The following is a 57671-nucleotide window of genomic DNA, read 5'->3' on the forward strand; positions in this document are numbered from 1 at the left end:
TGCGCAAGATCATCAAGACCCGAGGTCACTTCCCAACCGACGATGCGGCGACAAAACTGATCTGGCTTGGGCTGCGCAACATCACAGCAAACTGGGGCTCAGCGGCCCATGACTGGAAAAGTGCGATGAATCAATTCGCGATTCTGTACGGAGATCGATTTATCAGGCCTGCCTGGTAAAAGAATGGCCTGCCTAACGGCAGGCCGTTACCGGCCTGCACACAAAATATCTGACAGTCCCGTTTGGCTTGGGCTTTGCGGCCTTATAGCCGAAGTTTTCTTCGGTAAAGGCAACTTATGGATTCGCAGCGATCCCTGTAGGCGCTGGCTTGCCAGCGAATGGGCTCGAAATCGATGCAATATTCAAGGTTGCCTTCGCCAGCAAGCCGGCTCCTACAGGAAATCAGGCCTCTCAGGATCTTTGCAGGCGCTGGCTTGCCACATTAATTCGCCACCCGAACCCCACCCAGACTCCCGCTCAGTTCGTACGCCGCCAATTCCGCCTGATGCGCCGCCAGCAACTCCGGCAGCGAGCCGCGCAAGTACTCGACCCAGGTCTTGATCTTCGCATCCAGATACTGCCGCGACGGGTAGATCGCATACAGGTTCAGTTCCTGCGAGCGGTACTGAGGCATCACGCGTACCAGTGTGCCGTCGCGCAAGCCGTCGATGGCGGCGTACAGCGGCAGCACGCCGACGCCCATGCCGCTGGTGATCGCGGTTTTCATGGCGTCGGCGGAGTTCACCAGGAAGGGCGAACTGTTGATGGTGACCATCTCCTGGCCTTCCGGGCCGTCGAAGGCCCATTTTTCCAGGGGGAGCACCGGGCTCACCAGGCGCAGGCAGGCGTGGTTGAGCAGGTCGCTGGGTTTCTGCGCGCAACCGTTGACTTTGACGTAGGCCGGGGAGGCGCAAACGATGCTGTAGGTGATGCCCAGGCGCTGGGACACAAAACCCGAGTCCGGCAGTTCGCTGGCGAGGACGATGGACACGTCGTAACCCTCGTCGAGCAGGTCCGGCACGCGGTTGGCCATGGTCAGGTCGAAGGTCACGTCCGGGTGAGTCTTGCGATAGCGGGCAATGGCGTCGATCACGAAGTGCTGGCCGATGCCGGTCATGGTGTGCACTTTCAATTGCCCGGCCGGGCGCGCGTGGGCGTCGCTGGCTTCGGCCTCGGCTTCTTCGACGTAGGCGAGGATCTGCTCGCAGCGCAGCAGGTAGCGCTTGCCGGCTTCGGTCAACGCAATGCGGCGGGTCGTTCGGTTGAGCAGGCGGGTTTGCAGGTGGGCTTCCAGATTGGAGACCGCGCGCGAGACGTTGGCCGTGGTGGTGTCGAGTTGCACGGCGGCAGCGGTGAAGCTGCCGGCTTCGGCCACGTAACTGAAGGCGCGCATGTTTTGCAAAGTGTCCATGGGGTGCTCTCGAGTGCGATGGCAAATTGTGACACGAAGTTTCGGGGGCTGAGACCCCGACCAAGGGATTATCTCGTTAACGGTAACAAAGATTCACAGGAATCCCAGCTTATCGACATCAAAGCCCACCCATAGAATTGCGCGGACTGTAGGAGCCGGCTTGCTGGCGATGGCATCGCTGCGGTCATCCAGATGCCGCGCGATGTCTGCATCGCCAGCAAGCCGGCTCCTACAAGATCTCGTTATCCCCCCTATTTTCAGGAAATCGCAGCAGTGCCGCGTCGCATCAGCAGAGCGCTTCAGCCGCTCAGTGTTTTGGCTTTAACCCTGGCAATCAGCGGCTGCATCGGAACCGGAGGTATTGCCCCGCAGGGCAAGGCGCTGGAGGTCAGTTCACTGGCCACCGACGACGCCATCCAGAGCGCCACTCAGGATGCACACTGGCCCACCGCACAATGGTGGCAGGCCTATGGCGACCCGCAACTGAACCGCTGGATCGAGCTTGCCCTTCAAGATAGCCCGACGTTGGCCATGGCCACCGCCCGCGTGCGTCAGGCCAGATCCATGGCCGGTGTCGCCGAGGCCGCCGAGTCGTTGCAGATCAATGGCGATTCCACCCTCAAGCGGCACAACTGGCCGACCGATCAGTTCTATGGCCCCGGCGACCTGGCCAACAGCACCACCTGGGACAACAACGCCGCGTTGGGCTTCAGTTACGCACTCGACCTGTGGGACCGCGAAAGCAATACCACCGAGCGCGCTGTCGACATGGCCCACATGACGGTGGCTGAGGCGCGACAGGCGCAGCTCGAATTGCAGAACAACATCGTGCGCGTCTACATCGAACTGTCGTTGCATTACGCGCAACGGGACATCGTTGAAGCGACGCTCAAGCAGCAACAGCAAATCCTCGAACTGGCGCAGAAACGTTTGGGCGGTGGTATCGGCACCCATTTCGAAGTCAGTCAGGCCGAAACGCCATTGCCGGAAACCCATCGCCAGATCGATGCGCTGGACGAAGAGATCGCCCTGAGCCGCAACCAACTCGCCGCCCTGGCCGGCAAAGGCCCAGGGGAGGGCGCAAAGGTGCAGCGTCCGACGCTGTCCTTGGGCGCGGCTCTGAAACTGCCGTCGTCATTGCCGGCGCAGTTGCTCGGCCAGCGCCCGGACGTGGTCGCCAGTCGCTGGCAAGTGGCGGCGCAGGCGCGGGGCATTGATGTCGCGCACGCGGGTTTCTACCCGAACGTTGATCTGGTCGGCAGCCTCGGCTACATGGCCACCGGCGGTGGTGCGCTGGAGTTCTTGACCGGCAAGAAACTCAACTACACGGTCGGCCCGGCCATTTCCTTGCCGATCTTCGACGGCGGGCGTTTGCGTGCAGAGCTGGGTGAAGCCTCGGCCGGGTATGACATCGCTGTGGCGCACTACAACCAGACCGTGGTCAACGCGCTGAAAAACATCTCCGACCAGTTGATCCGCCGCGAGTCCATGGACAAGCAGCAGGCCTTCGCCGCCGAGTCGGTGGCCACGGCGCAGAAGACCTACGACATCGCAATGATTGCCTATCAGCGTGGCCTCACCGATTACCTCAACGTGCTCAATTCCCAGACGTTGTTGTTCAAGCAGCAGCAGGTTCAGCAGCAGGTGCAGGCAGCGCGATTGAGTGCCCATGCCGAACTGGTGACGGCGCTTGGCGGCGGCTTGGGCGCGGGCAACGATGTGCCGTCTGCCGAACAGACTCAAGTGCCGAAAATACCGGTTCTTCTTCGATGAACTTGATGTGTCAGGCACACCCAGAAATGTGGCGAGGGAGCTTGCTCCCGCTTGAGTGCGCAGCACTCACAAAGTGTTCAGGGGCTGGCGGAGTTTTGGGGCCGCTGCGCAGCCCAGCGCGAGCAAGCTCGTTCGCCACAGGATTTGCCTCATCCCAGACCTTTTTTAATTGAGCAGGATTTCATGACCCCCTTGCCCGCACCTTTGCGCTGGCTGTACTCCCTTGAATGGCGCCGGGGTTTCTTCGACTGGGCGCGCAGTGATGGCGTGACCTGGGTCTACATTTTCAAGGTCCTGATCGCGGCGTTCCTGACGCTGTGGCTGGCGATGCGTCTGGAATTGCCGCAGCCGCGTACCGCGATGATCACCGTGTTCATCGTTATGCAGCCGCAAAGCGGTCAGGTGTTCGCCAAGAGTTTCTACCGTTTTCTTGGCACCTTGGCCGGCTCGACGGTGATGGTCGCGCTGATTGCCTTGTTTGCGCAGAACACCGAACTGTTCCTCGGCTCGCTGGCGATCTGGGTCGGCATTTGTTCGGCCGGTGCCGCGCGTTACCGTAACTTTCGCGCTTACGGTTTTGTACTCGCCGGCTACACCGCGGCGATGGTCGGATTGCCCGCGCTCGCGCATCCCGACGGCGCGTTCATGGCGGCGGTGTGGCGGGTGCTGGAAATCTCCCTGGGGATTCTCTGCGCGACCCTGGTCAGCGCCGCGATCCTGCCGCAAACCGCCAGCGCCGCGATGCACAACGCCTTGTATCAGCGCTTCGGCGTGTTTGCCCTGTTCGTCACCGACGGCTTGCGCGGACGCAGTCAACGGGATGCGTTCGAGGCGGGCAACGTGCGTTTCATCGCCGAAGCGGTGGGCCTGGAAGGTTTGCGCAGTGTCACCGTGTTTGAAGACCCGCACATGCGTCGGCGCAACGGTCGGCTCAGTCGCTTGAACAGCGAGTTCATGGGCATCACCACGCGTTTCAACGCTTTGCATCAATTGCTCGAACGCCTGCGCAACAGCGCGGCGGATCAGGTCGTGGCGGCGATCAAACCGGGTTTGCAGGACCTGGCCGAAGTGCTCGACGGCTACAGTGGTCGTTCCCTGACCAGCGCCGATGCGGCGCGCCTGGTCACGGCTTTGACCGTTTACAAGGAAGGCCTGCCGGCGCGAGTGCGCAGCCTGCGGGCGACGTTCCAGGAGAGCGAGCCGAGCGACGCCGAGCAACTGGATTTCCACACCGCGTACGAGTTGCTTTATCGCTTCGTCGACGACCTGCACAGTTATGCACAGACCCACGCGTCCCTCGCCGATCACAGCCATGCGCGGGAGCAATGGGACGAGCCGTTCACCCCGCAAACCAACTGGATGGCCGCTGCGGCCTCGGGGATTCGCGCGGCGTTCATTTTGGTGGTGCTGGGCAGCTATTGGGTCGCCACCGCGTGGCCGAGCGGCGCAACCATGACCCTGATCGCCGCCGCCACCGTGGGCCTGTCGGCCGCCACGCCGAACCCTAAACGCATGGCCTTCCAGATGGCGTGCGGTACGTTTCTCGGGGCGTTGATTGGTTTCGTCGAGATGTTTTTCATCTTTCCGTGGATCGACGGTTTTCCCCTGTTGTGCGTGATGCTGGCGCCGGTGATCGTGCTCGGATCATTCCTGAGCTCACGCCCGCAATACGCCGGTGTCGGCCTCGGATTGCTGATCTTTTTCAGCACCGGCTCAGTGCCGGACAACCTCACCGTCTACAACCCGTACACCTTCATCAACGACTACATCGCCATGGTGCTCGGCATGCTGGTGTGCGCGGCGGCCGGGGCGATTATTTTACCGCCGAACAGTCGCTGGTTATGGCGTCGGCTGGAGCAGGATCTGCGGGGTCAGGTGGTGTACGCCATCAGCGGCAAACTCAAGGGGCTGGCGTCGAGTTTCGAAAGCCGCACCCGCGACTTGTTGCATCAGGCTTACGGCCTGGCCGCAGGGCAGCCGCACGTGCAGCGCGACCTGCTGCGCTGGATGTTCGTGGTGCTGGAAGTCGGCCACGCGATCATCGAGTTACGCAAAGAACAGGCGATTCTGCCGGTGCATCCGGCGTATGCCGAATCCCAGCCGTGGCGCCAGGCGATCCGGGTGATGGGGCGGGCGCTGGTGCGGTTGTTCCTGCAACCGGGCAGCAACAATCTGGAACGTGCACTGGTCGCGGTCGATCACGCGATCAGCCGTGTGCAGTCGACGGACGAACCCTTCGCCCCGCACTTCGACACCTCGGCGCTGCGTCGGGTGAAAAGCTATTTGCACTTCATCCGCACCTCGTTGCTGGACCCGCAATCACCACTCGCCGCCTACGCCATCGCCAAGCCTGAAGGACTTGAACATGCCTCGTGAAATCGCCTTCCACGGCGTCTACATGCCGACCATGACCCTGATGTTTTTCATCGCGGCAGCGTTGGCCTGGGCGCTCGACCGCTTCCTGTCCGGCTTCGATCTGTACCGCTTCTTCTGGCACCCGGCGCTGCTGCGCCTGAGTCTGTTTACCTGTCTGTTCGGCGCACTGGCGCTGACTGTCTACCGTTGAGAACGTCCCGATGAAAAAGCTTTTCAGCCTGCTCGCGACCTTGCTGGTACTGGCCCTGGCGCTGTGGATCGGCCGCTCCCTTTGGGAGCACTACATGAACACACCCTGGACCCGCGATGGTCGGGTACGCGCCGATATCATCAATGTCGCCGCCGACGTCACCGGCGAAGTGGTGAACGTGCCGGTGCGTGACAACCAGTTGGTGAAGAAGGGTGACCTGTTGATGCAGATCGATCCCGAGCACTATCGCCTGGCGGTCAAGCAGGCGCAGAGCCTGGTCGCTTCGCGCAAGGCCACGTGGGAGATGCGCAAAGTCAACGCCCATCGCCGCGCCGATCTGGACAACCTGGTGATCTCCCGGGAAAACCGCGACGACGCCAGCAACATCGCCGACTCGGCACTGGCCGATTACCAGCACGCCCAGGCACAACTGGAAGCTGCCGAACTCAATCTCAAACGCACCGAAGTGCGCGCGGCGGTGGACGGTTACGTGACCAACCTCAACGTCCATCGCGGCGATTACGCGCGCATTGGCGAAGCGAAAATGGCCGTGGTCGACATGAACTCGTTTTGGGTCTACGGCTTCTTCGAAGAAACCAAACTGCCCCACGTGCGCGTCGGTGACAAAGCCGACATGCAACTGATGAGCGGCGAAGTGCTCAAGGGTCATGTGGAAAGTATTTCGCGCGGCATCTACGACCGCGACAACCCGGAGAGCCGTGAGCTGATTGCGGATGTGAATCCGACCTTCAACTGGGTGCGCCTGGCACAGCGGGTGCCGGTGCGGATACACATCGATGAAGTGCCGGAGGGTGTGCTGTTGGCAGCGGGGATTACGTGTACGGTGGTGGTGAAGTCAGAAGTTGAGCGGTAAGCGACACCTCTATCCTGCTGGATAGAGGTGTTTTTTGGGGGGGGCTTTCAACGTGGATTGGCCACGAGATTAGGCAGGCTGCGAAGTGCAGGGTCTTGCTCCGTTGCCAGCGGATAGAGCACTTGAATGGATACCGTCAAATCGTTGCCCGGCTCCAGCAGGTACTGGTCGCTTGCAGGCGTGTGTAATTCAATCACACCCTCTGAACCGTCATGCGCCGTCTCCAGCCAGGTTTTGGCGTGAATTTTCGTACCTGGCGGCAAGCCAGCGCTGGAAAATCCCCATTGGGTGCAGGCGCGGTCAACAGCGCGCAGGATGACGTCATAGCTGTAAATCCAGCCCTGGGTAACCTCGTCCTGCCATGCACCGTTGAACACCTGGCGGGTTTGAATATTCAGCGCTTCGATGTGCCTGACCAGGACAGGGCAGTAGAGACTTTCCTGGTAGGTGGGTTGGTAGTAAACAATCCCGCACAACTCGGCGACAGATGATTCTTGCAGGTTTTTATCAGACCGCAGTGTCAGCGTACGTCGAGCATTCCACCCCTGTGTCTGCACATCCGTAATCGTGATAGTGGAATACCTGAAGTGTTCGTTTACAACTAATTGCGCGCCATTAATCGGCATGGAGGTGTGCAGCAGTGTCACATCCTCTGAAACCCTGAACTGCAAACGCGAACCCACAGGCGGCGGAGCACCATCGGTTTCAAGGGTGAAGCCGAATGTCACCGGCACCCCTTTTTTGATCTCGTTTACAAAATTATCCATTTTGATATTCAGCAGTTTGGTCATCTCAAAATCCTTTTGAAAAGCATGACATTGTGCGGGGAGTGGGCCGGTCAGTCGCTAGCCTGTTCAGGGCGCAGATAACCGTAAACATGACCCAGAGCGCCACCCAGTCCAAGTGTGTTGCCGGCCAACAGAATCCGGCCATTGGCCTGGATTTGCAGTTGAGCCGGCGTGGTGACTAATGCCGTATCTTCCTGGATGCAGCCATGTTCACCAAAACTTCGGTCAATCAAACCGTTGGCCTGATAACGCGCCGTGTATAGGCGTCGGGCTCCGCCGGCAGTGACGATCTTTCCATCCGACTGCTGATGGCCGCAGACCCATTCGTTACCATGCTCGGCATCGAATTGCGTCAGGACCGGTCGACCACCATTGAATGACGGGTGTGGGTTGCCGGTGGAGTCCAGACCTGCCAGCAGACCCCAGTTTCGGACGGCGGTGCTGGCCTGGCCAATACCAACAACCTTGCCCCCGCCTGTAGCGACCAGATCATGAATAGCCACGCTGCCATTGGGAATGTTCAGTGTGGAAAAACCGGGCATTTCCTCACCGCCAAAGTCGAGATCGAGTTCGCCGTTTTGCAAGTAACGCGCTACATATCCGAGCGTCTCTGGGACGGCATTGACAGCGCTGCCCGCGACCAGAACTTTGCCGTCGATTTGCGCGAGTAGTGCATGAACTGAAGTGGCGCTGAAGGCCGTGTGTCTTATTTCGAGCTTGCCGGTTTTATTGAAGGTTTTGTCCAGGTTGCCATGGGTGTCAATGCGAACTACCAGCCCCGTGGAAGTGTCGCCGTTTCGGTAAGTTGCGCCGATGATGATCTTTCCGCATTCGTGTAGTTGCAGCGTGCTGCTGTCATTGACAAGTTCGCCGAGGGTGCTGTTGTCAATAATGACGCAGCCTTGTCGGCCAAAACTTTCATCAACCGCACCTTCTTTTTCGAAGCGGCAGATCACGAGCCGTTTCGGGCTGTTGCTGTCTGCTTTTCGCGACCAGCCCAGCATCAGAATGCGCCCGTCCGGCTGTACGGCAAGCCTGCCGCCCGCCGAGTCGTAGCCACCAGCGAAGTTGCCATGAACCAGGCCGTTGTCGGCGAATGCAGTGTCGACACTGCCATCCGGATTGAAGCGTGCCAGACCGTACAGTCCTTTAAGATCACGGGCGAGCCAGGCACCCACAAGTAGTTTGTCGTTGGCCAGTACCTGTATACCTTTCACATGCCTGTCGAGATCAAGTGCGTGCTTCAGATTGAATAACGTAATGACACCGTCTTCACCAAAGCTTGGATCGCGTGCATCAGGGGTGGAAAAAGAGTGTTGATCAATAATGTCCATATTATTGCCTTTAGTTTGTTTTTCAGTGGATTGAAGTTTAGTTTTTTATTTGAAGTCTCAAGCCCGTTAATTGACGGGCTGTTAACAAGTTATAAGTCAGGGGGGCGTTTGGCGAGAGGGGCGGCGGCAATGTGTGTTTGAGTTTGTTTCTGCTGTGCTGTAGCGACGTCACGTACAAAAGTAACGGGTCAAGCTTTGTAAAACGTCTCCTGCAAATGCAGCCAGATCACCCGGCCATCGGCGTGCTTCTCGAACACAACCGTGGAGCGACGATCCGAGTGCTGCCCGGTCGCATCGGTCTGTTGCTCGCGATAACTCACGGTTGCGCCACCGTCGTGCAGCGCAATGCCACGCAGTTCGCTGAGTTCGATGCGGAACCCGAGTTTCTTGCCGCCCGCGAGCGAGAACAGTTCGCTCAGCGCATCAAAGTCGAGTACCCGGCCCAAGGGCGAGACCATGGAGAACCGAGGCGAAAAGCGCGACAGCAGATTGTCGAGTTCGGACGGGTCGCGTTCTTCGGCCAGCCATTGTTCGATGGCGACGTGGGCCTGGATGACTTCGTCGAAGTAGTTGGTGTAGTCGGTGTAGTCGGTCATTGTGCTGTTTCCTGAATTTTTGGCGGCGTTTGTTCTGACGACATCGCGAGCAGGCTCGCTCCTACAGGGAAACGCATTTCAATGTAGGAGCGAGCCTGCTCGCGATGGGGTCGACACGGTTTCAGAGTTGCCCACGCAACCCGAACCGCTTCATCAACCCGGATTCCAGCAAACCTTTGGGCACCAACCCCGCCAGCAACGGCAACGCCCGGCTGCCATTACCCAGGCGAATCAGTCGCGGTGGCTTGTCCTGCTGCACTGCCTTGAGCAAGCCGGCAGCAAACTCGCTGGCCGGGGTCGGGTTGTCCTGCGAGGCTTTGGCTCGGGCGCGAATGCCTTCACGCAGCGGAAACCACGGCGATTGTTCGCTGATCAGTTGTTCGGCTTCATGGCCGGCGTTCTTGGCGAAACTGGAGGCGATGGCGCCCGGCTGGACTTCCATGACCCGTATACCAAACGGCGCCAATTCCATGCGCAAGGCATCGCTCAAGGCATGCACGGCGGCTTTCGACGCGCAGTAGGCACCGGCGAAAGGTGTGACCAGAATGCCCGACACGCTGCCGATGTTGACCACGATCCCTTTGGTCCGGCGCAGCACAGGAAACATCGCGCGAGTCACGCCGACGACAGAGAACACGTTGGTTTCAAACTGACGCTGCATCGCCGGTACGCCGCCATCGAGCAACGGCCCCATCGCGCCATACCCGGCGTTGTTGATCAGCACATCGAGCCCACCGCGCTCGTGGTTGATACGTTTGCTCAGCGCTTCGAGTGCCACGCCATCGTTAACGTCCAATCGCACGGCCGTGAATCCGGCAGCGTTCAGCGCGGCAACATCTTCAGTCCTGCGCGCACTGGCCCAGACCTCGTAGCCGGCAGCCTTGAACACATCCGCGAGGGCACGGCCGATGCCGCTGGAACAACCGGTAATCAACGCAACGGGCATGGCGCATTCCTTGTGCAAAAAAAGGGGGGAATCAGTCGGAAAAACTACCCTGCAAACGCTCGGCGCGAAACTCCAGGGTTTCCGGACGGTAGCCGGGGCGCAGCGGTGGCATGGGCAGGCAGTCTTCCCAACGGCCACCGGCCTGTAATTCGCCGGGACCGCGATAGCGTGGGGCAGTGTATTGATTGTCGGCCAGATTGACCGTGTCACCGGGTGCATAAGCCGCGACTCGCCAGCGCAATTCGGTCAACGGCACGTCGTTGCCATTGTTCATGGTCAATTGCAGCGGACGGTCGGGAGGGCAGTGCTGCGGCGCATAACTGATGCGCAGCTCCAGGCGTTGCAGTTGCTTGAGCTCGCGGTGGTCCATCCAGATGACCCAAGTGGCGACGATGCCGAGCCCCACAGCAGCGGCAACCGAGACGGGCAAGGCTTTGGCTGGGTAGCGCAGTAGCAGGATCAGCCAGGTAATGACCAGCAGGATGCCGATAAACATGACGCGCCAACCTCGGGAGTAGAGGAGACCATCCTACCTAAGCGCAGGTGGGGTTGGCGATGGGCTGATTGTTATGGTGTCTGTGCCGGCCTAATCGCTGGCAAGCCAGCTCCCAGAGTGTTTGCGGGTGTTCACAAGATAGGTGTTCACCGCTGAAACCTGTGGGAGCTGGCTTGCCAGCGATGGGGTCGGTGGAGGCAATACAAAAATCTGAAAAAAAAGCCCCCACCCAAACTACTGCGGATAGGGGACGCAGTGGCCTGGATGGGGGCTTCTTTTTAACTGCAGGTTTACTGCGCGATGGTTTTCACCGACACGCCACGCTCGATTGGCGTCGAGCGACCATAGATATCCTCAAACCGCTCGATATCGTCTTCGCCCAGGTAGCTGCCCGACTGCACTTCAATAATCTCCAGCGGGATTTTGCCCGGGTTACGCAGGCGGTGCACCGAAGCGATCGGAATGTAGGTCGACTGGTTCTCGGTGAGCAGGAACACGTTCTCATCGCAGGTCACTTCAGCCGTGCCGCTGACCACGATCCAGTGTTCGGCGCGGTGGTGGTGCATCTGCAGCGACAGGCACGCGCCCGGTTTGACCGAGATGTGCTTGACCTGGAAACGGCCGCCCATGTCCACCGAGTCGTAGGAGCCCCACGGACGATAGACCTCACAATGGTTCTGGGTTTCAGTGCGGCCCAGTTCGTTGAGGGTGTTGACCATCTGTTTCACGCCTTGGACCTTGTCCTTGTGGGCGATCATCATGGCGTCCTTGGTTTCGACCACGACGATGTTTTCCAGGCCGATCACCGACACCAGTTTGCCGTTGCCGTGGATCATGCAGTTTTTGCTGTCCTGGATCACCACGTCGCCTTTGGTGACGTTGCCGTTGGCGTCTTTGGCATTCACTTCCCACAGCGACGACCAGCAACCGACATCGCTCCAGCCAGCGGTCAATGGAACGACGCAGGCGCGTTGGGTTTTTTCCATCACCGAGTAGTCGATGGAGTTGTCCGGGCAGCAGGCGAAGGTGGCTTCGTCGAAGGTGATGGTGTCGGCATCCTGATGGCTGCGCTCGAGGGTCAGCAGGCAGGTGTCGTAGATGTCCGGATCGTGTTTTTTCAGCTCTTCGAGGAAGCGGCTGGCGCGGAACAGGAACATGCCGCTGTTCCAGAAGTAACCGCCGGATTGCACGTACTCGGTGGCACGTTTCACGTCGGGTTTTTCGACGAAGTGCGAAACACGGCTGATGCCTTCAGGCAGCAGCGAATCGTTGGTCGACTTGATGTAGCCGTAACCGGTTTCCGGTTTGGTGGCCGGTACGCCGAACAGCACCATTTCGCCGTTTTCGGCTGCGACGGTGGCCAGGGCCAGGGCGCGTTGCAGGGCTTTCTGGTCTTCGAGCACGTGGTCGGCCGGCAGCACCAGCATCAGCTCGTCGCGACCTTCATTGACCAGCATCATCGCAGTCAGGGCCACGGCCGGCGCGGTGTTGCGGCCGAACGGTTCCATCAGGATGCGCTGGGTTTCGAGTTTGCGCGCGGCCAACTGCTCGTTGACGATGAAACGGTGGTCCTTGTTGCAGACCACGATTGGCGTGTCCATGCCGTCGAACACCAGGCGTTCCAGGGTTTGCTGGAACAAAGTGTGCTCGCCGGTCAGGGCCAGGAATTGTTTAGGGAACTGCTTACGCGAAAGCGGCCAAAGACGCGAACCGCTACCACCTGACAAGATCACCGGAATCATGTTGTTACTCCTTGCAAATCGTTTGGTTAGGCCTTTGTGGGAGCTAGCCTGCTAGCGATGGCGCCACCTCGGTACATCGGAAAAACCGAGTGGCCTGCATCGCCGGCAGGCCGGCTCCCACAGAGAGCCGGGTCAATTCTGAAAATGTGTTAGCGCGTCGAGACCGGGCGTTTTACCCAGACTGGCGACAGGCTGCTGCCGTTACCGGTGACGTACAGCACTGCCGCTTCACCGCGTTCCAGGGCGACGGGTTTCACGTCGCCGACTTTCGTTGCGCCATCGTATAGCGCCAGGCTGACTTTGACCGGGTTGATTTCACGCTCGCCACGGCCCTTGGGCGCAACGTTCGGTACCACGTCGGTCTTGCCGTCGGCGGTTTTCAGGGTCAGCGCCTTGTCGCTGAGGTTTTGCACGCGCACCAGGGATTTCTGCTTGTTCTTGAACGGCGGCTCTTCAATCAGTTGCGGCGCGCCGCTGGCGTTGTTGACCAGGGTGTAATAGTGATCGCCGGCCAGTTTCACCGGCAGGGTCTGGCTGCCGACCTTGGCGCTGTAGTCGCCGCCCGGCATGAAGCTGAAGTCACTGCTGGCCAACGGCGCGACATCGCTCAGGTTGGTGCTGCCGACGGTGGCGCTGACTTCGGCGTTGCTGGCGTTGAAGATACGCACGAAGGACGAGCCTTTCGGTGCGGTCGGGCCGTAGAGCGCGGAGTCGCCAGCGGCGAAGGCCTGCATCGAAAGCACACTCATACCAGCAACCAGTGCAAAGGTCTTGGCGAGACGACGAGGAGTAGTCTTGAAAGTCATGGTAGTACCTCTCTCTTTCAGTTTTGCGCCCGGTCGGGCGTCTCGGATTTAGTGTTGATGGCTACGTTTTGTTGGCGAGCGCCGGCTTGTTTAAGCTCTGCGACCCACTGCGGGTCGGCGTCGCCGATTTCGTTGTTCACAGGCAGATATCGTTCAGGGAACTCCCAGATCAGCACTTGTGGCGGGCTGTTCTTGAAAGCGTCGCTTTTGAGGTAGCTGAGCATCGGCAGAATCGGGCCGTGGCCGTCTTCGGCGTAATTGACCACGTCGCTGTTCAGCGCTTGTTTGAGCGCACCGACGAAGTTCCAGTTGGGGTTGGCGCTGTAGCTGGTGCCGATCAGGGCCACCGGCACTTCGGTGTTGGCGAACAGCGCGTCGTCGCCGGCGGGCTGATCTTCAGCCGCGACCGTATTGCGCTTCTGCAAGGGCTCTTGCTTGGGCATCAGGTTTTCGAACAGCGGGTCCAGTGGCAGGAACAGACGCAGGTCGCCCTTGTGCGTGATGGTTTCGGCAGGCTCGGTGACGAAGCGCTGCGGTTCGCCGCTCAACGGGTACGTGTCGGCAATGGTCTTGGCCAAACGGTTGGCGGCGATCTCGGCGCCTTGCGGCGTCCAGTGCGTGTCGGTGCGCAGGAACACTTGCTGGCCGTTCTGCTTGGCTTGTTGCAGCGGGCCGAGCAAGTCCGGTGCCGGAATCCGGTCAGCGGCCAGGCGCTGGTGGAAATCCGTGTAGAGGTTGGCGTGGATGCTGGCCGGTTTCACTTCACCCAGGTGTTCCGGGTACAGGCGCACCTTGGCCGGCACCACCGCCATCACCAGTTGCACGCCTTTGGCTTTCAGCGTTTGGCGCACGCCTTCGACCAGCGCGTAGTTGCCTTGCAGGTTCAGCTCTTCGTTGACCACCGGGTGGAATTCTTCATCGCTGTACAACCACTGATCGCGACCGAGCACGACGCCCGGACGACCTTCGTTGAACAGTTTGAAATCCAGCGCGGCCCAGAGGTTGGTGCCCAGGCGTTTGATCGGGAATTCGTCGTCGTAGTGGGTTTCCACAGCCTTGGTCCAGCGGCCGTTGAGCACCGTCGCATCGGCGTTGGTGCTGAAACCCATGAAGCTGCGAACCGACCACACGCCCAGGGCGAGCAGCGTCACCATGAACAGGGCGATGTAGAAGATGCGTAATGAGCGGGTCATGGTCAGATCCCTCAGAACTGGAAGTAAAGGAACGGCGAGAAACTTTGCGCCGAGAGTTTGAGAATCGAGGCGATGAACAGCAGCAACACCAGCGCACGCATGACGTAGCGCGACCAGTCAGCGGTCCAGTAGGCCGGTTGCACCTGGGCGTCAATGCCGACGGTGTAGCCAGGCTGATGGATGCTCGCCGGGTTATCCCCAGGCGCGGCTTTGATCAGACCCGGTTCGGTGGCGGCCGGGCCGTCGCTGTCGACATTCACCGCAGGCTTGGTCTTGGCAGGCGGCTGATTGCTGTAGAAGTCACGGATGCCGAAGAACGCCAGGGTCACGTAGGCCACGATCAGCGTTGCCACTTGCAGGCCGGTGAGGCTGGCCTGGTTGAGTTCCGACAGCGACCAGTCGCCGAAGCTGAACATCGCGCCGTACATGCGACCGGCAACGTGCAGGTTCTCTGCGCGGAAGATCACCCAGCCCATCACCACCAGCAGGAAGGTCAGCGCCCAGCGGATCGGGTTGATGCTGCGTGGCGAAGTGTTCAGGCCCAGCGCTTTTTCAATCGCCAGCCACATGCCGTGCCACGCACCCCAGACGATGTAGGTGATGTTCGCGCCGTGCCACAGACCACCGAGCAGCATGGTCAGGAACAGGTTGCGATAGGTCATCAGCGTGCCTTTGCGATTGCCGCCCAGCGTGATGTACAGATAGTCACGCAGCCAGGTCGACAGGCTGATGTGCCAGCGGCGCCAGAACTCGGTGATCGACTGGCTGATGTACGGCTGTTTGAAGTTTTCCATGAAACGGAAACCCATCATCAAGCCCAGGCCGATGGCCATGTCGCTATAACCGGAGAAGTCGAAATACAACTGCGCGGTGTAGGCCAGCGCGCCGAGCCAGGCATCGCCCGTGGTCGGGTTTTGCAGGGCGAAGCAATGGTCGGCCACCACCGCGAGGGTGTCGGCGATGAAGACCTTCTTGATGAAACCCTGCATGAACCGCGTGCAGCCCTCGGAGAATTTGTCGAGGGTGTGGGTGCGGTTGTTGAACTGATCGGCCAGGTCGCGGAAACGCAGCACGGGGCCGGCGATCAGGTGCGGGAAGATCGCCACGAACGCCGCGAAGTCGATCAGGTTACGGGTCGCCGGGGTGTCACCACGGTAGACGTCGATGATGTAGCTGATGGACTCGAAAATGTAGAACGAGATCCCGATCGGCAACAGCACGTGGGTCAGGATGAACGGCTCCAGGCCGACCGACGTCATCATGGCGTTGATGCTGTCGACGCCGAAGTTGGCGTACTTGAAGTAGCCAAGGATGCACAGGTCGACGACCACGCCGAGCAGCAGCCAGCGCTGCGCCGGTTTGGTCCGTACTCCAGCGGCACCGACTTTCAGGCCGATCCAGTAGTTCCACAGCGTGACGGCCGCGAACAGCGCCAAAAAGTCCACACGCCACCAGGCGTAGAACATGTAGCTGGCAATCAGCAGCAGCAAATTGCGATAGCGTTGCCCGCTCAGGTAGTACAAGCCGAGGAAGATCGGCAAGAACAGAAACAGGAACACGTTGGATGAAAATACCATCCCGATCTCTCCATGTTTGAACCAACAGTCAAGGGCCAACGGCCCCCCCAAACCCCCCACGAAAAACCGGGGGGATGTATTGCATTCAAGCCACCGCGATCCCTTGTAGGAGCCGGCTTGCTGGCGAAGGCGGCAGATCAGTCGACATCGATGGTGAATGTCATACCGCCATCGCCAGCAAGCCGACTCCTACAAAGGATTTGCGTTAAGAACCCTTGCCCTTTTCATTGGCCGGGTCGTAGACCTTGGTCAGGTCGCCGCCGAGGCGGAAGGTCTTGAACGGTTGCATGTCATGCTTCTTCTCCAGCACATCCGGCGAGCAGGTGTAGAGCGAGCAGAACGGTTCGAGCCAGGCGAATTTCGAGTCGACCTTCAGGTCGGTCATGTCCTGTTCCTTGCCGTTCTTTTCCTCGAACTCATCCGGGTCTTTCACCCCGGCGAGCACACGATCACCGAGGCGTTTCAGTGCGCCGTTGTTTTCCTGACGCAAATCCACACCGTTGACTTGGGCGAAACTGGCGATCATCGCCAGCGGCGGCAGGGCGTAGTTGTGATAGGCCAGCGCCCGTTGCTGACGCTTGAGCTCGTTGGGCAGATAACCGTCGGCGTCGACCTGGTTGGCGCCGACCTTGAATTCCTTCACCGCCCAGTCGAACAGGTCGCGGCGGTTGGTGGCGACGGACGTGGCCATCACCGACCACGCGGCCCAGTACGAGTGGTTGTTGGTCTTGTCCAGCGGCAGGTTGTCCCAATCGCTGACCACCTGATCGGCCATCTTGCTGAACCAGGCTTCGATCAACTGCGACTCTTGCTGATGATTGGCCAGCGGACGTGAGTTGGAAAATTTCAGGCGAATGTACGAAGACGCCATGCTGCCCAGCGCCCATTTGCGCATCGACTTGCCGGTGTGGTTGAAGTCCTTGGACATCAACGCATCGGCCTTGGCCCAGGCGGTGAGCCAGTTCAACGTGCACTCCAATTGTTCCGGACGACCGTCACGCATGAACTGCATCACGCGCTTGCTGGTGCCGCGTTCCATTTTGGTGATGTCGGCGGTGCTGTCGCGGAAGGCTTTTTCAGACTGCACGTTCAGAGTCGAACGGGCCTTGTCCGAGCCTTCGTACTTGCTGCGGAACTGCAACGAGCCAGTGTAGGGCGTCGGCATGGCATCGCAGCCTTCGCTCTTGTCGCCGGTTTTGACTTTCTCGATCGGTGCGAAGTAACCCTGTGGCGGGCGCAATGGCGCCGCCGCTTGGGTGGCGCCCGCAAACATCGCCAGGCTCAACAGCGTCGGTGCCAACAGATGTTTCAGTTTCGGATTTCGCATAGCAGACCTCATTGCCCGGCCGAAGCGGTACGTTGCTCAGCGCTCGGGAATACGTTGCGTTTGCAGATTTTCGCTTCGACTTTCTGTGGCGCGGTCCCGGCTTTTTCGGGGCCCTGGATTTCAACGGCCAGCAGGTTCTGCGAGGCCCAGTCTTCGTCCGTGCGCAACTCGAAGGCGAAACGCCCGTCGGTGTCGGAGGTTTCCGGTTTGTCGATCTTGATGTCCTCGTGGCGACCGTTCATGTACCAGAGGGTGGCTTGCAGGGTTTTCACCGAGGTGTCGGCGAAGCGGATGTCGACCTGGTGACTGCTGTTACGCAGGTCGAGGTTTTTGCTGTTGACCATCAGTTCGTTTTTTCCCGGCTTCAGGGTGGTGCTGCCGGCCATTTGTGCATCTTTGCCTTCGCAACCGTTGTCCAGCAGCGCCATCATCTGGCGGTAGATGGTTTCCTGGTCGAGGCGATAGAGCGGCGAGAATTCCCAGATGAGAATCTTCGGCGGGTTCTTCTGGAATTCGTCGCTGCCCAGGTACTGCAGCATCGAACCTTCCAGGCCACCGCCGGGGAACGCCACGTTGAGAATGTCGGCGCCGATGGCCTCTTCGAGGAAACCGGCGAAGTTGTAGTTCTTGCCGCTGTGGGAGGTACCGACCAGGGTGATTTGCGGATTACCGGAATCGCCGAACAGGTCGCCGTCGCCCGCTTCGCCCTTGGGCTCGGTGGTGAACTGATCCATGTACTGGATCGCGTAGCTGGTGCCACAGAGTTGACCAGCCATGTTGTGCAACGTTCCGGTCTTGCCCATGCGCCCCGACTTTTTGGTCTCGAATTCGCGCTTGGGAATGGCGGCGAACTCAGGCAATTGCTTGACCTTCTCGGCGACGACTTTCGCCGTGCGCTGAGCACCGTACGGCGTCCAGTGCTGGTCGCCACGGAAGTAGAAATCGTGGGCGGGCAGGGTGTCGGGCAACGACTCGTTGGTCAGCGGCGACAGGTCCGGCACGACGTAACCCATGGCTGCGAAACGACCGAGCATCGACTTGTAGTTCTTCAAGGCCTTGTCGAAATCGAAGCTGGCCTTTTCGGCCGGGTTGAGCTTGTTGCGGTTCACCAGGCCACGGGTCGGCTGGTACACAATCACCAGCTCCACGCCTTTGCTCTTGAACGCATCGTGCAGTTGCTTCATGCGTTTGTAGCCGGCCGGGGTGGTGTCGAATTCGGTGCGCAAGTCTTCCTGGGTACGGAACAACCAGTCACCCTGAGCCTGCACCAGCGTGGTGAAATTCTGCTGATAACGCGTGGTGTAGTTCTTCGCATCGTGGGCGGCCGGGCACAGGCTGCAGCACGGTTCTGCGCTGAACTTTGGCGCTTGAACTTCGTCGGCACGCGCGCCGGCGCTGGCCGCGAGAATGCCGGCGGTCAGGGCCGACAGGCTGAGTAATTTGATCAAGTGTGGGTGCATAAAATTATCCTCAGTCCTGCATTTCGGTCTGGCGTTCGACAGGGTCGATCAGCACGGCTTTCTGCTGGCGCACCAGCAAATCGAGAATTTCATCCTGGCGCTCGCCGAGAATCCCCGAAAAGCTGATGCCGCTGGATTTGGTCGGGGCGAGCATGGACACGCGATACAACTCGACGCTCAACGGCGAGTCGATGGACAGCGGGCCGCTGCCGTTGGCCGCCAGTTCACCGCCCACCACGATCAACGACACCTGCGCGTCGAACGGGTCGAGCTTGATGTCACGGTCGGTGTTGCTCAGGTCTTTGATGTGGCCGTAGACACCGGTCAGGCCGTTGGCCATGGCGATGTTTTCGTACAGGCGAATGTTCACGCTGTTACGAATGCGGATGCCGTGGCGACGGTTGCTCACGACTTTGTTGCCCCACAGCAAGTTGTCGGCACTCTCGTAGAGGGTGATGCCGTCGGTGTGGTTCTGGTAGATCTCGTTGTGGGCGATCAGGTTGTTGACGCTGTTACGGTCGATCACCAGGCCCGACAATTTGTTGTCGTAGCTGCGGTTGTTGAAGATGAAGCTGTCGTTGACCTCACGGGAAATAATGATCCCGTGCTTCTTCTTGGTTCCGTACACCGTGTTGTCGGCAATGATCAGACCGTGGGAACGGTCGTGCGGGTCAATGCCGTAGACGATGTTGTCTTTGTAGGTGTTGCCCTTGACCACGAAGTTGCTGGTTTCATAGCAGTAGAAGCCGTACCACATGTCCGAGAATTCGGAGCCGACGATCCAGCCGGTCGGTTCAGGACGCTTGAGCACCTTGGCCATGTTCGGCGTGTATTGGGAAATACTCACGCCGTACGACTTACTGTTGGCGTAACCGAAACTGGCCATCTTGCTGTTGGCGATGTAGGTCTCGGTGCCGCCCCAGGCCAGCAGGAACGGACGGAATTCCTTGGGCGATTTGAATGTCGCCGGGCCGTTGTCCTTCTCGCGCCAGCCAGTGATTTTGGTGTCACGCACGAACAGCTGGCCGTCGTTGACCAAGAACGAACCGGCCTCTTGCGACAGGCGCAGTTCCTGGGTCTGCTTGTCGATTTCGAGGATGCCGTGACGGCCGACCACGATCGGCAATTTGGCCAGGTACACGCCCGGCGAAGTTTCGCTGAAGTACTGCTTGGGCACCTTTTGCGCCAGGTCCTTGAGGTTCATGTAACCGTCGTCGACGAAGATCGCCTGCGGGATCCCGTGCTGACGCACCACCCACTCGGCCATCTTGTTGTCACCGCCGATGAAGTCCTTGAGCGCGTCTTCCTGCATCATCCGGCGCACGCTGATCTTGCCCGGTTTGCTGCGCACGATTTTTGCCGCGACGGCCTCGGCGGTGTAGCCGGACACGTCCGGCAGTTTCGGCGTGGCCAGTTCCAGTGGCGCGGTCGGTGCGCTGCTGACGGTGTAGGTCTTGGCCTGTTGCAGTTCCTTGGCCACGGTTGCGGGCTTCGCTGGCTCCGCATTGGCGAAGGCAGTCGCGCTGGCCAGCAGCATCGCGCCGGCCAACAGGCTGATCGAGCCTTTTCGGGCAGGATGATTCATCTGGGAGACTCCCTTCGCGATGTGCATCAGAAGCGCCAGATCACGTCGATGAATGCGCGGTGCATGTACGAATCGACTTCCTTGCCGTACGCATCGCCCGGCTTGAACACGCCGCCACGAAAACGCACCAACGCCGAAGGCTCGTCGATCGCCTGGCTCATCGATGCCGGCAACAGGCCTTGCTTGAAGTACTTGGTGACCACCAGGTCCATTTCCTGACCGAGGTCTTTCTCGCCATCGTTCAGCGGCAGGGAGGTGCTGGAGAGGATCGCGCCGGTCACGTCGTCGGTGTTGTTCTGCACCGCGTCGATGCCGTTGCTGCCAACCGGCTTGTTGCCGTCGACGCGCCAGAATTTGTGGTAGATCAGGCTGGCGTCGTATTCGTCGTTGAGCATCCACGAACCGAACAGCGTGGCCGATTGCAGGTTGTTCATTTCACCACGGAACGCTTCACCGAAACGGTGCACGCGCGAGCGGGTACCGGTGTAGTTCGAGCGGTTACTTTCCAGGCCGTTCTGCTCATAGTCTTCGCTGGCGCGGGCGTAGGCCGCACCCACTTGCCAATGCGGATCGAGGCGCAGGCGCACACCCAGGTCGGTGGCCCAGCCATCAACATCGTCGCTGCGCTTGGCTTGTGCGGGAGCTGTGCCATCGGCGTTCAGCGGGTTGACCGTGTCGCGGTCGCCGCTCATGCCGGTGATGCTGCCCCAGTAGTTGACGGTGTTGGTGTTGCGCCAGTTGTAGGCGTCGCTGTCGGCGGTGAGGCCCAGCCAGCTGATGTCGCCGTTCTGCTTCTTGTCCAGCGAATCGCTGGCTTCGCCTGGCGTCGGGTAGTCGAGCTTGCCGTCATCGTGGGTGTGATGACCGCGAATGCCGACCCAGTTGCCCGGAGTCCACTGGTACGCCGCATCGGCGTAGGCGTGCAGGCGATCCTTGTCTTCCGGTGCCAGTTCTTTCAGGTCGGTGCGGTACTCGCTGAAGCGTTCGGCGATACCGACGTTGGCGCGCAGCAGGGTAGTGTCGAAGGTCCAGTTCAGGGCTTCGATGTTGGTGTCGCGCCATTGGCCGTCGTCATTGCGCAGGCGCTGGCGACCAAACTTCAGGACCTCACCCGGGTAGGGCGTGAAACCGCTGTAGCCGACCCAGAACTCACGCATGGCCAGGTAGTTTTTCTTGGTCTCGCGATCACCGTTGTCGGTGTTCTCGGCGCCGTCGGATTGTTGCAGGGTGTCGGTCTCGATGATGTCGGTGGACGTCACCGCCTGACCCATGGCGTAGGCACTCCACGCGCCGCTTTCGCCGTAGACCCACGGACGCAGGTCGAGGCCGACGCCGTTGACGTCGCCGCCGTCGGCGGTGCCCAGGTCACGGTCGTCTTCGGACTGGCCGGTGATTTTCACGTCCAGGCCGAAGTTCTTGGTTTCTTCAGTCATCGCAGCAAGCGTCGGGCAGGACCAGATCAGCGCGAATGTCAGACCGATACCGGCCTTCATGAATGGATTAAGTTTCATAGGGATTCCTCACCGTCTTCTTCTTGCAGGGCGTGCAGTGGCAGCGTGTTCTGGCTCAAGTTGCCGCGAACGGCCTGTTCCTGTTTCAACAGGCGTTGGGCCTCGGCCAGCTGCGCAGGCGGCAGTTGGGTTTCGAGTGTTTGCGCAAGCTCGGTGGCTTGCGGGGTGTTCTGTGCCTTGGCCAATTGGCTGAAGACATAAGCGTTGAGCGGGTCAGGCTTGGTGCCTTTGCCTTGGGAGAACAGTTGGGCGATGGCGAAGTCGGCGCTGTTCTGGCCGTTGCGCGCAGCGGTCAGCAGATGGTCGAGGGCCTTCTGCGGATAGACCTTGCCCAGGTAGCCACGGCGGTAGATCTGGCCGAGGTAGTAATCGGCGGCGACTTCACGGCCGACGGCTTTCTGGAAATGTTCCTCGGCGACCTTGGCGTCGGCCGGGACCATTTTGCCTTCGTAGTAGAGTTTGCCCAGCAATAGCTCAGCGCGCGGTTGATCGGCGGCGCGGCCGTTGTCGAGGTACTGCATCATCTGGTCGACATCGCCCAGTTCGGGGAAGTCGTAGAGCAGTTGCGCGAGGGTGACCCACGACGCCGGGTAGCCCGGGGCGATCGGTTCGAGCAGCGACTGCGCGGTCTTTTCGTCGGGCGTGCCCAGGGTCGAATCCGCGAGTACGCGGGCGACGCTGTCCACACGTTGAGCGGACACAGTGCCGCGAGCATGACCGGCCTGCATCTGCTTGATCAGCTCGGCCTGTTGTTCAGGCTGGGCTTTTTTCTGATAGACCGTGGCCAGTTCGACGTAGCAGATGTCGGTGGTGTTGATCGCAGCTTTGCAGACCTTTTCCACGTCATCCAGATGCTGGTCGTAGGTGCCCTGAGTGCGATACAGCAGCACTTGTGCCAGACCCGCTTCCGGCTTGCCTTCGGCGCGCCATTGGCTGATCTGCTGCTGGGCATTCACGTTGGGGAAGCTGTGCGGGTATTGCAGGTACAGCATCGCCAGCGGAATCAGCGTGTTGCCTTCGCCCGCGGCGGCGGCTTTTTTCAGCAGGGTTTCGGCTTCGTGCTGCTCAGCTTCGGTGGAACCGGGCTTGGCCACCAGCAGGCGACCCAGACGCGCCTGGGCACGCGACGAAACGCTGGCGGCGGCGCGGTAAGTCGCCTCGGCCTGTTTCATCTGTGCCGGGTCGCGGCTGTCGACCTGAATGTCGGCCATGCCGACCTGGGCTTCGCTGTAACCCAGGCTTGCCAATTGCTGGTAATTCGCCGCAGCGGTGGCGGTGTCGCCGCGCTTGAGCGCTTCGTTGGCCAAGCGTTGGTCGGGCAGACCGGCGCAACCGGCGAGGCTGACAGCCAATGCCAGCGAGCACACCACCAATCCCCTGTGGGAGCCAGCCTGCTGGCGATTCGCTTGACGCGGTTTTTCAGTTACACCGCAGTGATCCAATCGCTGGCAAGCCAGCTCCCACAGGGAATTCGGTGTTTTCAGGAGGCTGATGATAGTCACAGGCATGTCCTCGACTTAAAGACCGGCAGCCATGGCTTTGTCGATCAGCCAGTTCAGGTTCGGGCCACGGTCGCTGCTCACTTCCACCGGACGACCGGCGAGGTTGCTGTCCAGGGCTTCGTCAGGCTGGATCAGCACGCGGATATCGGAAGAAAGATCGGCGCTTTTCAGGCTGGTGCTGCTGACGATCTTGCCGGTGCGGGTTTTGTCTTCACCGGCGATCTGGAAGCGCACTGCAGTGCCTGGCAATACGTCGCCGAACTGGCGATAGGAGAAGCGCGCTTCAACGTTGGCTTCGGTGTTGCGTGGCACCAGTTGGAAGATCACGTCGCCCTTGCTGGCGTATTGACCGTTGGCGACCATTTGCTGGGCCACGGTGCAATCGCACGGCGAAGTCAGGGTGCCGGTCATTTGCTTGCCGAACAGTTCTTCAACCTTGGCCGGGGCCAGTTGATCGTCTTGCAGATGGCCCTTGAGCACGTCGAGCATGCTGGTGCTGAACGTCGCCAGCGGGGCACCTTTGGCGGCTACGCCATCGGCTTTCACCAGACTTTGTACGGTGCCGTCACGGGGCATGGTGATGTTCACGCCCTGCACGCTGACCAGGCCGGCCTGGGCATGGCTGACGAAGTACATGCCGTACACCGACTTGAAGATGAAACCGAATGCCGCAAGACCCACGATGAAAATGCCGAGACTGAAGGTCACGGCTTTCATGCGACCGAATGCGCTCATGCCATGGCCGCCATCCTTGCTCTTGCGTGCCTTGGTGAAGTTGTCGCGCTGCAGGGTCGCCAACACTTCGCCGATGCTGACGATGTCGCCGGCCAGGTGCGAAGTGATCAAGTGACGCAGGGTCGAAATGTCCCGTTGTTCCAGGTTCTGGAACTGGCAACCGGTGCGGCCGGTCTGGCTATCGAAGGAGCGGATCTGCAATTCGACATCCATGGCCAGGCCGAGGTTGTCGATCACGAATTGCATGCGAGCCTTGTACACCTCGCCCACCTTCAGGGGCAGTTGACCGGCGTTGAATGCCAGGCCACCGGCGGACAGATCGATAAGGCGGACTTCGACCGGTGTACGGTCAGGACCGAAGAAACGCAGCTTGGCCGGAATTTTCACGCGGGCGTGTTGGCGCTGGGCTTCAGATTCATGCACTACGTTGGCGTTGACGGCGGTATTCATAGGGGCGTTTTCCTGGTTAATTCAAAAAATGGGGCGGTCAGACCATCAACAGCAGCACGGCGACAAAAATGCTGCCGGCGGAGAAGGTCATGGTCCGAGACGACCAGGTGTTGAACCAACGTTGAAAGCTGGCGAGATCACGGGTCAGAGAAGTGGGTTGGCGAGTCCAGGACTGTTGGTCGAGGCGGAAGAACACGTAGATCTTCACCAGTGCACCGACGATCTGGTTGTAATAGAGAATCGCCGGGTAGGCCGGACCGATCCGGTGGCCGGAGCAGGACAGCAACAGGGTCAGGATCAGGCGAGTGATGCCGATCCACAGCAGGTACACCAGGATGAACGCGGTGCCGTACTTGAAGCTGGCGATCAGCGCCACAGTCAGGCCCAGCAGGGAGGTCCACATCGACACGCGCTGATCGAACAGCACCACCGAGGTGAACGCACCGAGGCGTTTAACCCCAAGACCGAGGGCGCGGGAGTTCTGCCGCAGGTTGTTGCCGTACCAGCGGAACATCAGTTTGCGGCTGGCCTTGATAAAGCTCTTTTCCGGCGGATGTTCGACGGTGTTGATCGCGGCGTCGGGCACGTAGAAGGTGTCGTAGCCCAGGCGCATCAGGCTGAACCAGCTCGACTTGTCGTCGCCGGTCAGGAACTTGAAACGACCCAGGCGCCAGTGTTGCAGCGAGTCGCTTTCCACGTCGGCGATGAATTCCGGGTTGGTGACCACAGTGGCACGGAACACCGACATCCGACCGGTCATGGTCAGCACGCGCTTGGACAGGGCCATCGAGCACATGTTGATGTGACGCTGGGCGAAACGTAGCTTGTGCCATTCGCTCATGATGTAGCCGCCGCGCACTTCGCAGAACTCGTTGGTGGTCAGGCCGCCGACATTGCCGAACAGCTGGAACCACGGCACGGTCTTGCGCACGACGCCTTCGCCGAGCACGGTATCGCCGTCAATCACGGCCACCACGGCGCGGTCATCCGGCAGGTGACGGGAGATAGCGCGGAAACCGAAGGCCAGGCCATCGCGTTTGCCGGTGCCGGGAATGCGCACGAAGTCGAGCTTCACGTTGGCCGGCGGATTCATGCGTTTCCACAGGCTTTTCACCAGCAGCTCATCGGACATTTCCACGATGGAGCAGACAATAGTGGTCGGCAGCCCGCAATCGATCGCTTCGCGGATCACCGAGCTGTAGACCTGCGCGGTGGTCAGGGCGTCAATACGGAAACTGGTGACCATCAGGAATACATGGGACGGGTCCGCCGCTTTACCCAGCTTGCGCACTTTGCGCCGCAGGTGCGGGTAGACCACGTACAGAAACAGCATGCCGCGCAGGAAGTGCGTGGCACCCATCGAGTAGCGCCAGATACCGACGATACCGATCAGGAAAATGAAGTCCTTCGACTCGGAGTCGAACGTGGACACAGGCAACGCCATGGCGATGCCCATCAGTAAACTTAGATAAAACAGCCAACCGGCGGCCTGAAGTAGGCCGTGCTTTAGCCTGTGCATAATCGGAATCCTAAAGTCAGTTGCAAGCCCCAAGCTTCAAGCCCCAAGCGAGGAGCTTTGAACTTGCGGCTTGGAGCTTGAAGCTTGCGGCTGCTTTACCAGCAGATACCTTCAGTCCGGCCAGTCACGCTGGTGGCCTTGGACATGAAGCCGACCAGGTCGATCACTTGCTTGCCGTGAGGAACGTCCAGCACCAGGGCGCGGAATTTCTCGTCACGGTTGCCGAGGATGATCACGTCGGAGTTGTTGATCACCGCGTCGAAATCGGAATTGAGCAAGGACGAGACGTGCGGGATCTTCGACTCGATGTAGTCCTTGTTCGCGCCATGAACGCGGGCGTATTCGACGTTGCTGTCGTAGATGCTCAGGTCGTAGCCCTTGCCGATCAGCATTTCCGCCAGGTCCACCAGCGGGCTTTCGCGCAGGTCGTCGGTGCCGGCCTTGAAGCTCAAGCCCAACAGGGCAACTTTGCGTTTGTCGTGGCTTTCAACGATGTCGAAGGCGTTCTGCACCTGGGATTCGTTGCTAGGCATCAGCGAGTTGAGCAGCGGCGCTGCCACGTCCAGGGAACCGGCACGGTAGGTCAGGGCGCGCACATCTTTCGGCAGGCACGAACCGCCGAACGCAAAGCCTGGGCGCATGTAGTACTGGGACAGGTTGAGGGTCTTGTCCTGGCAGACCACGTCCATCACTTCGCGACCGTCGACGCCGACAGCCTTGGCGATGTTGCCGATCTCGTTGGCGAAGGTCACCTTGGTGGCGTGCCAGACGTTGCAGGTGTACTTGATCATCTCGGCGACGGCGATGTCCTTGCGGATGATCGGAGCGTCGAGTTCTTCGTACAGCGATTGCAGAACATCGCCCGAGGCCTTGTCGAACTCGCCGATGACGGTCATTGGCGGTTGGTCGTAGTCGGCGATGGCGGTGCTTTCGCGCAGGAACTCAGGGTTTACGGCGACGCCGAAATCGACGCCGGCTTTTTTGCCGGAGCAGTCTTCGAGAATCGGGATGACCACATTGGCCACGGTGCCCGGCAACACGGTGCTGCGCACCACGATGGTGTGGCGGGTGGATTTGTCACGCAGGACAAAACCGATCTCGCGGCACACGGCTTCGATGTAGTTCAGTTCCAGGTCGCCGTTCTTCTTGCTCGGCGTGCCGACGCAGATCATCGACAGGTCGGTGTCACGAATCGCCTCGGCGAAGTTGGTGGTGCCACGCAGGCGACCGGTCTGGATACCTTGCGCCAGAAGTTCACCCAGGCCTGGTTCAACGATCGGCGATTTACCGGCATTGATCATATCGATCTTGTCTTTGGCAACATCGACGCCAACGACGTCATGGCCCCGTGCAGACAGGCAACCGGCGCAGACTGCGCCAACGTAACCCAAACCAAATATGCTGATGCGCATCGCAATTACCTCTCTGTTATCAAGACTGTATTCAACGAGCCATTAGATGGCCGGAATTAATGGTATTCAGCGTTCAAAGTGCACTCACAAGTGCGGCTAACAGGCACAACAATGCCCGGTGTTGGCATATAAGTTCCGAGTGTCTAAATAAGTGCACTCAAAGTGTGCGCAACCAGGTCTTATTGTTATGGCTTGCCCTGTTATGCAGCCGTTGGTCCTTTGGAAAAGGTGCCGGCGTACAAATCTTGCGCGCTCGATGTCAGGCCGAAAGCCCGTGGATCAAGCGGTTGGGTGCTCTGGCGAGCACGTCTATAGGGGCGCTGCCTTGGCGGTGCAGGGGATAGTCATATTGCGTATCTCCTCTCCATCATGTGTTGTTCACGTCAGGTAATGATCCGCGAAAGTTGGTGTTGTAACTTCGCTATATCAATCACTTCTCTGGGTAAGTTATCTCGTACATGTTCGGCGAGAATCGTTACCGGTGGTATGAGCGGCGCATTTGGACATAGTTCCAGTCCGTCCATCGCGAAATCTGAAATTTCTTGAAATATTGAGAAAGATGGCACTGCTCTCATATTGATAGCACGTGCCGTTTCGCCCTTTATATATAGGCGGATAATGGAAGTGGATAGTTTTTTGCCACTACCGTTAGAAAATGTCAGTGCCACTACAGAAAAAAATGCTTGAAGTCGAGTGAAACTAAAGTCAGAAATCCGATCGATAGTTTATTGGCGTCAATGGGTTGGCGATCAGGAGGGGGTTGTCGGAGGGGCAATGGGTGTCGCACGAGGGGTTTGCCCCCGTGCGTCAGGTCGCTAAATCACTCCGGCGCGTGATCGCGCAGGAACACCAGATTGTCGGGTTTAGACTGTTCGGCGCTGTAGCGATAGCCTTGTACATCGAACTGCTTGAGGGCGGCCGGGTCGTTGATGCGCTCCTCGATAACGAAGCGGCTCATCAGGCCCCGGGCCTTTTTCGCGTAGAAACTGATGATCTTGTACTGGCCGTTCTTCAGGTCCTTGAATTCGGTGTTGATGATCCGCGCATTGAGAGCGCTGCGTTTGACCGCCGAGAAGTACTCGTTGGAGGCCAGGTTAAGCAGCACGTCGTCACCCTGGTCCGCCAGGGCTTCATTCAACCATTCGCTGATACGCGTGCCCCAGAACGCATACAGATCCTTGCCCCGGGCGTTGGCCAGTTTGGTGCCCATTTCCAGGCGATACGGCATCATCAGGTCCAGTGGACGCAGCAAGCCGTACAGGCCCGAGAGCATGCGCAAATGTTGCTGGGCGTAATCGAAATCGGCTTCGCTGAGGGTTTGCGCATTCATGCCGGTGTACACATCGCCCTTGAATGCCAGCAGCGCCTGCTTGGCGTTTTCCGGGGTGAACGCGGGCGTCCAGCTGCCGAAACGCGCGGCGTTGAGGCCGCCGATCTTGTCGGAGACGTGCATCAACTCGCTGATCTGCGCCGGGGTCAGCTCGCGCAATAGCAGGATCAGTTCCTGGGAATGGTCGAGGTACTGCGGCTGGGTGAAGCGCTGGGTCGCCGGCGGTGTTTCATAGTCGAGGGTCTTGGCGGGTGAAATCACCATCAGCATGAAGTCGTCTCCTTTAATCGTGGCGGCGATTCTAGGGGGTTGTTCGTGTTGACTCCAGCTATGAGCGTGATAGGTGATCGGTGGTGTCATGGGACGAGAGAAGTACGCCGATCCCCGTAGGAGCTGTCGAGCGCAGCGAGGCTGCGATCTTTTGAGCTTCCCGCGATATAGTGCCGCGCGGGTTTTGTTATGGAGACATCCCTTTGCGTATCGTTTTATTCCTCTCGGCCTGGCTGTTGAGTTTCGGCGCCCTGGCGGCACCGGGCGATGTGGCGACGCTTGATCGCAGCACCTGGCCAGAACAGCTCAACAACCCGACGCTGTTCGACGTGGCCTCGCGCGCTGAAATCCTCATGTTCGCCCGTGTGCTGCTGGCCAGCGAGTCAGTGGATGAACGGGCACTGGCCCAGCGTCTGGGCTTGCGCACGCTCAACATGGAATCGGTCAACCGTGTCCGCCAACGCCTGTGGCAACGCCTGCTCTCCAGCTACAACTTCGCCCAGCAAAGCTGCGATCAGGACGCCTCGTTCTGTTTTCTGGTCGAAGACATGCCCACCCTGCGCGAGCAGGCCGCCAAGTTTCAGCTCGGCGATGACAGCTACTACATCAAATGGGCAGAGCCGAGCCGGCTGTTCCATACCCAATACCTGGACGAGCAGTTGCGCAAGGCTGCGCTGTTTCCGCAGACCAGCAGCGAAGTCGATCGTTTTGGCGACTTTGAGCGCAACGGCGACGCGATGCATGACCGGCTGTTTTTGCTGACCTTCGACAGTGCCGCCAATGCCGTACCGGACAATACCGGTTGGGTCACCGAGTACCTGCGCAAGTCGAACATCAATGGGACATTCTTCGTCCTCGGCAAAGATGTTCAGGCCCGTTTGGCTGAGGGCTCAGTGGCCGGCCTGCAATCCACGTACTCAACGCAATGCGTGGGCGTGCAGGGCTGGGAGTTTCGCTCCCACAGCCATTGGCAGGACTGGCAGGACTCGGTACGGCGCAGCGCTGACCTTGTGAAAAGCAAATTGCCGGAGAACTTCGTACCGCTGTTTCGTCCGCCCGATGCTCAGCGTCGTGCCGATGCCGAGGTTTTTTTCAGGACTCAGGGCTTGCAGGTGGCGCTGTGGGACATCGACGCCCAGGACGGCGCCGGCAAGCTCAAGGGCAACCAGAGTGCGCAGCGGGTGCTGACCCTGATGCTGCTGTGGCGTCACGGCGTGATCAATTTCAATGTGAAGCAGGAGGGGGTGAAGACGGCCTTGCCCTGGTTGGTCGCGCAAACGGCGCCCGTCGGGATCGGTTGGGAGGATTGTCAGGACGCGTTTCGCTGAAAACGACGAAAGCCCGTAAACATTGGGTAATTGGCGATTTTGGTGGGGATTTTGTTGCAGGTTGATCTCCGACTGTAAACGGGTGATGGCAGCTCGCCAAGTGCTATTGGTCAATCTGCAAAATAAACTTCAAAAAAACGTCAAAGTACTTTTTTCTGTCACACGTTTTGGAGTATTACGAAGACAGACCGCCGAAACCTGCAACACAGGTGGCGTCTTCCAAGACCCTACTTGTGTGCAGTTCACTTGAGTCCTCGCAGGTGAATTCGGCAGTCACTTCGAGGCGCAGCACCGTCAAGGTATTGCGTCGAATGGCTCCCACAAAGGTGACCGAGTATGGATGATCACGGACGTAGCTCTTCTTCCAACCAGCCAATCCTTTATGTACTCGATACCAACGTATTGATTCACGATCCAAACGCGCTGCTTAACTTCGAAGAACACCACGTCGCCATCCCGATGACCGTGCTGGAAGAGCTGGACAAGCTCAAGAGCGGGCATCACAGCGTTGCCGCCGAATGCCGCCAGGCCATCCGCCTGATCGACAAGACTTTGGGCGATGCCTCTCCCGAGGACGTCGAGCAGGGTGTGCCGATCCAGCGTGGCAAGAGCGGACCCAAGGGTTTGCTGTCAATTCTGATGAGCAAGCACGCTGAGCCGAACCTGATACTGCCCGAGCACCTGAACGACAACAAAATCATCAACCAGCTGATCGACCTGCACGCGCGCGACCCTAAGAAGCCCGTGGTGCTGGTCACCAAAGATATCAACATGCGCCTCAAAGCGCGGGCCTGCGGGATTGCGGCCGAGGACTACAGCACCGACCAGTTGGTCGACGACGTGTCGTTGCTGCCTAACGGTTACCACAACATGACCGGCTCCTTCTGGGACCGTGTGAGCAAGGTCGAAACCCGTCAGGACCACGGCCGCACCTGGCATCAGGTGCAGTTGATCGACAACCTGCCGGCCGTGCACATCAACGAGTTCATCATCGATGAGCAGGGGTTTGTCGGCTGGATCAAGGAGATCGCGGAAGACAAGCTGCTGATTCTGGACCTGCACCAGGAGCCATTACTGCACCAGGAAGCCTGGGGCCTGAAACCGCGCGACATCTATCAAAGCCTGGCGCTGTATGCCTTGCTCGATCCGGACATTCACTTGGTCAACCTGTCCGGCGCCGCCGGTTCCGGTAAAACCATCCTGGCGTTGGCGGCTGCGATCGAGCAGACCATGGTCAGCAAACGCTATCGCAGGATTATCGCCACCCGCAGCGTGCAGGGTCTGGACCAGGAGATCGGTTTCCTGCCCGGCACCGAAGCAGAAAAAATGGAGCCTTGGCTCGGCGCCATCACCGACAACCTCGAAGCCTTGCACATGGACGACGAAAGCACCCATGGCAGCGTCGACTACATCCTCAGCAAAGTGCCGTTGCAGTTCAAATCCCTCAACTACATCCGGGGTCGCAGCTTCCAGCAAAGCCTGATTTTGATCGATGAATGCCAGAACCTCACGCCGCACCAGATGAAAACCATCATCACCCGTGCCGGCGCCGGTTCCAAAGTGGTGTGCCTGGGTAACCTCGCACAGATCGATACCCCTTACCTGTCCGCGACCAGCTCCGGGCTGACCTACCTCACTGAACGCTTCAAGGACTTCCCGAACGGGGTGCACATCACCCTGCAAGGGGTACCACGCTCGATTTTGGCCGAATACGCCGAAACGCATCTGTAATCGCTTCATCGAAACCGGGCGGCCCTCGCGGGCCGCCCGTTTTTTTTTCAGTACGCAAAACCCTGTAGGAGCTGGCTTGCCAGCGATGGGGCCATGAGCCTTGCGGTAAACTCGAGTCCGCCACCGCCGGCAAGCCAGCTCCTACAGGTTGTGGTGCGGGCGATATTCGTGCGTGCGAAAAATTGACCCGCAGGTTTACAATCGACGCTCCTGATCAGGAGTAATCCCGTGCTGACTCATCTCGATTCCCAAGGTCGCGCCAATATGGTCGACGTCACTGAAAAAGCCGTGACGTTCCGTGAGGCGACCGCCCAAGCGCTGGTGCGCATGCTGCCCGAAACCCTGCAGATGATCGTCAGCGGCGGTCACCCCAAGGGCGACGTGTTTGCCGTGGCGCGCATTGCCGGCATTCAGGCGGCGAAGAAAACCAGCGACCTGATTCCCCTGTGCCATCCGTTGATGCTGACCGGCGTGAAAGTCGAACTCAGTGCCGAAGGCGACGACCGCGTGCGCATCGTGGCGCGCTGCAAGTTGTCCGGGCAGACCGGTGTCGAGATGGAAGCCCTGACCGCGGCCAGCGTCGCGGCGCTGACCATCTATGACATGTGCAAGGCCGTGGACCGCGGCATGACCATCGAAAGCGTGCGCTTGTTGGAGAAGGTCGGCGGTAAGAGCGGGCATTTCCAGGCGGACCCGTCATGAACATCACCGTGAAGTTTTTTGCCCGTTATCGCGAAGCGCTGGGCGTGGACTCGGTGAGGGTCGATGGTGATTTCGCCACGGTTGACGACGTGCGGGTGTTGTTGGCCCAGCGTGACGGTGCCGAGGTGTTGAGCGAACAGAATTTGATGTGTGCGCGCAACGAAGACCTCTGCCAACTTGACGAGCCAGTCAGCGATGGCGATGAAGTGGCGTTTTTCCCGACCGTGACCGGGGGTTGATCATGGCGATTCGCGTGCAGTCCACGGCGTTCGACCCGGGCGCCGAAGTCAACGCGATGCACGACGCCAATGTCGGCGTGGGGGCCGTGGTGAGTTTTGTCGGATACGTGCGCGATTTCAACGACGGACTCGACGTCGCCGGGATGTTCCTTGAGCATTATCCGGGCATGACCGAAAAAGCCCTCGGCAAAATCGCTATCGAAGCCGAGCAGCGCTGGCCATTGCTGAAGCTGGAAGTGCTGCACCGCATCGGTGCCCTGGAACCGGGCGAGCCGATTGTTTTCGTCGGCGCCGCCAGTGCCCATCGCCAGGCCGCGTTCGATGCCTGCGCCTTTGTCATGGACTACCTGAAAACCCGTGCACCGTTCTGGAAGAAGGAAAACACCAGTGACGGGCCGCGTTGGGTGGAAGGGCGTGACAGTGATCATGCGGCGGCGGATCGCTGGAACAAATAACCTCTGCAGTGCACTTCAATCAGCCATCGCTAGCAGGCTAGCTCCCACAGGTTTTGTGTGCACCGCAAATCCATGTGGGAGCCAGCCTGCTGGCGATGGCGTCATCTGCACCACTAAAAAACTTGATGTGCCCACCTCCCGACCATCGGCCGGCACGGGCCGCTTTTGCCCGATTGACGATCAATACATTAAAGTCCAGTATGGAATTACAAGTACAAAAAAGGCTTTCATCCGCTCCAATTCTTTCTTCTATCTTGCCAAACCAACAACAACCGCGAGAAAACGAACATGAAGAAACTCCCCCTCATCACCGGTCTGGCCCTGAGCCTGTTGGCGTGCAGCACTGTGTTCGCCGCCGAGAAAACCCTGCGCATCGGTATCGAAGCCGCTTATCCGCCGTTCGCCTCCAAATCGGACAAAGGTGAGATCGTCGGTTTTGACTACGAGATCGGCAACGCGCTGTGCGCACAGATGAAGGTCAAGTGCGTGTGGGTCGAAGGTGAGTTCGATGGTCTGATTCCTTCCTTGAAAGTGAAGAAAATCGACATGGCCCTGTCGTCCATGACCATCAACGAAGACCGCAAGAAGTCGGTGGATTTCACCCACAAGTACTATTTCACTTCGTCGCGCCTGGTGATGAAGGACGGCGCCGTCGTTGACGACCAGTACGCGAGCCTTAAAGGCAAGAACATCGGTGTGCAGCGTGCAACCACCACTGACCGTTTTGCCACCGAGGTGTTTGAACCCAAGGGCATCAACGTCAAGCGCTACAGCAACAACGAAGAAATCTACATGGACCTGGCAGCCGGTCGCCTTGATGCGATTTTTGCCGACACCATTCCACTGAACGACTTCCTGCAGATGCCGCGTGGCAAGGGTTACGCCTTTGTCGGGCCTGAGCTGAAAGACCCGAAATACGTGGGGGAGGGCGCCGGGATCGCTGTGCGCAAAGGCAATGGTGAGTTGGTCAGTGAGCTGAACACGGCCATTGATGGTATTCGTGCCAATGGCGAGTATCAGAAAATTTCGGACAAGTATTTCAAGTCCGACATCTACGGCGACTGATCAAACGCCATCGCTAGCAGGCTAGCTCCCACAGGTTTTGTGTACACCGAAAATCCATGTGGGAGCCAGCCTGCTGGCGATGGGGCCGGAACAATCCCTGCAAATGATCAGCCCTTCAATTCCTTCAAATGCTTGTACACCGTCGCCCGGCCCATGTTCAGCACATTGGCCACGTAGTTGGAGGCGCTTTTGCCCTTGAACGCGCCTTCGGCGTGCAGCGCCAGCACCAGTTCACGTTTGTGGTCGCGGGTCAGGACGTTCAGGCTCAGCTGGCGTTCGCGCAGCCAGGCGTGGAGGAAGGTGTTGATCCGCTCCTGCCAGTCATCGCGAAACAGTGAATCCGGTTGCGGGATCAGCTTGGTCGGCGACAGGAACAGGTCCAGTGCGGCCTTGGCATTTTCGAACAGCGAAATATTCAGGTTGATGCACAGCATCGCCAGCGGATGACCTGCGCTGTCGCGTAACACAGTGCTGAGGCTACGAATCTTCTGACCATCCCAATTGAGCTTTTCGTACGGCCCGATGTTTCGGTCGCTGACGTCGTCGCTGAGCATGTCTTCCAGTGCCGAGTCGTCGCCGATTTCCCGCTTGGACAGGTTGTTGGCGATGTAGTCGACCTTTTGCGTGCGCAGGTCGTGCAGCACCACTTCGGCGTGGGGAAAGAACAGCGTGGCGATGGCATCGGCAATCGCCCGGAAGTTATCCAGCGAGGTGTGATTCAGGGCCGTGTCGGTTTCGGGGGCGTTCATACAGTGGAGCTCCAGGCAGCGTCAGCGCCCCATGGGAGGGGCGCTGAAAGTGTGCCGTAATCGTGTGGGCACGTCACCTGCGGGCAACGATCAGCCCAGGCGAGCAGGGGACAGCATTTCAGTGCTCAGGCCGAAGCGAGTAAGCGGCTCTGGCAAGGGCTCACCGCGTACCAGCGCGGCGCTGGCCTGCCCCATGGCGGGCGAGGTCTGGATGCCGTAACCGCCTTGCGCCGCGACCCAGAACAGCCCCGGTACCTGCGGATCGAACCCGGACAGCAAATCGCCGTCACTGACGAAACTGCGCAGGCCGGCCCAGGTGCGGGTTGGACGGCGGATGGTCAGGGTCGTGGCTTCTTCGATCTGGTAGATGCCCATGGCGATGTCCAGCTCTTCAGGCTGCACGTCGTGAGGTTCCACCGGGTCGGCGTTGGCCGGCGAGCCGAGGAACATGCCGGCGTCGGGTTTCATGTAGAAGGATTCGTCAAGGCTGACCAGCATCGGCCAATGATGAATGTCTACGCCTTCGGGGCCAGCAAAGATGAATGCGGCGCGGCGCTTGGGTTGCAGGCCCAGCGGCTTGGCTCCGGCAAGTTCACCGATCTTGTCGGCCCAGGCGCCGGCGGCGTTGATGATGATCGGCGCGCTGAAGGTGTGGGTGTTGGTCTGAACCTGCCAGATGCCTTCGGCATCGCGGCTCAGGCTCTGCACTTCGCAGTCGGTATGGACTTCACCTTTGTTGCGGCGGATGCCACGCAGATAACCCTGGTGCAGGGCATCGGTGTCGATGTCGCTGGCGGTCGGGTCGTAGATCGCCCCGTGGACTTTCTCGCGACGCAGGATTGGCACCCGCGCGCAGGCTTCTTCGGCGCTGAGCAACTGCATCTCAGGCACCGTGGATTTTGCGCTCTGGTATTGCTTGTTCAACTCAATCGGGTCACCGGTGAAGTCCACGGTCATTTCGCCGCGCGGGGTCAGCAGCGGGTGTTCGCAGAAGCCACTGGGCGGTGCATCGAAAAAGTCGCGGCTGGCTTGGGTCAGTGCGCGAACCTGCGGAGTGCCGTATGCGGCGGTGTACAGCGCAGCGGAGCGTCCGGTGGAGTGATAAGCCGGGTGGGATTCGCGTTCGAGCACGACCACGCGGCCGTGTTGCGACAGCCAGAAACCGGTGGAAGCGCCGGCAATCCCGCCGCCGATGATGATGAAGTCTGCCTGGCTCATGAGAATCTCCTGTTATCGGTTATCCCGGTAGGAGCCGGCTTGCTGGCGATGGCATCGCTGCGGTTTATCTGATGGACCGCGGCGTCTGGATCGCTGGCAAGCCAGCTCCTACAGGTTTCGTATTGTTAGGGCAGCAGGTGATAGATCGCATTGGCCAGTGCAATGTCTTCCAGGCCCAGGCCGATGGAGCGGAAGAGCACATGCCGCTCGTAGTCGGGACGCTGGATTTTTTCGCTGAGCAGGTCCGCCAGGTCACCGACTATCGTGCGCTTGTCCCAACCATGCTGCTCGCCGGCGATCAGCATTTCGCCTGCCGAACCCGGAGTGGTCAGGCGATAATCGCAGAACACCTGCATGTCATTGAGGCTCTGCGGTGGCACTTCATGGGCGCGTGGGGCGTTGGTGCTGATGGAGGTGATCAGCGCGGGTTTGCTCAAGCAGGCAGGATCAATGACCGGTCCGGCGGACGAGGTGCAGAGCATGATCACGTCGGCGTCTTGAACGGCAGCTTCGCGACTGTCGGCGATGCTCAGGCGCGGCTCGATGTCTTTTAGCAGGTTCATGGTTTCAGCATCTTCATGCAGGCTTGGCGAGTACAGGCTGATACTTTCCCAGTCTCGCAAGCCCTTCACATAATGCAGGTGCGCCTGGGCAACTTTGCCGCTGCCGATGATTGCCAGGCGGGTCGCGCTCAGCGGGGCGAGGGCATCGACCGCCACGGCAGTCGTCGCGGCGGTACGTGCGGTGGTCAGTTCCGCGGCATCGCAAAGCAGCAGCGGTTGGCCGGTCTGCATCGACATCAGCAGCGTCCACGCTGTCACCAGCGGACCTTGCTCGCGCACGATGTAAGGCGAGGTCTTGACCCCATAAACACCGTCTTCAGCCAGCACACCCAAGTAATTGATGAAGTCGCCCGCACCCGCTGGAAATTCAACCAGTTGCTGTGCCGGTTGCACGGCTTGCCCCGACGCCAGGTCACGAAACAGTTTGCGCAGGATCTGCGGAACGTCGACTTGCGCCAGCAACTCGCGAGCCTGGGATTGGTTGATCACGTGGGGCGTACTGGACATGGTCGGCTCCGAACACTCGAACTAAACTAATTTGTCTATTATGGACTTTTAGTTGTCGTGAGCAAGCGCCTGTTGAAAAAATCGAGACGAAAAAAAAGCGCAGACCGTTTGCGGCTGCGCCTCTTTCTGCAAGGCGCCCGTTACGGACGCTTGCGCTCAACCGCCCGCAGCAGGTGCGTCGGAGGGGTTTCACAGCTGATTTTCTTGCCCAGCAGCGCCTCGATGGACGGTAACTGGTAGGAGTCGTCTTCACCGGCAAAACTGATGGATACGCCATCGGCGCCCGCGCGACCGGTGCGGCCGATACGGTGCACGTAGTCGTCCGGGACTTCCGGCAGGGTGAAGTTGATCACGTGGCTGATGCCGTCGATGTGGATGCCGCGACCGGCCACGTCAGTGGCGACCAGCACGCGGATCTTGCCTTCGCGGAAACCTTCCAGTGTCTTGATGCGCTTGTGCTGCGGCACGTCGCCGGACAGCTGCGCGGCGTTGATGCCGTCGCGCACCAGGCGTTCTTCGATGCGCCGCACTTCATCCTTGCGGTTGGCAAACACAATCACCCGCTCCCAACCGTTGTCGTTGACCAGGTTGTAGAGCAGTTTGTATTTGTCGGCACCGGCCACCGCGTAGATGTGCTGCTCGACGTTTTCGTTGGCCACGTTCTGCGACTCGATCTCGACAATCGACGGGTCGGTGGTCCATTGCTTGGCCAGGTTCATCACGTCTTCGGTGAAGGTCGCGGAGAACAGCAGCGTCTGACGCTCGCTCTTCGGCGGGGTCTGGCGAATGATCTGGCGCACTTGCGGGATGAAGCCCATGTCGAGCATGCGATCAGCTTCGTCCAGCACCATGACTTCGACCATGTCCAGGTGCACGTCGCCGCGCTGGTTGAAGTCCAGCAAGCGACCCGGCGTAGCGACGAGGATGTCGCAGTGACGGGCTTCGAGGTGCTTGAGCTGCTTGTCGAAGTCCATGCCGCCGACGAACGTCATGACGTTGAGCCCGGTGTACTTGGTCAGGTCAGCCGCGTCTTTGGCGATCTGCACCACCAACTCACGGGTCGGGGCGATGATCAGCGCCCGTGGCTCGCCCATATAGCGCTCTTTCGGCGGCGGGGTTTGCAGCAGCTGGGTGATGATCGACACCAGGAACGCGGCGGTTTTGCCGGTACCGGTCTGGGCGCGGCCGATGGCGTCTTTGCCGGCGAGGGTAAAGCCCAGCACCTGGGCCTGGATCGGCGTGCAATACGGGAAGCCCAGGTCCTGGATGGCGTGCATCAGTTCCGGGGCGAGTTTGAAATCGTGGAAGCGGGTTTTGCCTTCCTGGGGTTCGACGACGAAGTCTTCGAGTTTCCACGGGATGACCGGCGCTTTTGGCTTTGGTTCGCGGCGTGGCTTGGCGGTTTTCGGCGCTTCGTTGTGCGGTTGCTCCGAGACGGTTGGCGCAGCAGGCTCGACGGCCGGAGCGCTCATCGGCTCATGTTTCGGTGCCGCTACAGGGGCGGTCTGGCCAGGCTGATTACCGTCGGTGCGGGGGCTGGAGTGGTGAGACGGAGCGCTGGTGACTGGCGCGAGTTGCTCAGTCTCGCTTTTACCGAACATTTTCTTGAGTGCTTTGAGCACGGTCATCTCATCAATTGGTTAAGGAATGTACGCCGGCCAGTGTAATGCAAGAATCGGGCGCGGCGTAGTGGGATGGATCAAAGGGCGCTTTTAAACATCATTGATCAACGCAAGCGCTCGGCGAGCCAGACGCCGATGTCGCGAATCTCCTCGGGTAACACTTCGTGGCCCATTGGGTATTCCTGCCATGTCACGGTGACACCACGCTCTTTCAAATGCTCATAGGCGCTGCGGCCCATCGAGTTTTGCACCACATCATCGTACTGACCGTGCAAGGACAGCACCGGAATACGCTGCTGGCTGGCGGACAATTCCAGCGCTTCATTAAAGGTGGGGGCATAAGTGGAGAGGGCAAGTACGCCACCCAAGGGGCCCTGCCATTTCAGGAAGGCGGTGTGGAATACGACCGCGCCACCCTGGGAAAAACCGGCCAGAAAAATACGCGAGGCGTCTATTCCGCTGGTCTTCTGCGTTTCGATCAGTTCGATGATCCAGTCGGCCGACGCTTCCAGTTGTTCGCGGTTGATCGCGCGCGCGGGGCTCATGGCCAATATGTCGTACCAGCTCGGCATCTCGTAACCGCCGTTGATGGTGACGGCGCGGCTCGGTGCCTGGGGCAAAACGAAGCGTGTACTCAACAGGCTTTCCTGCAGGGCTTCGGCCACCGGCAGGAAGTCGTAGCGATCGGCACCCAGGCCATGAAGCCAGACCACGCAGGCATCTGCGGTCTTGACGGGTTCAAGAATCAAGGGGTTGGTCATGGCTGCTCCAAAAATGTGCGTGCGCTCTCATTGAGGGCAAGGTGTGAGTGCGCGTCTGGTGGATCCGTTAAGAAGATGTCGCAAGGCTACAACTTTTGCTATTGACCTGTCCCTTATTGGCTTCGGCGGCCGGTGTGGTACGGGCTTTGCTATGGGGAAACGGTGCAACCCATCTCGCGTGCGGCGGTAACACTATCAGTCTACTGCCGAGCGTGGGATAGCAAAGAATCCGGTGATGGATGTTCGCCAATGGCCGATACGGGCTTCGCGAACGTGAAAGGGCTACAGCCCGTTCGGCCGATTGGTGAGAAGTGAGTAATCCATGATGTGGATTTTCTCCTACTAGACTCATAGCTAACGTCTTACGTCGGTTGACCCCAAAAACAAGCCAACACGGGTCGACTACGCCTCAAAAGGGTGCGACAGGACTCACGCTCCGACACAACAAGAGCAAAACTGGAGGTTTGAATGAAGATGTTGAAATCCACCCTGGCGATCGTGACTGCAGCCGCAGTCCTTGGTGTCAGCGGGTTTGCCCAGGCGGGCGCAACCCTGGATGCAGTGATGAAGAAAGGTTTCGTGCAGTGTGGCGTCAGCGATGGTCTGCCAGGCTTCTCGGTTCCGGATTCCACCGGCAAGATCGTCGGTATCGATGCTGACTATTGCCGCGCTGTGGCCGCTGCCGTTTTCGGTGACGCGACCAAGGTCAAATTCAGTCAGTTGAACGCCAAGGAGCGCTTCACCGCGCTGCAGTCCGGCGAAATCGACATCCTGTCGCGCAACACCACCATGACCAGCTCCCGTGACGCGGGCATGGGCCTGAAATTCCCGGGCTTCATCACCTACTACGATGGCATCGGCTTCCTGGTAAACAACAAGCTCGGCGTGAAAAGCGCCAAAGAGCTGGATGGCGCGACCATCTGCATCCAGGCCGGTACCACCACCGAGCTGAACGTTTCCGACTACTTCCGCGGCAACGGTCTGAAATACACCCCGATCACTTTCGACACCTCCGATGAAAGCGCCAAGTCGCTGGAATCCGGTCGTTGCGACGTGCTGACCTCCGACAAATCCCAGCTGTTCGCCCAGCGCAGCAAGCTGGCTTCGCCGAAGGACTACGTGGTTCTGCCGGAAACCATTTCCAAGGAACCTCTGGGCCCGGTCGTGCGTAATGGCGACGACGAGTGGCTAGCCATCGTGCGCTGGACTGGCTACGCCATGCTCAACGCTGAAGAAGCCGGTATCACTTCGAAGAACGTCGAAGCTGAAGCCAAGGGCACCAAAAACCCAGACGTTGCCCGTCTGCTGGGTACCGACGGTGAATACGGCAAAGACCTGAAAGTGAAGAAAGACTGGGTCGTGCAGATCATCAAGCAAGTCGGCAACTACGGCGAAGTGTTCGAGAAAAACCTCGGCAAGGGCACTCCGCTGGAAATCGACCGCGGGCTGAACGCTCTGTGGAACGCTGGCGGCATTCAATACGCACCACCAGTGCGCTGATGGTTCTATCACCCGGTGGGCCAACCACCGGGTGATGTTCTGTTCCATTATTTGCGGGGCACTTCATGCAAAATTCAATCGGCGCACCTAAGCAGAGGCTCAGCCTCAGCGATCCGCGAGTGCGTGCGTGGGTATTTCAGATCATCACGATTTTCGGGGTGGTTTCGCTGGGCTGGTTTCTGTTCGATAACACCCAGACCAATCTGCAACACCGGGGCATTACCTCCGGTTTCGACTTTCTGGAGCGCAGTGCCGGGTTCGGCATCGCTCAACACCTGATCGACTACACCGAAGCGGACAGCTATGCCCGGGTGTTTGTCATCGGTCTGCTCAACACCCTGCTCGTGACCTTCATCGGCGTGATCCTGGCGACGATCCTGGGCTTTATCGTCGGTGTGGCACGGCTGTCGAAGAACTGGATCATCGCCAAAGTGGCGACGGTGTATGTGGAAGTCTTCCGCAACATTCCGCCGCTGCTGCAGATCCTGTTCTGGTACTTCGCGGTATTCCTGACCATGCCGGGGCCGCGCAACAGCCATAATTTCGGCGATACCTTCTTTGTCAGCAGCCGTGGTCTGAACATGCCGGCGGCGTTGATGGCAGATGGTTTCTGGCCGTTCGTGGCGAGCATCGTGGTGGCCATCGTCGCCATCGTGCTGATGACCCGTTGGGCCAACAAGCGCTTCGAAGCGACGGGCGTGCCTTTCCACAAGTTCTGGACCGGCCTGGCATTGTTGTTGGTGATCCCGGCACTGTGCACGCTGGTTTTCGGCGCACCCGTGCAGTGGGAAATGCCTGAGCTCAAGGGTTTCAACTTTGTCGGTGGCTGGGTGCTGATCCCGGAACTGCTGGCGTTGACCCTGGCCCTGACTGTCTACACCGCAGCGTTCATCGCCGAGATCGTGCGTTCGGGCATCAAGTCGGTCAGCCACGGCCAGACCGAAGCGGCGCATTCCCTCGGCCTGCGCAACGGTCCGACCCTGCGCAAGGTCATCATCCCGCAAGCCCTGCGCGTGATCATTCCTCCGCTGACCAGCCAATACCTGAACCTGGCGAAAAACTCCTCGCTGGCGGCCGGTATCGGTTATCCGGAAATGGTTTCGCTGTTTGCCGGGACCGTGCTCAACCAGACCGGCCAGGCGATCGAGGTGATTGCCATCACCATGAGCGTGTATCTGGCGATCAGTATCAGCATTTCCCTGCTGATGAACTGGTACAACAAGCGCATTGCGCTGATCGAGCGGTAAGGAAAAGCGCATGAGCACTCATACTTTCAAACCTGACATGCCTCCACCGAGCAGCAGCATCGGTGTGGTGGCATGGATGCGCGCGAACATGTTCTCCAGCTGGCTCAACACCCTGCTGACCTTGTTTGCGTTCTACCTGATCTACCTCGTGGTCCCGCCGATCCTGCAGTGGGCAATCCTTGATGCCAACTGGGTCGGCACCAGCCAGGCCGACTGCACGAAGGAGGGCGCCTGCTGGGTGTTCATCCAACAGCGTTTCGGCCAGTTCATGTACGGCTACTATCCGCCGCTACTGCGCTGGCGCGTGGACCTGACGGTGTGGCTGGCGATTGTCGGCGTGGCACCATTGTTCATCTCGCGCTTTCACCATAAAGCGGTGTACGGCCTGAGCTTCCTGGTGCTCTACCCGATCATTGCCTGGTGCCTGTTGCATGGCGGCGTATTCGGCCTCGACACCGTGGCGACCAGCCAATGGGGCGGCCTGATGCTGACCCTGGTGATCGCCACTGTCGGTATCGCCGGCGCGCTGCCGCTGGGTATCGTCCTGGCGCTGGGGCGCCGTTCGAACATGCCGGCGATTCGTGTGGTCTGCGTGACCTTCATCGAATTCTGGCGCGGCGTGCCGTTGATCACGGTGCTGTTCATGTCCTCGGTGATGCTGCCGTTGTTCCTGCCCGAAGGGATGAACTTCGACAAGCTGCTGCGGGCACTGATCGGCGTGATCCTGTTCCAGTCGGCCTACGTGGCCGAAGTGGTGCGCGGTGGCTTGCAAGCGATCCCCAAGGGTCAGTACGAAGCCGCCGCCGCAATGGGCCTGGGTTACTGGCGCAGCATGGGCCTGGTGATTCTGCCGCAAGCCCTGAAGCTGGTGATCCCCGGCATCGTCAACACCTTCATCGCGCTGTTCAAGGACACGAGCCTGGTGATCATCATCGGCCTGTTCGACTTGCTCAACAGCGTCAAGCAAGCCGCCGCCGACCCGAAATGGCTGGGCATGGCCACTGAAGGCTATGTGTTCGCGGCCCTGGTGTTCTGGATTTTCTGTTTTGGTATGTCGCGCTACTCCATGCACTTGGAACGTAAGCTCGACACTGGCCACAAGCGTTAGGAGTTCTTTTATGAGCGAAGCAATCAAACAGCCTGTGAGCCCTGAAGGCATTATTCAGATGCAGGGCGTGAACAAGTGGTACGGCCAGTTTCACGTACTCAAAGACATCAACCTCAACGTAAAACAGGGCGAGCGTATCGTGTTGTGCGGCCCGTCCGGTTCGGGCAAGTCGACCACCATCCGCTGCCTCAACCGTCTGGAAGAGCACCAGCAGGGCCGGATCGTGGTCGATGGTGTTGAGCTGACCAACGACCTCAAGCAGATCGAAGCGATCCGCCGTGAAGTCGGCATGGTGTTCCAGCACTTCAACCTGTTTCCGCACCTGACCATCTTGCAGAACTGCACCCTGGCGCCGATGTGGGTACGCAAGATGCCCAAGCGCAAGGCCGAGGAAATCGCCATGCACTACCTGGAACGCGTACGCATTCCGGAGCAGGCGCACAAGTATCCGGGGCAACTGTCCGGTGGTCAGCAACAGCGTGTGGCGATCGCCCGTGCACTGTGCATGAAACCGAAAATCATGTTGTTCGACGAACCGACTTCGGCACTCGACCCGGAGATGGTGAAAGAGGTTCTCGACACCATGATCGGCCTGGCTGAAGACGGCATGACCATGCTCTGCGTGACCCACGAAATGGGCTTCGCCCGCACCGTGGCCAACCGCGTGATCTTCATGGACAAGGGTGAAATCGTCGAACAGGCTGCGCCAAACGACTTCTTCGACAACCCGCAGAACGACCGCACCAAGCTGTTCCTGAGCCAGATCCTGCATTGATAAAAGCCAGGCAGTGAAATAAACCCGGACCGAGTTCCGGGTTTATTTTTGCTTGGAGCTCAAGCTTTTCTGTAGCGAGGGAGCTTGCTCCCGTTTGGCTGCGTAGTGGCCCCAAGGTCTTCAAGATCATGGACGATTGTGAGTGCTGCGCACTCAAGCGGGAGCAAGCTCCCTCGCCACAGGTTGATTTATCTATTGCACCTTTGTGGTTGCCCTGCGGAAAGATGCTGACTAACATGTCAGAAAATTCATCCTATGATTGGATGAAAGGGCGAATCCTATGTCTGAAATTTCTCCACTCGTAAAGCGATCTTTGGTCGATCAGGCCCTGGAACAGTTGCGCCTGCGCATCAACCAGGGTGTGTGGGCCATCGGCCAACGCTTGCCGACCGAGCCGGAGTTGTCCGCCGAATTGGGCATCAGCCGTAACACCGTGCGTGAAGCGATGCGGGTATTGGCGTTTTCCGGCTTGATTGAAATCCGCCAGGGTGACGGCAGTTATCTGCGCGCAGTGGTCGATCCGCTCGACACCGTAAAGGCATTGTCCTGTTGCTCCCTTGAGCAGGCCCGCGAAACGCGGCACATCCTCGAAGTCGAGGCCATCGGCCTGGCGGCACTGCGCCGTACCGATGAGGATCTGCGGGCATTGCGCGAAGCACTGAGCGTCAGCGGCAACCACTATCACGGCGACCTCGACACTTACATCGCCTGCGATCTGGTCTTTCACCGCCGCTTGGTGGACGCCGCACACAACCCGACCCTCAGCGAGCTGTATCGCTACTTCTCCAGCATCATCGGCGCGCAATTGCGCCAGACCCTGAACATCGTTCCGCGACGCCAGGAAGTGTTCGACTTGCACATCGAGCTGCTCGATGCCGTCGAACAACGCGACCCGGAGCGGGCCAAAGCCCTGTCGAGGCAGTTGATCAATGAACCTTGAAACCGAGACGTCCATGCGCCGCAGTGATTTATCCACAGCCCCCAAGCGTTCGGCAGAGCTGGAAGAGTTACTGATCGATGCCGAGGCCGATGATGAGCAGGTCCAGCAAGCCCACCCGGTTTTACGCCGGCCATGGCTGTTGCTGCTGGGCCTGATCCTCGTGGCATTGAACCTGCGCCCGGCGTTGTCGAGCATGGCGCCGATGCTCAGCGAGGTGTCGAAATCCCTGGGTCTGACGGCCTCCCAGGCCGGTTTGCTGACGACGTTACCGGTGCTTTGCCTTGGTCTTTTCGCACCGCTGGCACCCGTGCTGGCGCGACGTTTTGGCGCCGAGCGGGTGGTGTTGGGCATTCTCCTGACGCTGGCCGGCGGCATCATTCTGCGCAGTTCGTTTGGCGAGATCGGGTTGTTTGCCGGCAGCGTGCTGGCCGGCGCCAGCATCGGCGTGATCGGCGTGTTGCTGCCGGGCATCGTCAAGCGTGATTTCCCGAAACAGGCCGGAACCATGACCGGCGTCTACACCATGGCGCTGTGCCTCGGTGCGGCGATGGCGGCAGGGGCAACCGTGCCGTTGAGTGAACATTTCGACCAGAGTTGGGCAATGGGCCTGGGCTTCTGGGTGATTCCGGCACTGGCCGCAGCGATGTTCTGGTTGCCGCAAGTCAGCCAGAAACACGGCGCACACAACGTGGCCTATCGCGTTCGGGGCTTACTGCGTGATCCGCTGGCCTGGCAGGTGACCTTGTACATGGGCCTGCAATCGTCCCTGGCCTACATCGTATTCGGCTGGTTGCCGTCGATTTTGATTGCTCGCGGGTTGACCCCGACCCAGGCCGGTCTGGTGTTGTCCGGTTCGGTGATTGTGCAACTGATCAGCTCCCTGGCCGCGCCATGGCTGGCCACGCGGGGCAAGGATCAGCGCCTGGCCATCGTGATCGTGATGGTGCTGACCCTCGGCGGTTTGTTCGGTTGCCTGTATGCGCCGATCGAAGGCTTGTGGGGCTGGGCGATTGTGCTCGGGCTGGGGCAGGGCGCCACGTTCAGCCTGGCGTTGACCCTGATCGTGCTGCGCTCGCGCGATTCCCACGTGGCAGCGAACCTGTCCAGCATGGCCCAGGGCTTCGGTTACACCCTGGCGTCGATGGGGCCGTTCGCGGTGGGTATCGTGCATGACTGGACTGGCGGCTGGACAGCGGTAGGCTGGATCTTCGGCGTTATCGGCCTGGGCGCGATCATCGCCGGTCTGGGCGCCGGGCGTTCGCTGTATGTGCAGGTCGAAAGCGAGAAAATCTGACACTCGCACACTGTCGGTATTCGGTTCACGAATGCCGATAGTGTTCCGCGCATTTGCAGACTATCGTGCAGGCAAACGCTCGACGCCAATTTGCACAACAGGGAGTCTGCTCATGAGTGACGCCAACAACGTCTTGATCACCCGCTTCTACGAGGCTTTTCAGCGCCTCGATGCCGAGGCCATGAGCGCCTGCTACACCGACGACGTCGTGTTCAGCGATCCGGCCTTCGGCGAACTGCGCGGGCGCGATGCCGCAGATATGTGGCGCATGCTCACCACCCGCGCCAAGGATTTCTCTCTCACGTTCGATAACGTGCGCGCTGATGAGCGTACCGGTGGCGCCCATTGGGTGGCGACGTACCTGTTCAGCCAGACGGGCAACACCGTGATCAACGACATTCAGGCGCGATTCGTTTTTCGCGATGGCAAGATTTGCGAACATCACGACAGCTTCGATCTGTGGGCCTGGTCGCGTCAGGCGTTGGGTTTCAAAGGCCTGTTGCTGGGCTGGACGCCGTTGGTGCGCAACGCTGTTCGCGCGCAGGCATTGAAGGGGCTGAAGGCATTCCAGGCCAGTCGCTGATAAGATCGCGGCTTGTTTCCTTTCAAGCCTGATCGTTACGTGACCACCCTCAGCGAAAGCCCTGTCGACGCCGACACACCCGCGAGCAAAACCTGGTTCGTCTATCTCGTACGCGCCGCCAATGGCTCGCTGTATTGCGGGATCAGCGACGATCCCGTGCGCCGGTTTGCCAAGCATCAAAGCGGCAAGGGCGCTCGGTTTTTTCTCTCCAGCCCCGCCATGGCCCTGGTCTACACCGAACGCTGCCGCGACAAAGGCGACGCGTTGCGTCAGGAGCGGTTGATCAAGAAACTGAAGAAAAGCGCCAAGGAATGCCTGGTGGCGAGTGCCGCTGTGGTTTATCAATCTGACTGATAAGTTCCCATCAGGCAGAACTGTGGGCTGCTAACCGATTGCGCGCTAAGCTGCGGATTCCTATCTTTGCGGCGGAGCCGAGCATGTCCGAGTTGATTCTTCATCATTACCCGACGTCCCCCTTCGCCGAAAAGGCCCGCCTGCTGCTGGGCTTCAAAGGGCTGTCCTGGCGTTCGGTGAAAATCTCGCCGGTGATGCCAAAACCCGATCTCACGGCCCTGACCGGTGGCTATCGCAAGACGCCGGTGTTGCAGATTGGCGCGGACATCTATTGCGACACTGCGTTGATTGCCCGTCGACTGGAGCAGGAAAAGGCCTTGCCGGCGTTCTTCCCTGAAGGTCAGGAAATGATCGCGGCGTCGTTCGCCGCCTGGGCAGATTCGGTGGTGTTTCAGCATGCGGTCAGCCTGGTGTTCCAGCCGGAATCGATCGCGGTGCGTTTCGGTACCTTGCCGCCGGAGGCGATCAAGGCGTTCATCGCCGACCGTACCGAATTGTTCAGCGGTGGCAGCTCGACCAAGTTGTCCACCGAACAGGCCAAACATCAGTGGCCGACGATCATGTCGCGGCTGGAGTTGCAGTTACAGCGCGAGCAGGGCGACTTCCTGTTCGGCGAACCGTCGATTGCCGACTTCGCCCTGGCTCACTGCTTGTGGTTCCTGAAGGCAACTCCGGTTACCGCACCGTTGGTGGATGCGTACCCGGCCGTTGCTGCATGGCATGCGCGGGTGCTTGGCTTCGGTCATGGCGCATTCAGCGAGATGACGTCCGAAGAAGCATTGGAGGTTGCGCGCACGTCCCAGCCTGCGGCATTGCCGGATGAACAGTTTGTAGATCCAAACGGGCTCAAGGCAGGTCAGCAGGTGGTGATCGCGGCGACTGATTACGGCGTTGATCCGGTCGCCGGGGAATTGCTGTTTGCCGGTAGCGAGGAGTTGATTGTGCGTCGCGAAGATGAGCGTGGCGGTGTGGTGCATGTGCACTTCCCGCGGTTTGGTTTCCGTATCGAAGCTCAGTAATCGTCACAAACGATATTGGAACTGACCCGAACCTGTGGCGAGGGGGCTTGCCCCCTCGCCACAAGGGTGTGTGAACCTGATGGGTTACTTCAACGCCGCCAGAATCGCATCCGGGTCATACCCGCGAATCAGTGTCCCGTTCACATCAATGATCGGAATCCCGCCGCCGCCCAAGGCCTCATAGTCCTTGCGCGCCACGGCATCTTTCTCGATATCGAATTCCTTGTATGGAATGCCTTTCTGATCGAGAAAGCGTCGCGTCAGCTTGCAGTAGCCACACCACTCGGTGGCGTAGAGCGCGACGTTGGCCTTGGCCTGGGTCTGCTCCGAAACCACTTGTGAGGGATTGAACACCCGCTCGATCTTGCCCCAGTTCTGGTAAGCCACGACCACCAGCAGGATCAGCAGGCATTTCTTCAGTACGCCGCCGAGCATCAGTTGCGTCGCTTGAGCTGGTCGGTGAGCGAGGTCGGCAAGCCCTTGATGATCAACGTGCCGGCTTCTTCGTCGTACTCGATCTTCGAGCCCAGCAAGTGCGCTTCAAAGCTGATCGACAGGCCTTCGGCGCGACCGGTGAAACGGCGGAACTGGTTCAGGGTGCGTTTGTCGGCCGGAATCTCGGGCGACAGGCCATAGTCCTTGTTGCGAATGTGATCGTAGAAGGCTTTCGGGCGTTCTTCATCGATCAGTCCTGAAAGTTCTTCCAGGCCCATCGGCTCGCCGAGTTTGGCCTGGCTGCTGGCGTAGTCCACCAGGGTCTTGGTCTTCTCACGGGCGTCGTCTTCGGGCAAATCTTCACTTTCGACGAAGTCACTGAAGGCCTTGAGCAGGGTGCGGGTTTCACCCGGACCGTCGACGCCTTCCTGGCAGCCGATGAAGTCGCGGAAGTATTCCGAAACTTTTTTGCCGTTCTTGCCTTTGATGAAGGAGATGTACTGCTTGGACTGCTTGTTGTTCTGCCATTCGGACACGTTGATCCGCGCCGCCAGGTGCAATTGGCCAAGGTCCAGGTGACGGGACGGCGTGACGTCCAGTTCGTCTGTCACGGCCACGCCTTCACTGTGGTGCAGCAGGGCGATGGCCAGGTAATCGGTCATGCCTTGCTGGTAGTGCGCGAACAGCACGTGGCCGCCGACCGACAGGTTCGACTCTTCCATCAGCTTTTGCAGATGTTCAACTGCCACGCGGCTGAATGCCGTGAAGTCCTTGCCGCCCTCGAAGTACTCTTTCAACCAGCCGCTGAACGGATGCGCGCCCGACTCGGCATGAAAGAATCCCCAGGCCTTGCCTTGTTTGGCGTTGTAGCTCTCGTTGAGGTCGGCAAGCATGTTCTCGATGGCGCCCGACTCGGCCAGTTCAGAGTCGCGGGCGTGAAGAACTGCAGGCGTGCCGTCGGGTTTTTTGTCGATCAGGTGGACGATGCAATGACGGATCGGCATGGGCTTCTCGGCTGAATGAAGAGAGGAGGGCGTGCTCCCCCGAAAAAGCGCCCAGTGTACCGCAACCATTGGTTTTGGCGCGGCGTGAAGGGCAATTCGGGGGCGACCGGCGGCGCTTATGCTGTTTTTTGCTGTTTTAGCACAATAAAGCTGACCAAATGGGTAGCTAAAGGCGGATATTTCCACGCCTGTGTGCTAGCTTTGCCCGGTCTTGCGCAAAGTCACTGCGTTAAGCCTGCAGTCAGCATTTGTCAGGTCGAACCAAACCCTGATTTCGGTATCTATAACCCCGAACCCGAGGTTATTTGGCCGAGGGTGCCGGATCCAAAAGATCGGGCTCGATAGCTGACATTGCACTCTGCAATCCATATGAATTTGATAGGGAAGGAACACTAAATGGCTCTTACTAAAGACCAACTGATCGCCGACATCGCTGAAGCTATCGACGCGCCGAAAACCACCGCGCGTAACGCTCTGGACCAACTGGGTCAAATCGTTGCCGATCAGCTGGAAAACGGCGGCGAAATCACTCTGCCAGGTATCGGCAAGCTGAAAGTGACTGAGCGTCCTGCCCGTACTGGCCGCAACCCTTCGACTGGCGCTGCCATCGAAATCGCTGCCAAGAAAGTGATCAAGCTGGTTGTGGCCAAAGGCCTGACCGACGCTGTTAACAAGTAAGACTTGTTAAAAAAAACCGTGCGCCGGAGCAATCCGGGCACGGTTTTTTTATGCCTGCGATTTAGCTCGCCAGACAGTGTAGGAGCGAGCCTGCTCGCGAGACCGGCGTTTCAGCGCCATCGAATTCGACTGACACACCGCTTTCGCGAGCAGGCTCGCTCCTACAGGGTTACGGGCGCGCCCAACGCTCGCGCCAGGCCTGTTGCTGCGCCTTGGTCTGGAACGTCCAGGCGACAAACCGGCTTTGTTTCTGGCCTTGAGACATTTCCACCACCTGGCTTTCCAGCGCCCCGGCCTTTTTCAGGGCGGTCTGGATGGCCGGCAGGTTCGACGCTTTAGATACCAGCGTGCTGAACCATAGAACCTGCTGCGCCACCTGAACGCTTTCGCCGATCAGTTGGTTCACAAAGCGTATCTCACCGCCCTCGCACCACAACTCGGACGCTTGACCGCCGAAGTTCAGCACCGGCAGTTTGCGTTTTGGATCGGCCTTGCCCAAGGCACGCCACTTGCGAGTGCTGCCGCGCGTGGCTTCGTCCAGCGATGCATGGAAGGGTGGATTGCACATGGTCAGGTCAAACCGTTCGGCGCTCTCCAGCAGGCCCGTGAGGATCTGCTTGGGATTCGTCTGCTGGCGCAGCTGGATCGATTTATTCAGACCGTTGGACTGCACAATGGCCTTGGCCGCGGCCAACGCTGTGGAGTCGATTTCCGATCCGAGGAACTGCCAGCGGTAATCGCTATAGCCGATCAGCGGATAGACGCAGTTGGCGCCCATGCCGATGTCCAGCACCTTCACCGCCGCGCCTCGTGGGATCACGCCCTCGTTGCCACTGGCCAGCAGGTCTGCGAGAAAGTGCACATAATCCGCACGCCCTGGAACAGGTGGGCACAGATAGTCAGCCGGAATGTCCCAATGGGCGATGCCGTAGAACGATTTGAGCAGCGCCCGGTTGAATACGCGCACGGCGTCCGGGCTGGCGAAGTCGATGCTTTCCTTGCCGTACGGATTGAGGATGACGAACTTGGCCAACTCCGGTGTGCTTTTGATCAGCGCCGGAAAGTCGTAGCGACCTTGATGGCGGTTGCGTGGGTGCAGGCTGGCTTTTTCACGCGGCGCCACAGCAGGCGTTGGAGGTTTTGGCTGCTTGCGTGGTGCTTTGGGTTTGCTGGGGGCGGTCATGGGGGCGTCGATTCAGGAGGTGGCTCAATATGGCGCCTATTCTCCCACAAAGGACAAACCACGTGGCTGATTCATCTTCACAGCACTCAACTCATGACTCTGTATTAGTAAAGTGTCAGCCGCCGTTTATTAGGGGCTGACTAATAGATTAAGTAACAGTGTTCTTAAATTTCATCGGGGTCATTCAGAAAAGGTGCGTTTCGTTCGATGATGTTAAGGTCGAGCGTTATATTAATTTGCCCATTGGCTTGGAGTCTTACGGGGGACTCGTTTGTGAATACAAATTCGGCATTAACTCGCTTGCCGCTTCGAGTGAGTAGATACACATTTTCTTTGTTGGTCTTGAGGTCATCCAGTGTGAGCGTTTTCCAATCTTTGTTGATTATTTTGAAGGTGGTAGGGTCAGATGATGTGCTGCATGAAAAATAGTTTCCGTTAAGGTCTATTGTCTTGCCGAAATGCTCTCCTTCGGCGCGTATGTAAATCGTGTACCACTCATCTGTGCATCGAAAATAAAAAACGTCTGCTACAGGTTTTTCGGCCAGAACCGGAACAGTATTGCCACGGTGTGAAATTATTCCGAAACTTTTTGTGGACCAGTTCAATGTTGCAAGAAACGATTTTTGACGATTAGTGCTCATACTGAAAATCCTTGTTCAGTGTTGTTGAAAAGTAGGCTGTTACTGTGTTTGGAGTAGGGATGTTAACGAAATAAAAAATGATAAGAAACTACTTACACGTTTGGTAATTATCAAAAAAATGCCCCGAAGATCGGGGCATTTTTATGTGCAAGCGGCGAATTAAAACTTACAGACTGGCAATCCGCGCATGCTGCTCAGCCAACTTGCCGAGAGCCTGTTCCGCTTCGGCCAATTTGGCGCGCTCTTTCTCGATGACTTCGGCCGGGGCCTTGTCAACGAAACCGGCGTTGGAAAGCTTGCCGCCAACACGCTGCACTTCGCCTTGCAGACGCTGGATTTCCTTGTCCAGACGCGCCAGCTCAGCCCCTTTGTCGATCAAACCGGCCATTGGTACCAGCACTTCCAGCTCGCCGACCAGTGCGGTGGCGGACAGCGGTGCTTCTTCGCCAGCAGCGAGTACGGTGATCGATTCGAGGCGTGCCAGTTTTTTCAGCAGGGCTTCGTTCTCGGTCAGGCGACGCTGATCCTCGGCGCTGACGTTCTTCAGGAACAGCGGCAGCGGTTTACCCGGGCCGATGTTCATTTCGCCACGGATGTTGCGCGTGCCGAGCATCAGGCCCTTGAGCCATTCGATGTCGTCTTCGGCGGCTTGATCAATGCGGGTTTCATTGGCCACTGGCCAAGGTTGCAGCATGATCGTCTTGCCTTCGATACCGGCCAGCGGCGCGATGCGCTGCCAGATTTCTTCGGTGATGAACGGCATGAACGGGTGCGCCAGGCGCAAAGCCACTTCCAGTACGCGAACCAGAGTACGGCGTGTGCCGCGCTGACGCTCGACCGGTGCGTTTTCGTCCCACAGCACAGGCTTGGACAGTTCCAGGTACCAGTCGCAATACTGGTTCCAGATGAACTCGTACAAGGCTTGTGCGGCCAGGTCGAAACGGAACTGGTCGAGTTGGCGGGTCACTTCGGCTTCGGTGCGTTGCAGCTGCGAGATGATCCAGCGGTCAGCCAGGGACAGCTCGTAGGCTTCGCCGTTCTGGCCGCAGTCTTCACCTTTGTCCAGCACGTAGCGTGCGGCGTTCCAGATCTTGTTGCAGAAGTTGCGATAGCCTTCGACGCGGCCCATGTCGAACTTGATGTCACGACCGGTGGATGCCAGCGAGCAGAAGGTGAAGCGCAGGGCGTCGGTGCCGTAGCTGGCGATGCCTTCGGCGAACTCGTCGCGAGTCTGCTTCTCGATCTTCTTCGCCAGTTTCGGCTGCATGAGGCCGGAGGTGCGTTTCTGCACCAGCTCTTCCAGCTCGATGCCGTCGATGATGTCCAGCGGGTCCAGGACGTTGCCCTTGGACTTGGACATCTTCTGGCCCTGACCGTCACGCACCAGACCGTGAACGTACACGGTCTTGAACGGAACCTGCGGTGTGCCGTCTTCGTTCTTCACCAAATGCATGGTGAGCATGATCATCCGGGCAACCCAGAAGAAAATGATGTCGAAGCCCGTCACCAGGACGTCGGTGGAGTGGAATTTCTTCAGGAATTCGGTTTGTTCCGGCCAGCCCAGCGTGGAGAACGTCCACAGGCCCGAGCTGAACCAGGTGTCGAGAACGTCGTTGTCCTGTTGCAGCGCAACGTCCGGGCCGAGGTTGTGTTTGGTACGCACTTCGGCTTCGTCGCGACCGACGTAGACCTTGCCCGACTCGTCGTACCAGGCCGGAATGCGGTGGCCCCACCACAGCTGACGGCTGATGCACCAATCCTGGATGTCACGCATCCACGAGAAGTACATGTTTTCGTACTGTTTAGGCACGAACTGGATGCGGCCGTCTTCAACGGCGGCAATCGCAGGCTCGGCCAACGGTTTGGTGGACACGTACCACTGGTCGGTCAGCCACGGCTCGATGATGGTGCCGGAACGGTCGCCTTTCGGCACTTTCAGGGCGTGATCGTCGACGCTGACCAACAGGCCTGCGGCTTCGAACGCGGCCACGATCTGCTTGCGCGCTTCGAAACGGTCGAGACCGGCGTATTCGGTCGGGATCTTGCCGTCGATGGTTTCGTTCAGCGTGCCATCGAGGTTGAACACCTGGCAGGCTGGCAGAACGGCAGCGTTTTTGTCGAAGATGTTCAGCAGCGGCAGGTTATGGCGCTTGCCGACTTCGTAGTCGTTGAAATCGTGGGCCGGGGTGATTTTCACGCAGCCGGTGCCGAATTCAGGGTCGCAGTAATCGTCGGCGATGATCGGGATGCGGCGGCCAACCAGTGGCAGCTCGACAAATTTGCCGATCAGGGCTTTGTAGCGTTCATCGTTCGGGTTAACGGCCACGGCGGAGTCGCCGAGCATGGTTTCCGGGCGAGTGGTCGCGACGATCAGGAAATCGTTGCCTTCAGCGGTCTTGGCGCCGTCGGCCAGCGGGTATTTCAGGTTCCACAGGAAACCTTTTTCGTCGTGGTTCTCCACTTCGAGGTCGGAAATCGCCGTGTGCAGCTTGGTGTCCCAGTTGACCAGACGCTTGCCGCGGTAGATCAGGCCGTCTTCATGCAGGCGGACGAAAGCTTCTTTAACGGCTTCCGAGAGACCGTCGTCCATGGTGAAGCGCTCGCGGCTCCAATCGACGGACGAACCGAGGCGACGGATCTGACGGCTGATGTTGCCACCGGATTCATCTTTCCATTCCCAGACTTTCTCGAGGAATTTCTCACGGCCCAGGTCGTGGCGGCTCTGGCCTTTGGCTTCGAGCTGACGCTCTACCAGCATCTGCGTAGCGATACCGGCGTGGTCGGTGCCTGGCTGCCAGAGGGTGTTGCGACCCTGCATGCGGCGGAAACGGATCAGGGCGTCCATGATCGCGTTGTTGAAGCCGTGACCCATGTGCAGGCTGCCGGTGACGTTCGGCGGCGGGATCATGATGGTGTAGGACTCGCCCGCGCCTTGCGGGGCGAAGTAGTTCTCTGACTCCCAGGTGTTGTACCAGGAAGTTTCAATGGCGTGCGGCTGGTAGGTCTTATCCATGCGCGGCGGGACCCTATTGGCATTTATTCAGGAAAAGCCGGGAAGTATAGCGGGGATGAGCCGATGCGCGTAGAGCGAGGTGACAGTGGGCGGGGAAAAGTTGAGGTCTGTGTTTTGTCAGTGGGACTAAATCGCTGGCAAGCCAGCTCCTACAGGTTATGTGTCGAACAGCTATTTTGTGATCGACACCAAACCCTGTGGGAGCAGGCCTGCCAGCGATGGCGGTCTGTCAGGCGACGCTATTCAAATCGTTATGCCGCGTTTCTTTCAGGCACAGCACTGCAATCAAACTCAGCACTGCCGCCACGGACACATACCCGCCGACATAACTCAATCCGCCCATCGCCACCAGTTTCTGCGCGAAGAACGGTGCAGCGGAAGCGCCGACAATGCCGCCCAGGTTGTAGGCCGCCGAAGCGCCGGTGTATCGAACATGGGTCGGAAACAGCTCTGGCAGCAGTGCGCCCATCGGCGCAAACGTCACGCCCATCAGAAACAGTTCAATGCACAGGAACAGCGCCACGCCCCAGGTCGAACCGTGGGTCAGCAGCGGTTCCATCAGGAACCCGGACAGAATTGCCAGCACGCCACCGATGATCAGCACCGGCTTACGCCCGTATCGGTCGCTGGCCCAGGCCGATAGCGGTGTGGCGGCCGCCATGAACAGCACGGCAAAGCACAGCAGCGCGAGGAACGTTTCGCGGCTATAGCCGAGCGTCGACACGCCGTAACTCAGCGAGAACACGGTGGAGATGTAAAAGAGCGCATAGCACACCACCATCGCGCCGGCCCCCAGCAAAACAGGCATCCAGTATTGGCCGAACAGCTCGAACAGCGGGATCTTCACGCGTTCCTGACGTGCCACGGCGTTGGCGAACACCGGCGTTTCATGCAGTTTGAGGCGCACGTACAGGCCAACCATCACCAGCACAGCGCTGAGCAGAAAGGGAATGCGCCAGCCCCACGAGCGGAACTGTTCGTCGTCGAGCAGCATCGCCAGTGTCAGGAACAGGCCGTTCGCCGCCAGGAAACCGATGGAGGGGCCGAGCTGCGGGAACATGCCGAACCACGCTCGCTTGCCTTTGGGGGCATTCTCGGTGGCCAGGAGTGCCGCGCCACCCCATTCACCGCCGAGCCCCAAGCCTTGGCCGAAACGCAGCACGCAAAGCAGGATCGGCGCCCAGGCGCCAATACTGTCGTAACCCGGCAGCACGCCGATCAGCGTGGTGCACACGCCCATCAGCAGGAGAGAGGCAACGAGGGTCGATTTGCGCCCGATGCGATCGCCAAAGTGGCCGAACAGGGCAGAGCCCAGGGGGCGCGCGAGGAAGGCGATGCCAAATGTAAGAAACGCCGAGAGCATCTGGGCGGTGCCGGACGTCTGCGGAAAGAACACCGGCCCGATGACCAGCGCAGCAGCGGTGGCATAAACGTAGAAATCGTAGAACTCGATGGCGGTGCCGATGAAACTCGCCGTGGCCACGCGGGTGGCGGAGTTAGTCGGTTGTGCGGGAACGGAGTCGCTGTAAGTCGTGCTGGTCGTCATGCGGTTATCCCTGACAGTCATGTGCCCCAGTGGAGCGAATTATTATGGTCGAGAACCCAGGGATGTGGGTGAGGGCGCGGTCGCTGTTTCAGGTAGGAACAGTCGTCGGCTTGCTGCGGATGTGGCTGATGGTCAGGCCGGAAGTTGCGCGGTGCAGGGGTAAGCACGGGCCCGGCGAGGCTTGGGTAAGCGTATCGATTATAGGAAG

The 57671-nt window shown here is 59.3% G+C and carries 50 protein-coding genes and 1 pseudogene; 21 read left to right on the forward strand and 30 right to left on the reverse strand.

Annotated elements, in window-relative coordinates; genetic code table 11:
* Positions 1-179, forward strand: a pseudogene (locus CKW15_RS12295) (IS256 family transposase); the annotation flags it as partial.
* A gap of 263 nt (positions 180-442) precedes the next feature.
* Here CKW15_RS12295 and CKW15_RS12300 read toward each other — a convergent pair.
* Positions 443-1411 (reverse strand): LysR family transcriptional regulator, encoded by a 969-nt coding sequence (locus tag CKW15_RS12300; protein WP_095056979.1) that lies wholly within the window; start codon positions 1409-1411, stop codon positions 443-445.
* Between the two features lie 273 nt (positions 1412-1684).
* Between CKW15_RS12300 and CKW15_RS12305 the strand changes: the two genes are divergently transcribed.
* From CKW15_RS12305 to CKW15_RS12320, 4 genes are all read left to right on the forward strand, one after another.
* Positions 1685-3184, forward strand: coding sequence for an efflux transporter outer membrane subunit (locus CKW15_RS12305; RefSeq protein ID WP_095056980.1), 1500 nt, complete (start codon positions 1685-1687; stop codon positions 3182-3184).
* Between the two features lie 183 nt (positions 3185-3367).
* The gene (locus tag CKW15_RS12310) at positions 3368-5560 is read left to right on the forward strand and encodes an FUSC family protein (protein WP_095056981.1); all 2193 of its coding nucleotides are present in this window, start codon (positions 3368-3370) and stop codon (positions 5558-5560) included.
* Entirely contained in the window at positions 5550-5750 is a 201-nt protein-coding gene (locus CKW15_RS12315) for a DUF1656 domain-containing protein (protein WP_007896379.1), read from the forward strand. The genes CKW15_RS12310 and CKW15_RS12315 overlap by 11 nt, the downstream gene beginning before the upstream one ends.
* A 10-nt stretch (positions 5751-5760) precedes the next feature.
* The gene (locus CKW15_RS12320) at positions 5761-6624 is read left to right on the forward strand and encodes an HlyD family secretion protein (RefSeq protein ID WP_095056982.1); all 864 of its coding nucleotides are present in this window, start codon (positions 5761-5763) and stop codon (positions 6622-6624) included.
* 47 nt (positions 6625-6671) lie between these two features.
* Here the strand turns inward: CKW15_RS12320 and CKW15_RS12325 are convergent, their stop codons facing one another.
* The 18 genes from CKW15_RS12325 to yaaA all read right to left on the reverse strand — a co-directional run bounded on the left by CKW15_RS12325 (position 6672) and on the right by yaaA (position 29203).
* Complete coding sequence (locus CKW15_RS12325; protein ID WP_095056983.1) at positions 6672-7415, reverse strand: hypothetical protein; 744 nt, start codon at positions 7413-7415, stop codon at positions 6672-6674.
* A gap of 47 nt (positions 7416-7462) precedes the next feature.
* Complete coding sequence (locus tag CKW15_RS12330; RefSeq protein WP_095056984.1) at positions 7463-8746, reverse strand: hypothetical protein; 1284 nt, start codon at positions 8744-8746, stop codon at positions 7463-7465.
* Positions 8747-8934: 188 nt separating this feature from the next.
* Positions 8935-9342: a DUF4440 domain-containing protein gene (locus tag CKW15_RS12335; RefSeq protein ID WP_095056985.1), complete on the reverse strand. Its 408-nt coding sequence runs from the start codon at positions 9340-9342 to the stop codon at positions 8935-8937.
* Positions 9343-9463: 121 nt separating this feature from the next.
* A complete protein-coding gene (locus CKW15_RS12340; protein WP_095056986.1) occupies positions 9464-10288 on the reverse strand; it encodes an SDR family oxidoreductase in 825 nt (274 codons plus the stop codon).
* Positions 10289-10319: 31 nt separating this feature from the next.
* Complete coding sequence (locus CKW15_RS12345) at positions 10320-10784, reverse strand: multidrug transporter (protein WP_095056987.1); 465 nt, start codon at positions 10782-10784, stop codon at positions 10320-10322.
* 290 nt (positions 10785-11074) lie between these two features.
* Positions 11075-12526 (reverse strand): mannose-1-phosphate guanylyltransferase/mannose-6-phosphate isomerase, encoded by a 1452-nt coding sequence (locus CKW15_RS12350; RefSeq protein WP_095056988.1) that lies wholly within the window; start codon positions 12524-12526, stop codon positions 11075-11077.
* Positions 12527-12675: 149 nt separating this feature from the next.
* Positions 12676-13332: an alginate O-acetyltransferase AlgF gene (locus tag CKW15_RS12355; protein WP_095056989.1), complete on the reverse strand. Its 657-nt coding sequence runs from the start codon at positions 13330-13332 to the stop codon at positions 12676-12678.
* Positions 13333-13349: 17 nt separating this feature from the next.
* Entirely contained in the window at positions 13350-14525 is a 1176-nt protein-coding gene (locus CKW15_RS12360) for an alginate O-acetyltransferase (protein WP_095056990.1), read from the reverse strand.
* Positions 14526-14536: 11 nt separating this feature from the next.
* Positions 14537-16102, reverse strand: a complete 1566-nt coding sequence (locus CKW15_RS12365) for an MBOAT family protein (RefSeq protein WP_095056991.1) — start codon at positions 16100-16102, stop codon at positions 14537-14539.
* Between the two features lie 205 nt (positions 16103-16307).
* Complete coding sequence (locus CKW15_RS12370) at positions 16308-17429, reverse strand: mannuronate-specific alginate lyase (RefSeq protein WP_095152170.1); 1122 nt, start codon at positions 17427-17429, stop codon at positions 16308-16310.
* A gap of 8 nt (positions 17430-17437) precedes the next feature.
* Positions 17438-18889 carry an alginate O-acetyltransferase gene (locus CKW15_RS12375; protein ID WP_095056993.1) on the reverse strand — a complete coding sequence of 484 codons (1452 nt, stop codon included), beginning with the start codon at positions 18887-18889 and terminating at the stop codon, positions 17438-17440.
* A gap of 10 nt (positions 18890-18899) precedes the next feature.
* Complete coding sequence (gene algG / locus CKW15_RS12380; RefSeq protein ID WP_095056994.1) at positions 18900-20474, reverse strand: mannuronan 5-epimerase AlgG; 1575 nt, start codon at positions 20472-20474, stop codon at positions 18900-18902.
* A 26-nt stretch (positions 20475-20500) separates the two neighbouring features.
* Positions 20501-21985, reverse strand: a complete 1485-nt coding sequence (locus tag CKW15_RS12385; RefSeq protein ID WP_095056995.1) for an alginate export family protein — start codon at positions 21983-21985, stop codon at positions 20501-20503.
* Entirely contained in the window at positions 21982-23487 is a 1506-nt protein-coding gene (algK, locus tag CKW15_RS12390; RefSeq protein WP_305883121.1) for an alginate biosynthesis TPR repeat lipoprotein AlgK, read from the reverse strand. The genes CKW15_RS12385 and algK overlap by 4 nt, the downstream gene beginning before the upstream one ends.
* A gap of 15 nt (positions 23488-23502) precedes the next feature.
* Entirely contained in the window at positions 23503-24672 is a 1170-nt protein-coding gene (locus CKW15_RS12395; protein ID WP_095056997.1) for an alginate biosynthesis protein Alg44, read from the reverse strand.
* A 37-nt stretch (positions 24673-24709) separates the two neighbouring features.
* Positions 24710-26191 (reverse strand): mannuronan synthase, encoded by a 1482-nt coding sequence (alg8, locus tag CKW15_RS12400; RefSeq protein ID WP_095056998.1) that lies wholly within the window; start codon positions 26189-26191, stop codon positions 24710-24712.
* A gap of 95 nt (positions 26192-26286) precedes the next feature.
* Positions 26287-27603 (reverse strand): nucleotide sugar dehydrogenase, encoded by a 1317-nt coding sequence (locus tag CKW15_RS12405; protein ID WP_095056999.1) that lies wholly within the window; start codon positions 27601-27603, stop codon positions 26287-26289.
* 820 nt (positions 27604-28423) lie between these two features.
* Positions 28424-29203, reverse strand: a complete 780-nt coding sequence (gene yaaA / locus CKW15_RS12410) for a peroxide stress protein YaaA (protein ID WP_095057000.1) — start codon at positions 29201-29203, stop codon at positions 28424-28426.
* Positions 29204-29406: 203 nt separating this feature from the next.
* Between yaaA and CKW15_RS12415 the strand changes: the two genes are divergently transcribed.
* The 6 genes from CKW15_RS12415 (at position 29407) to CKW15_RS12440 (ending at position 34723) form a co-directional block, all read left to right on the forward strand.
* Positions 29407-30531 (forward strand): polysaccharide deacetylase family protein, encoded by a 1125-nt coding sequence (locus CKW15_RS12415; RefSeq protein WP_095057001.1) that lies wholly within the window; start codon positions 29407-29409, stop codon positions 30529-30531.
* A gap of 336 nt (positions 30532-30867) precedes the next feature.
* Positions 30868-32262, forward strand: a complete 1395-nt coding sequence (locus CKW15_RS12420) for a PhoH family protein (RefSeq protein WP_095057002.1) — start codon at positions 30868-30870, stop codon at positions 32260-32262.
* 228 nt (positions 32263-32490) lie between these two features.
* Entirely contained in the window at positions 32491-32964 is a 474-nt protein-coding gene (moaC, locus tag CKW15_RS12425; RefSeq protein WP_095057003.1) for a cyclic pyranopterin monophosphate synthase MoaC, read from the forward strand.
* Complete coding sequence (locus tag CKW15_RS12430) at positions 32961-33203, forward strand: MoaD/ThiS family protein (RefSeq protein WP_095057004.1); 243 nt, start codon at positions 32961-32963, stop codon at positions 33201-33203. The genes moaC and CKW15_RS12430 overlap by 4 nt, the downstream gene beginning before the upstream one ends.
* A 2-nt stretch (positions 33204-33205) precedes the next feature.
* Complete coding sequence (gene moaE, locus CKW15_RS12435; RefSeq protein ID WP_095057005.1) at positions 33206-33658, forward strand: molybdopterin synthase catalytic subunit MoaE; 453 nt, start codon at positions 33206-33208, stop codon at positions 33656-33658.
* A gap of 288 nt (positions 33659-33946) precedes the next feature.
* Positions 33947-34723 (forward strand): ABC transporter substrate-binding protein, encoded by a 777-nt coding sequence (locus CKW15_RS12440; protein ID WP_095057006.1) that lies wholly within the window; start codon positions 33947-33949, stop codon positions 34721-34723.
* Positions 34724-34830: 107 nt separating this feature from the next.
* Here CKW15_RS12440 and CKW15_RS12445 read toward each other — a convergent pair whose 3' ends face one another.
* The 5 genes from CKW15_RS12445 to CKW15_RS12465 all read right to left on the reverse strand — a co-directional run bounded on the left by CKW15_RS12445 (position 34831) and on the right by CKW15_RS12465 (position 40143).
* Positions 34831-35472, reverse strand: a complete 642-nt coding sequence (locus tag CKW15_RS12445) for a transcriptional regulator (protein ID WP_095057007.1) — start codon at positions 35470-35472, stop codon at positions 34831-34833.
* A gap of 90 nt (positions 35473-35562) precedes the next feature.
* A complete protein-coding gene (locus CKW15_RS12450) occupies positions 35563-36690 on the reverse strand; it encodes an FAD-binding oxidoreductase (RefSeq protein WP_095057008.1) in 1128 nt (375 codons plus the stop codon).
* A 125-nt stretch (positions 36691-36815) separates the two neighbouring features.
* Positions 36816-37760, reverse strand: a complete 945-nt coding sequence (locus CKW15_RS12455; protein WP_095057009.1) for an ornithine cyclodeaminase family protein — start codon at positions 37758-37760, stop codon at positions 36816-36818.
* A gap of 140 nt (positions 37761-37900) precedes the next feature.
* Positions 37901-39388, reverse strand: coding sequence for an ATP-dependent RNA helicase RhlB (rhlB, locus tag CKW15_RS12460; protein ID WP_095057010.1), 1488 nt, complete (start codon positions 39386-39388; stop codon positions 37901-37903).
* 98 nt (positions 39389-39486) lie between these two features.
* On the reverse strand, positions 39487-40143 hold the full coding sequence (locus tag CKW15_RS12465) for an alpha/beta hydrolase (protein WP_095057011.1): 657 nt from the start codon (positions 40141-40143) through the stop codon (positions 39487-39489).
* 468 nt (positions 40144-40611) lie between these two features.
* On the opposite strand from CKW15_RS12465, the gene CKW15_RS12470 reads away from it, so the two are divergent.
* From CKW15_RS12470 to CKW15_RS12515, 9 genes are all read left to right on the forward strand, one after another.
* Positions 40612-41643 carry an amino acid ABC transporter substrate-binding protein gene (locus CKW15_RS12470; RefSeq protein ID WP_046041975.1) on the forward strand — a complete coding sequence of 344 codons (1032 nt, stop codon included), beginning with the start codon at positions 40612-40614 and terminating at the stop codon, positions 41641-41643.
* A gap of 65 nt (positions 41644-41708) precedes the next feature.
* Positions 41709-42890 carry an amino acid ABC transporter permease gene (locus tag CKW15_RS12475; protein ID WP_095057012.1) on the forward strand — a complete coding sequence of 394 codons (1182 nt, stop codon included), beginning with the start codon at positions 41709-41711 and terminating at the stop codon, positions 42888-42890.
* Between the two features lie 10 nt (positions 42891-42900).
* Positions 42901-43998 carry an amino acid ABC transporter permease gene (locus CKW15_RS12480; protein ID WP_095057013.1) on the forward strand — a complete coding sequence of 366 codons (1098 nt, stop codon included), beginning with the start codon at positions 42901-42903 and terminating at the stop codon, positions 43996-43998.
* Between the two features lie 10 nt (positions 43999-44008).
* Positions 44009-44773, forward strand: coding sequence for an amino acid ABC transporter ATP-binding protein (locus CKW15_RS12485; RefSeq protein ID WP_003178331.1), 765 nt, complete (start codon positions 44009-44011; stop codon positions 44771-44773).
* A gap of 280 nt (positions 44774-45053) precedes the next feature.
* Positions 45054-45713: a FadR/GntR family transcriptional regulator gene (locus CKW15_RS12495; protein ID WP_095057014.1), complete on the forward strand. Its 660-nt coding sequence runs from the start codon at positions 45054-45056 to the stop codon at positions 45711-45713.
* Entirely contained in the window at positions 45703-47007 is a 1305-nt protein-coding gene (locus CKW15_RS12500) for a CynX/NimT family MFS transporter (protein WP_095057015.1), read from the forward strand. Before CKW15_RS12495 ends, CKW15_RS12500 begins: the two co-directional genes overlap by 11 nt.
* Before the next feature lie 112 nt (positions 47008-47119).
* Positions 47120-47590 (forward strand): nuclear transport factor 2 family protein, encoded by a 471-nt coding sequence (locus tag CKW15_RS12505; RefSeq protein WP_095152171.1) that lies wholly within the window; start codon positions 47120-47122, stop codon positions 47588-47590.
* A 39-nt stretch (positions 47591-47629) separates the two neighbouring features.
* Positions 47630-47944, forward strand: coding sequence for a GIY-YIG nuclease family protein (locus CKW15_RS12510; RefSeq protein ID WP_095057132.1), 315 nt, complete (start codon positions 47630-47632; stop codon positions 47942-47944).
* Positions 47945-48027: 83 nt separating this feature from the next.
* Positions 48028-48963: a glutathione S-transferase family protein gene (locus tag CKW15_RS12515; RefSeq protein WP_095057017.1), complete on the forward strand. Its 936-nt coding sequence runs from the start codon at positions 48028-48030 to the stop codon at positions 48961-48963.
* A gap of 84 nt (positions 48964-49047) precedes the next feature.
* Here CKW15_RS12515 and CKW15_RS12520 read toward each other — a convergent pair whose 3' ends face one another.
* Positions 49048-49398 carry a glutaredoxin domain-containing protein gene (locus CKW15_RS12520; protein WP_095057018.1) on the reverse strand — a complete coding sequence of 117 codons (351 nt, stop codon included), beginning with the start codon at positions 49396-49398 and terminating at the stop codon, positions 49048-49050.
* Positions 49398-50402, reverse strand: a complete 1005-nt coding sequence (gene yejK, locus CKW15_RS12525; protein WP_095057019.1) for a nucleoid-associated protein YejK — start codon at positions 50400-50402, stop codon at positions 49398-49400. The genes CKW15_RS12520 and yejK overlap by 1 nt, the downstream gene beginning before the upstream one ends.
* Before the next feature lie 396 nt (positions 50403-50798).
* On the opposite strand from yejK, the gene CKW15_RS12530 reads away from it, so the two are divergent.
* Positions 50799-51080, forward strand: coding sequence for an HU family DNA-binding protein (locus tag CKW15_RS12530; RefSeq protein ID WP_007905514.1), 282 nt, complete (start codon positions 50799-50801; stop codon positions 51078-51080).
* 169 nt (positions 51081-51249) lie between these two features.
* Here CKW15_RS12530 and rlmF read toward each other — a convergent pair whose 3' ends face one another.
* From rlmF to CKW15_RS12550, 4 genes are all read right to left on the reverse strand, one after another.
* Positions 51250-52263, reverse strand: coding sequence for a 23S rRNA (adenine(1618)-N(6))-methyltransferase RlmF (rlmF, locus tag CKW15_RS12535; RefSeq protein WP_095057020.1), 1014 nt, complete (start codon positions 52261-52263; stop codon positions 51250-51252).
* A gap of 164 nt (positions 52264-52427) precedes the next feature.
* On the reverse strand, positions 52428-52904 hold the full coding sequence (locus tag CKW15_RS12540; RefSeq protein WP_095057021.1) for a hypothetical protein: 477 nt from the start codon (positions 52902-52904) through the stop codon (positions 52428-52430).
* Positions 52905-53070: 166 nt separating this feature from the next.
* Entirely contained in the window at positions 53071-55917 is a 2847-nt protein-coding gene (locus CKW15_RS12545; RefSeq protein WP_095152172.1) for a valine--tRNA ligase, read from the reverse strand.
* A 229-nt stretch (positions 55918-56146) separates the two neighbouring features.
* On the reverse strand, positions 56147-57463 hold the full coding sequence (locus tag CKW15_RS12550; RefSeq protein ID WP_095057023.1) for an MFS transporter: 1317 nt from the start codon (positions 57461-57463) through the stop codon (positions 56147-56149).
* Positions 57464-57671 lie beyond the last annotated feature (208 nt).

The sequence above is a fragment of the Pseudomonas sp. Irchel s3b5 genome, from assembly GCF_900187435.1.
In the GTDB taxonomy this organism is placed as follows: Bacteria; Pseudomonadota; Gammaproteobacteria; order Pseudomonadales; family Pseudomonadaceae; genus Aquipseudomonas.

Coding starts and splice junctions, on each gene's coding strand:
- CKW15_RS12520 (WP_095057018.1), bottom strand. CDS start 49,398: ATGCTCGGCGGCGTACTGAAGAAATGCCTGCTGATCCTGCTGGTGGTC.
- CKW15_RS12350 (WP_095056988.1), bottom strand. CDS start 12,526: ATGATTCCGGTGATCTTGTCAGGTGGTAGCGGTTCGCGTCTTTGGCCG.
- yaaA (WP_095057000.1), bottom strand. CDS start 29,203: ATGCTGATGGTGATTTCACCCGCCAAGACCCTCGACTATGAAACACCG.
- CKW15_RS12515 (WP_095057017.1), top strand. CDS start 48,028: ATGTCCGAGTTGATTCTTCATCATTACCCGACGTCCCCCTTCGCCGAA.
- CKW15_RS12470 (WP_046041975.1), top strand. CDS start 40,612: ATGAAGATGTTGAAATCCACCCTGGCGATCGTGACTGCAGCCGCAGTC.
- CKW15_RS12310 (WP_095056981.1), top strand. CDS start 3,368: ATGACCCCCTTGCCCGCACCTTTGCGCTGGCTGTACTCCCTTGAATGG.
- yejK (WP_095057019.1), bottom strand. CDS start 50,402: ATGCCGATCCGTCATTGCATCGTCCACCTGATCGACAAAAAACCCGAC.
- CKW15_RS12330 (WP_095056984.1), bottom strand. CDS start 8,746: ATGGACATTATTGATCAACACTCTTTTTCCACCCCTGATGCACGCGAT.
- CKW15_RS12545 (WP_095152172.1), bottom strand. CDS start 55,917: ATGGATAAGACCTACCAGCCGCACGCCATTGAAACTTCCTGGTACAAC.
- CKW15_RS12375 (WP_095056993.1), bottom strand. CDS start 18,889: ATGCACCCACACTTGATCAAATTACTCAGCCTGTCGGCCCTGACCGCC.
- CKW15_RS12475 (WP_095057012.1), top strand. CDS start 41,709: ATGCAAAATTCAATCGGCGCACCTAAGCAGAGGCTCAGCCTCAGCGAT.
- CKW15_RS12445 (WP_095057007.1), bottom strand. CDS start 35,472: ATGAACGCCCCCGAAACCGACACGGCCCTGAATCACACCTCGCTGGAT.
- CKW15_RS12395 (WP_095056997.1), bottom strand. CDS start 24,672: ATGAATACCGCCGTCAACGCCAACGTAGTGCATGAATCTGAAGCCCAG.
- CKW15_RS12485 (WP_003178331.1), top strand. CDS start 44,009: ATGAGCGAAGCAATCAAACAGCCTGTGAGCCCTGAAGGCATTATTCAG.
- CKW15_RS12345 (WP_095056987.1), bottom strand. CDS start 10,784: ATGTTTATCGGCATCCTGCTGGTCATTACCTGGCTGATCCTGCTACTG.
- moaE (WP_095057005.1), top strand. CDS start 33,206: ATGGCGATTCGCGTGCAGTCCACGGCGTTCGACCCGGGCGCCGAAGTC.
- CKW15_RS12340 (WP_095056986.1), bottom strand. CDS start 10,288: ATGCCCGTTGCGTTGATTACCGGTTGTTCCAGCGGCATCGGCCGTGCC.
- CKW15_RS12320 (WP_095056982.1), top strand. CDS start 5,761: ATGAAAAAGCTTTTCAGCCTGCTCGCGACCTTGCTGGTACTGGCCCTG.
- CKW15_RS12540 (WP_095057021.1), bottom strand. CDS start 52,904: ATGAGCACTAATCGTCAAAAATCGTTTCTTGCAACATTGAACTGGTCC.
- CKW15_RS12405 (WP_095056999.1), bottom strand. CDS start 27,603: ATGCGCATCAGCATATTTGGTTTGGGTTACGTTGGCGCAGTCTGCGCC.
- CKW15_RS12315 (WP_007896379.1), top strand. CDS start 5,550: ATGCCTCGTGAAATCGCCTTCCACGGCGTCTACATGCCGACCATGACC.
- CKW15_RS12370 (WP_095152170.1), bottom strand. CDS start 17,429: ATGCGAAATCCGAAACTGAAACATCTGTTGGCACCGACGCTGTTGAGC.
- CKW15_RS12355 (WP_095056989.1), bottom strand. CDS start 13,332: ATGACTTTCAAGACTACTCCTCGTCGTCTCGCCAAGACCTTTGCACTG.
- CKW15_RS12440 (WP_095057006.1), top strand. CDS start 33,947: ATGAAGAAACTCCCCCTCATCACCGGTCTGGCCCTGAGCCTGTTGGCG.
- rhlB (WP_095057010.1), bottom strand. CDS start 39,388: ATGACCGTGCTCAAAGCACTCAAGAAAATGTTCGGTAAAAGCGAGACT.
- CKW15_RS12455 (WP_095057009.1), bottom strand. CDS start 37,760: ATGTCCAGTACGCCCCACGTGATCAACCAATCCCAGGCTCGCGAGTTG.
- CKW15_RS12465 (WP_095057011.1), bottom strand. CDS start 40,143: ATGACCAACCCCTTGATTCTTGAACCCGTCAAGACCGCAGATGCCTGC.
- CKW15_RS12505 (WP_095152171.1), top strand. CDS start 47,120: ATGAGTGACGCCAACAACGTCTTGATCACCCGCTTCTACGAGGCTTTT.
- alg8 (WP_095056998.1), bottom strand. CDS start 26,191: ATGCACAGGCTAAAGCACGGCCTACTTCAGGCCGCCGGTTGGCTGTTT.
- CKW15_RS12325 (WP_095056983.1), bottom strand. CDS start 7,415: ATGACCAAACTGCTGAATATCAAAATGGATAATTTTGTAAACGAGATC.
- CKW15_RS12300 (WP_095056979.1), bottom strand. CDS start 1,411: ATGGACACTTTGCAAAACATGCGCGCCTTCAGTTACGTGGCCGAAGCC.
- CKW15_RS12530 (WP_007905514.1), top strand. CDS start 50,799: ATGGCTCTTACTAAAGACCAACTGATCGCCGACATCGCTGAAGCTATC.
- CKW15_RS12385 (WP_095056995.1), bottom strand. CDS start 21,985: ATGAAACTTAATCCATTCATGAAGGCCGGTATCGGTCTGACATTCGCG.
- algG (WP_095056994.1), bottom strand. CDS start 20,474: ATGAATCATCCTGCCCGAAAAGGCTCGATCAGCCTGTTGGCCGGCGCG.
- CKW15_RS12480 (WP_095057013.1), top strand. CDS start 42,901: ATGAGCACTCATACTTTCAAACCTGACATGCCTCCACCGAGCAGCAGC.
- CKW15_RS12430 (WP_095057004.1), top strand. CDS start 32,961: ATGAACATCACCGTGAAGTTTTTTGCCCGTTATCGCGAAGCGCTGGGC.
- CKW15_RS12335 (WP_095056985.1), bottom strand. CDS start 9,342: ATGACCGACTACACCGACTACACCAACTACTTCGACGAAGTCATCCAG.
- CKW15_RS12550 (WP_095057023.1), bottom strand. CDS start 57,463: ATGACGACCAGCACGACTTACAGCGACTCCGTTCCCGCACAACCGACT.
- CKW15_RS12450 (WP_095057008.1), bottom strand. CDS start 36,690: ATGAGCCAGGCAGACTTCATCATCATCGGCGGCGGGATTGCCGGCGCT.
- CKW15_RS12360 (WP_095056990.1), bottom strand. CDS start 14,525: ATGACCCGCTCATTACGCATCTTCTACATCGCCCTGTTCATGGTGACG.
- CKW15_RS12365 (WP_095056991.1), bottom strand. CDS start 16,102: ATGGTATTTTCATCCAACGTGTTCCTGTTTCTGTTCTTGCCGATCTTC.
- CKW15_RS12500 (WP_095057015.1), top strand. CDS start 45,703: ATGAACCTTGAAACCGAGACGTCCATGCGCCGCAGTGATTTATCCACA.
- rlmF (WP_095057020.1), bottom strand. CDS start 52,263: ATGACCGCCCCCAGCAAACCCAAAGCACCACGCAAGCAGCCAAAACCT.
- CKW15_RS12495 (WP_095057014.1), top strand. CDS start 45,054: ATGTCTGAAATTTCTCCACTCGTAAAGCGATCTTTGGTCGATCAGGCC.
- CKW15_RS12420 (WP_095057002.1), top strand. CDS start 30,868: ATGGATGATCACGGACGTAGCTCTTCTTCCAACCAGCCAATCCTTTAT.